At 61.4% G+C, this 57671-nt stretch carries 49 protein-coding genes (2 of these 49 only partly in view); 18 read left to right on the top strand and 31 right to left on the bottom strand.

Annotated features, from left to right (window positions below; all coding sequences use genetic code 11):
- A protein-coding gene (locus NE851_RS34125; protein ID WP_048338738.1) for a mandelate racemase/muconate lactonizing enzyme family protein crosses the window boundary here: on the top strand, positions 1 to 765 show its 3' portion. Its footprint begins 597 nt before the window's first position; 765 of the gene's 1362 nt are visible here — the last part of the coding sequence; its start codon lies off the left edge, out of view; its stop codon occupies positions 763 to 765.
- Positions 766 to 782: 17 nt separating this feature from the next.
- Positions 783 to 1982 (top strand): mandelate racemase/muconate lactonizing enzyme family protein, encoded by a 1200-nt coding sequence (locus NE851_RS34120; protein WP_127431813.1) that lies wholly within the window; start codon positions 783 to 785, stop codon positions 1980 to 1982.
- A 421-nt stretch (positions 1983 to 2403) separates the two neighbouring features.
- On the opposite strand, the gene putA is transcribed toward NE851_RS34120, so the two are convergent.
- A complete protein-coding gene (putA, locus tag NE851_RS34115) occupies positions 2404 to 6111 on the bottom strand; it encodes a trifunctional transcriptional regulator/proline dehydrogenase/L-glutamate gamma-semialdehyde dehydrogenase (protein ID WP_254962507.1) in 3708 nt (1235 codons plus the stop codon).
- Positions 6112 to 6139: 28 nt separating this feature from the next.
- The gene (locus NE851_RS34110) at positions 6140 to 6346 is read right to left on the bottom strand and encodes a hypothetical protein (protein WP_047619595.1); all 207 of its coding nucleotides are present in this window, start codon (positions 6344 to 6346) and stop codon (positions 6140 to 6142) included.
- Positions 6347 to 6519: 173 nt separating this feature from the next.
- Between NE851_RS34110 and NE851_RS34105 the strand changes: the two genes are divergently transcribed.
- Positions 6520 to 7014, top strand: coding sequence for an Lrp/AsnC family transcriptional regulator (locus tag NE851_RS34105; RefSeq protein WP_063473475.1), 495 nt, complete (start codon positions 6520 to 6522; stop codon positions 7012 to 7014).
- A gap of 55 nt (positions 7015 to 7069) precedes the next feature.
- On the opposite strand, the gene NE851_RS34100 is transcribed toward NE851_RS34105, so the two are convergent.
- Positions 7070 to 7447 carry a winged helix-turn-helix transcriptional regulator gene (locus NE851_RS34100; RefSeq protein ID WP_028756998.1) on the bottom strand — a complete coding sequence of 126 codons (378 nt, stop codon included), beginning with the start codon at positions 7445 to 7447 and terminating at the stop codon, positions 7070 to 7072.
- A 154-nt stretch (positions 7448 to 7601) separates the two neighbouring features.
- On the opposite strand from NE851_RS34100, the gene NE851_RS34095 reads away from it, so the two are divergent.
- Together NE851_RS34095 and NE851_RS34090 are read left to right on the top strand one after the other, a co-directional pair.
- Complete coding sequence (locus NE851_RS34095; RefSeq protein ID WP_097544994.1) at positions 7602 to 7994, top strand: DoxX family protein; 393 nt, start codon at positions 7602 to 7604, stop codon at positions 7992 to 7994.
- Between the two features lie 36 nt (positions 7995 to 8030).
- On the top strand, positions 8031 to 8777 hold the full coding sequence (locus NE851_RS34090; RefSeq protein WP_063473474.1) for an SDR family NAD(P)-dependent oxidoreductase: 747 nt from the start codon (positions 8031 to 8033) through the stop codon (positions 8775 to 8777).
- Positions 8778 to 8899: 122 nt separating this feature from the next.
- On the opposite strand, the gene NE851_RS34085 is transcribed toward NE851_RS34090, so the two are convergent.
- The gene (locus NE851_RS34085; protein ID WP_028756995.1) at positions 8900 to 9937 is read right to left on the bottom strand and encodes a class I SAM-dependent methyltransferase; all 1038 of its coding nucleotides are present in this window, start codon (positions 9935 to 9937) and stop codon (positions 8900 to 8902) included.
- A 180-nt stretch (positions 9938 to 10117) separates the two neighbouring features.
- On the opposite strand from NE851_RS34085, the gene NE851_RS34080 reads away from it, so the two are divergent.
- On the top strand, positions 10118 to 12115 hold the full coding sequence (locus tag NE851_RS34080; protein WP_127431815.1) for a putative bifunctional diguanylate cyclase/phosphodiesterase: 1998 nt from the start codon (positions 10118 to 10120) through the stop codon (positions 12113 to 12115).
- A gap of 158 nt (positions 12116 to 12273) precedes the next feature.
- Positions 12274 to 13926, top strand: a complete 1653-nt coding sequence (locus tag NE851_RS34075; RefSeq protein WP_254962506.1) for an acyltransferase — start codon at positions 12274 to 12276, stop codon at positions 13924 to 13926.
- Between the two features lie 13 nt (positions 13927 to 13939).
- Here NE851_RS34075 and NE851_RS34070 read toward each other — a convergent pair whose 3' ends face one another.
- Positions 13940 to 14827, bottom strand: a complete 888-nt coding sequence (locus tag NE851_RS34070; RefSeq protein ID WP_254962505.1) for a LysR substrate-binding domain-containing protein — start codon at positions 14825 to 14827, stop codon at positions 13940 to 13942.
- Between the two features lie 110 nt (positions 14828 to 14937).
- On the opposite strand from NE851_RS34070, the gene NE851_RS34065 reads away from it, so the two are divergent.
- Genes NE851_RS34065 through NE851_RS34055 form a run of 3 tightly spaced genes read left to right on the top strand, consistent with a single transcriptional unit; the run spans position 14938 to position 18600 of the window.
- Positions 14938 to 16191, top strand: a complete 1254-nt coding sequence (locus NE851_RS34065) for an aromatic ring-hydroxylating oxygenase subunit alpha (protein WP_127431818.1) — start codon at positions 14938 to 14940, stop codon at positions 16189 to 16191.
- The gene (locus tag NE851_RS34060) at positions 16181 to 17272 is read left to right on the top strand and encodes an FAD-binding oxidoreductase (protein WP_127431819.1); all 1092 of its coding nucleotides are present in this window, start codon (positions 16181 to 16183) and stop codon (positions 17270 to 17272) included. The genes NE851_RS34065 and NE851_RS34060 overlap by 11 nt, the downstream gene beginning before the upstream one ends.
- 47 nt (positions 17273 to 17319) lie before the next feature.
- Positions 17320 to 18600 carry a M24 family metallopeptidase gene (locus tag NE851_RS34055; protein WP_127431820.1) on the top strand — a complete coding sequence of 427 codons (1281 nt, stop codon included), beginning with the start codon at positions 17320 to 17322 and terminating at the stop codon, positions 18598 to 18600.
- A 6-nt stretch (positions 18601 to 18606) separates the two neighbouring features.
- Here NE851_RS34055 and NE851_RS34050 read toward each other — a convergent pair whose 3' ends face one another.
- From NE851_RS34050 to NE851_RS33960, 19 genes are all read right to left on the bottom strand, one after another.
- Positions 18607 to 19620, bottom strand: coding sequence for a GlxA family transcriptional regulator (locus tag NE851_RS34050; protein WP_047619668.1), 1014 nt, complete (start codon positions 19618 to 19620; stop codon positions 18607 to 18609).
- A gap of 25 nt (positions 19621 to 19645) precedes the next feature.
- Positions 19646 to 20644 carry a 4-hydroxyproline epimerase gene (locus tag NE851_RS34045; RefSeq protein WP_254962504.1) on the bottom strand — a complete coding sequence of 333 codons (999 nt, stop codon included), beginning with the start codon at positions 20642 to 20644 and terminating at the stop codon, positions 19646 to 19648.
- 16 nt (positions 20645 to 20660) lie between these two features.
- A complete protein-coding gene (locus NE851_RS34040) occupies positions 20661 to 21512 on the bottom strand; it encodes an ABC transporter permease (protein WP_047619578.1) in 852 nt (283 codons plus the stop codon).
- On the bottom strand, positions 21509 to 22357 hold the full coding sequence (locus tag NE851_RS34035; protein WP_048338730.1) for an ABC transporter permease: 849 nt from the start codon (positions 22355 to 22357) through the stop codon (positions 21509 to 21511). Before NE851_RS34035 ends, NE851_RS34040 begins: the two co-directional genes overlap by 4 nt.
- Positions 22358 to 22362: 5 nt before the next feature.
- Positions 22363 to 23469, bottom strand: coding sequence for a quaternary amine ABC transporter ATP-binding protein (locus NE851_RS34030; RefSeq protein WP_063473467.1), 1107 nt, complete (start codon positions 23467 to 23469; stop codon positions 22363 to 22365).
- Positions 23470 to 23594: 125 nt separating this feature from the next.
- A complete protein-coding gene (locus NE851_RS34025) occupies positions 23595 to 24446 on the bottom strand; it encodes a glycine betaine ABC transporter substrate-binding protein (protein WP_127431821.1) in 852 nt (283 codons plus the stop codon).
- A gap of 78 nt (positions 24447 to 24524) precedes the next feature.
- Positions 24525 to 25871, bottom strand: a complete 1347-nt coding sequence (locus tag NE851_RS34020) for an NAD(P)/FAD-dependent oxidoreductase (protein WP_254962503.1) — start codon at positions 25869 to 25871, stop codon at positions 24525 to 24527.
- On the bottom strand, positions 25868 to 27385 hold the full coding sequence (locus NE851_RS34015) for an aldehyde dehydrogenase (RefSeq protein WP_127431823.1): 1518 nt from the start codon (positions 27383 to 27385) through the stop codon (positions 25868 to 25870). Before NE851_RS34015 ends, NE851_RS34020 begins: the two co-directional genes overlap by 4 nt.
- Positions 27378 to 28289, bottom strand: coding sequence for a dihydrodipicolinate synthase family protein (locus tag NE851_RS34010; RefSeq protein WP_127431824.1), 912 nt, complete (start codon positions 28287 to 28289; stop codon positions 27378 to 27380). Before NE851_RS34010 ends, NE851_RS34015 begins: the two co-directional genes overlap by 8 nt.
- Positions 28286 to 29002 carry a GntR family transcriptional regulator gene (locus tag NE851_RS34005; RefSeq protein ID WP_047619566.1) on the bottom strand — a complete coding sequence of 239 codons (717 nt, stop codon included), beginning with the start codon at positions 29000 to 29002 and terminating at the stop codon, positions 28286 to 28288. Before NE851_RS34005 ends, NE851_RS34010 begins: the two co-directional genes overlap by 4 nt.
- 387 nt (positions 29003 to 29389) lie before the next feature.
- Positions 29390 to 29962: an S-(hydroxymethyl)glutathione synthase gene (gfa, locus tag NE851_RS34000; RefSeq protein ID WP_127431825.1), complete on the bottom strand. Its 573-nt coding sequence runs from the start codon at positions 29960 to 29962 to the stop codon at positions 29390 to 29392.
- 54 nt (positions 29963 to 30016) lie between these two features.
- Positions 30017 to 30853 (bottom strand): S-formylglutathione hydrolase, encoded by an 837-nt coding sequence (fghA, locus tag NE851_RS33995; RefSeq protein ID WP_127431826.1) that lies wholly within the window; start codon positions 30851 to 30853, stop codon positions 30017 to 30019.
- Positions 30854 to 30856: 3 nt separating this feature from the next.
- Positions 30857 to 31984 (bottom strand): S-(hydroxymethyl)glutathione dehydrogenase/class III alcohol dehydrogenase, encoded by a 1128-nt coding sequence (locus NE851_RS33990; RefSeq protein ID WP_254962502.1) that lies wholly within the window; start codon positions 31982 to 31984, stop codon positions 30857 to 30859.
- Positions 31985 to 32018: 34 nt separating this feature from the next.
- Positions 32019 to 33683: an electron transfer flavoprotein-ubiquinone oxidoreductase gene (locus tag NE851_RS33985; RefSeq protein ID WP_254962501.1), complete on the bottom strand. Its 1665-nt coding sequence runs from the start codon at positions 33681 to 33683 to the stop codon at positions 32019 to 32021.
- Complete coding sequence (locus NE851_RS33980) at positions 33684 to 34382, bottom strand: dimethylsulfonioproprionate lyase family protein (RefSeq protein ID WP_063476712.1); 699 nt, start codon at positions 34380 to 34382, stop codon at positions 33684 to 33686.
- A gap of 14 nt (positions 34383 to 34396) precedes the next feature.
- Positions 34397 to 35326, bottom strand: coding sequence for an electron transfer flavoprotein subunit alpha/FixB family protein (locus NE851_RS33975; protein WP_254962500.1), 930 nt, complete (start codon positions 35324 to 35326; stop codon positions 34397 to 34399).
- A 23-nt stretch (positions 35327 to 35349) separates the two neighbouring features.
- Complete coding sequence (locus NE851_RS33970) at positions 35350 to 36099, bottom strand: electron transfer flavoprotein subunit beta/FixA family protein (RefSeq protein WP_127431935.1); 750 nt, start codon at positions 36097 to 36099, stop codon at positions 35350 to 35352.
- Positions 36100 to 36132: 33 nt separating this feature from the next.
- Entirely contained in the window at positions 36133 to 36735 is a 603-nt protein-coding gene (locus NE851_RS33965; protein ID WP_097545401.1) for a dimethylsulfoniopropionate lyase, read from the bottom strand.
- A 47-nt stretch (positions 36736 to 36782) separates the two neighbouring features.
- Positions 36783 to 38819 carry an NADH:flavin oxidoreductase gene (locus NE851_RS33960; RefSeq protein ID WP_127431934.1) on the bottom strand — a complete coding sequence of 679 codons (2037 nt, stop codon included), beginning with the start codon at positions 38817 to 38819 and terminating at the stop codon, positions 36783 to 36785.
- Positions 38820 to 38966: 147 nt separating this feature from the next.
- Here NE851_RS33960 and NE851_RS33955 point away from each other — a divergent pair, with 147 nt between their 5' ends.
- The 8 genes from NE851_RS33955 (at position 38967) to NE851_RS33920 (ending at position 48728) form a co-directional block, all read left to right on the top strand.
- Positions 38967 to 39596, top strand: a complete 630-nt coding sequence (locus NE851_RS33955) for a TetR/AcrR family transcriptional regulator (protein WP_063474169.1) — start codon at positions 38967 to 38969, stop codon at positions 39594 to 39596.
- Between the two features lie 11 nt (positions 39597 to 39607).
- On the top strand, positions 39608 to 40402 hold the full coding sequence (locus tag NE851_RS33950) for a pyrroline-5-carboxylate reductase family protein (RefSeq protein WP_063474168.1): 795 nt from the start codon (positions 39608 to 39610) through the stop codon (positions 40400 to 40402).
- Positions 40403 to 40469: 67 nt separating this feature from the next.
- Positions 40470 to 41471 carry an ABC transporter substrate-binding protein gene (locus tag NE851_RS33945; RefSeq protein ID WP_063474167.1) on the top strand — a complete coding sequence of 334 codons (1002 nt, stop codon included), beginning with the start codon at positions 40470 to 40472 and terminating at the stop codon, positions 41469 to 41471.
- A gap of 95 nt (positions 41472 to 41566) precedes the next feature.
- Positions 41567 to 42454: an ABC transporter permease gene (locus tag NE851_RS33940; protein ID WP_047616819.1), complete on the top strand. Its 888-nt coding sequence runs from the start codon at positions 41567 to 41569 to the stop codon at positions 42452 to 42454.
- Positions 42447 to 43526 (top strand): quaternary amine ABC transporter ATP-binding protein, encoded by a 1080-nt coding sequence (locus NE851_RS33935; RefSeq protein ID WP_047616821.1) that lies wholly within the window; start codon positions 42447 to 42449, stop codon positions 43524 to 43526. The genes NE851_RS33940 and NE851_RS33935 overlap by 8 nt, the downstream gene beginning before the upstream one ends.
- A 103-nt stretch (positions 43527 to 43629) precedes the next feature.
- A complete protein-coding gene (locus NE851_RS33930; protein ID WP_127431933.1) occupies positions 43630 to 45615 on the top strand; it encodes an oxidoreductase in 1986 nt (661 codons plus the stop codon).
- A complete protein-coding gene (locus NE851_RS33925; RefSeq protein ID WP_047616823.1) occupies positions 45615 to 46619 on the top strand; it encodes an Ldh family oxidoreductase in 1005 nt (334 codons plus the stop codon). The genes NE851_RS33930 and NE851_RS33925 overlap by 1 nt, the downstream gene beginning before the upstream one ends.
- A 1110-nt stretch (positions 46620 to 47729) precedes the next feature.
- Positions 47730 to 48728, top strand: a complete 999-nt coding sequence (locus tag NE851_RS33920) for an AraC family transcriptional regulator (protein WP_047616827.1) — start codon at positions 47730 to 47732, stop codon at positions 48726 to 48728.
- Between the two features lie 51 nt (positions 48729 to 48779).
- Here NE851_RS33920 and NE851_RS33915 read toward each other — a convergent pair whose 3' ends face one another.
- The 7 genes from NE851_RS33915 to NE851_RS33885 form a co-directional block, all read right to left on the bottom strand.
- Positions 48780 to 49064: a hypothetical protein gene (locus NE851_RS33915; protein ID WP_063474165.1), complete on the bottom strand. Its 285-nt coding sequence runs from the start codon at positions 49062 to 49064 to the stop codon at positions 48780 to 48782.
- Entirely contained in the window at positions 49061 to 51355 is a 2295-nt protein-coding gene (locus NE851_RS33910) for an FdhF/YdeP family oxidoreductase (RefSeq protein ID WP_254962499.1), read from the bottom strand. Before NE851_RS33910 ends, NE851_RS33915 begins: the two co-directional genes overlap by 4 nt.
- Before the next feature lie 81 nt (positions 51356 to 51436).
- Positions 51437 to 53365: a diguanylate cyclase gene (locus NE851_RS33905; protein ID WP_127431931.1), complete on the bottom strand. Its 1929-nt coding sequence runs from the start codon at positions 53363 to 53365 to the stop codon at positions 51437 to 51439.
- A 422-nt stretch (positions 53366 to 53787) separates the two neighbouring features.
- Positions 53788 to 55227: a coniferyl aldehyde dehydrogenase gene (locus NE851_RS33900; RefSeq protein ID WP_127431930.1), complete on the bottom strand. Its 1440-nt coding sequence runs from the start codon at positions 55225 to 55227 to the stop codon at positions 53788 to 53790.
- A gap of 21 nt (positions 55228 to 55248) precedes the next feature.
- The gene (locus NE851_RS33895) at positions 55249 to 56355 is read right to left on the bottom strand and encodes an NAD(P)-dependent alcohol dehydrogenase (RefSeq protein ID WP_254962498.1); all 1107 of its coding nucleotides are present in this window, start codon (positions 56353 to 56355) and stop codon (positions 55249 to 55251) included.
- A gap of 31 nt (positions 56356 to 56386) precedes the next feature.
- Positions 56387 to 57208: a p-hydroxycinnamoyl CoA hydratase/lyase gene (locus tag NE851_RS33890; protein ID WP_254962497.1), complete on the bottom strand. Its 822-nt coding sequence runs from the start codon at positions 57206 to 57208 to the stop codon at positions 56387 to 56389.
- Between the two features lie 41 nt (positions 57209 to 57249).
- Positions 57250 to 57671: the 3' portion of an AMP-binding protein gene (locus NE851_RS33885; RefSeq protein WP_254962496.1), read on the bottom strand. The gene runs 1165 nt beyond the window's last position; 422 of the gene's 1587 nt are visible here — the last part of the coding sequence; its start codon lies off the right edge, out of view; its stop codon occupies positions 57250 to 57252.

Below are 57671 nucleotides of genomic sequence, written 5' to 3'. Positions count from 1 at the left end.
ACCATTGAAGAGCGGCGCATCCGCAACGCGGCATACGATGTGCATAACGTCCCGCACCCGTTTACCGGCCTCCACTTTTCCGACAAGGGCCTCGACTTCCTTGAGCAATACATTGCCGAGGTTCGTGAGGTCATCGGCATGGATATTCCGCTCGCCATCGACCACATCGGCCACATCTCAGTGCAGAACGGCATTCGCCTCGCCAGGCGTATCGAAAAATACGTGCCAGCCTGGCTCGAGGATGTGATCCCGTGGCAGTACACCGAGCAGTACCGACAGCTGCAGGACGCAACCACGGTGCCGATCTGCACCGGCGAGGACATATACCTCAAGGAGGGCTTCGAGCCTCTGCTCAAGAGCAGCGGCCTCTCCGTTATCCATCCGGACCTGCTCACCAGCGGGGGCATCCTCGAGACCAAGAAGATCGGCGATATGGCGCAGGACCATGGTGTCGCCATGGCGATCCACATGGCGGAAAGTCCGATCGCCGCAATGGCTGCCGCACATGTGGCGACCGCGACCGAAAATTTCATGGCGCTCGAATACCACTCTGTCGATGTCGACTGGTGGGACGATATCGTCACCGGCCTTCCCAAGCCGCTCGTGAAGGACGGCTTTATCACTGTTCCGGACAAGCCGGGCCTGGGAATTGACGACGTCGTCGACGAGGTGATCTCGCAGCATCTACAGCCGGGTGTCACCGGCATCTGGCAGCCCACGGATCACTGGGACGATGAATATTCCTGGGATCGCACCTGGAGCTGAGGCGAAAAGGAACCAAGATGAAGATCACCGATCTGCGATGCGCCGTTATCGGCAAACACCCGATCGTTCGCATCGTCACGGACGAGGGTCTCTATGGCTTGGGCGAAGTCGAGTTCACCAAGTCCTACCTCAAGCCCTGGGTGCTGCATTTCCGTGAGGCGCTGATCGGCGAGGACCCGACCGACGTCGAGAGAGTGATGCTGAAGATCCGCCAACGCGGCTCATTCAAGCCGTACGGTGCGGCGGTGAGCGCTATCGAGCATGCGCTGTGGGACATTGCCGGCAAGGCCGCGGGCGTGCCCGCCTATAAACTGCTCGGCGGCAAGGTGCGCGACAAGGTGCGCGTCTACAACGGCTCGATCCGCCGGAAACGCACGGGCGACCGGCCGGAAGATTACGCCGCTGACGTCAAATGGATGATGGAGCAGCCGCAGAACTTCTTCATGATCAAGCAAGGAATCTCGTTCCACTCCAATATGAAGGACACCATTGAGGGCTTCCACTACGGCGTGACGCAGCAGAAGGCCGGCTATCACGGTGCTATGGATCAGGGCGTGATCAGCGAGCGCGGTTTCAATCACATGCTCGACTGCGTGATCGCGATGAAGGAAGTGCTGAGCGACAAAGTCAGCCTGGCGCTCGACTGCGGCCCGGGCTGGATGCTGCCCGATGCGATCAAATTCGCTCGCGCGGTCGAGAAGTACAATTTGATGTGGCTCGAGGACATGCTGACTGGCGACTATGTACCGTGGGTCAATCCGCAGGCCTATCGGGAACTGACCATCTCCACCTCGACGCCCATCCACACTGGCGAGCAGATCTACCTGCGACACAATTTCAAGGAACTGATCGAGACGCAGGCGGTGCGCGTCATCGGCCCCGATCCAGCCGATATTGGCGGTATTGCCGAACTCAAATGGGTCGCCGAACACGCCTACATGCACTCGATCCTGATGGCGCCGCACGGCACCGCCAACGGCCTGTTGGGGCTCGGCGCGTTGATCAATGTCTGCGCCACCTTGCCGGCAAACTACATCGCGTTCGAATATCCGACCGCCTCCGACCCCTGGTGGGAGGATCTGGTCGTCGGCTTGCCGCCGCAGATCGTGAAGGACAGCATGGTGGACCTACTGGAAGCGCCGGGGCTGGGGCTGGATATCGACGCCGAAGCGGCCAGGAGATATCTCAGGGAAGAGGATGCGGGCTTCTTCGACTGAATCTCCCTCCACCGGCATGACGTGAATCGCAGTAAGGCCCGCCGGTATGGGAAAGGAGATCGTGCTCCCCGCGGACCTGCAAGCAACTCCTCGCTGCGCTTGAGCAGCGGTCACCGATAACGGCCTGTAAGTACGACCTCGAGCCCGGCGACGGTCGCTCCAGACGAGGCAGATGAACACCAATCTCTTAGCAGTAAACCGCATCGTTGGGTCACCAGTGCGAATCCTGCCTGAAACTACCTTTCCAATCGTCTGTCCTCACGCCACCAATACCGTGTCGCGACGGGATCGCCGCCCGTCGCTCTGATAAGCCGAGGCATCGAGATTGAATCCCGGGAAGAGGACCTCTTTTCCGTCTCGAGTTAATCGAGACCTGCAAGACGCGGCCGAGGGCGCATTTTTTGCGCCCTCGTTTTGCTGCTCAGCCAATGGCCATCAGACTTGCATTGCCGCCGGCAGCCGCCGTGTTGATCGACGTCGACACCTCCTCCAGCAGCCAATTCAGGCAATAGGCCTCGGGGTCGCTTGCCAGTTCCTCGGTTGTCGCCGCCTGGACCAGCAGAAGCGGACCGGGCAGGTGAGCGATCTTCTGATTGACGGCCAGAACCCTTTCGCGATCGCCTTCCACGAGCGCACCCGAGAACGGCCCGTCCTTTTCCCAATCCGATGTCCAGGAAATCCGGCCGGCGACAGCCGCCGGAAGGTCCGCCAGGACCGATTTGGATAGGGAACCCGCATCCACGACGATGTGGTTGCCCGTTGAAAGGGCTGCGGCGATCTGTCGATGAAGCCCGCCTTCCGTCTGCGGCACGATAAGAATACGGCCGCGGGGATGGAGCGCGTAGAGATTGCGCTCCCCGACCGGACCGGTGAGCTCGCGTTCGAGCCCGAGTGCCGAACGGCTCGCATATCCACGCGCCGCTTCCCCCTCACCCGGCAAGCCCTTCTTGTCGAGCCAGACAATATAGTCGCGAAGGGCGAGATCCGTGTGAACGGAGTCCTGCTGCGGCGGCACGGGCGCACGCTGCACCAGCCGGCCGATATAGAGCGGACCACCGGCCTTCGGCCCTGTGCCTGACAAGCCGCGACCACCGAAAGGCTGCACGCCGACGACCGCGCCGATGATGTTGCGGTTGACGTAGAGGTTTCCGGCCTTGATGCGACTGGTCACATGCGCGATCGTTTCATCAAGCCGAGTGTGAAGTCCGAATGTGAGGCCGTAACCCGATGCGTTGATGTCGTCGATCAAGCGGTCGAGCCCGTTTCGCTTGAAGCGGACGACATGCAGAACCGGTCCGAAGATCTCTCTCGTCAGGTCCGACAAGGACTTGATTTCGATGATCGTCGGCGGAACGAACGTCCCCGCCGCGGCACTTTCGGGCAGCGGCAGCTGATCCACCTTGCGGCCGGCGCCGCGCATCTTCTCGATATGCTGGTCGATCTCCGCCTTTGCGCCGTCATTGATGACAGGGCCGACATCGATGCTCAGCCGATCGGTGCGGCCGATCGTCAGTTCCCGGAAGGCGCCCTTCAGCATATTGAGGGTCCTGTCGGCCACATCGTCCTGAAGGCAGAGAACGCGAAGTGCAGAGCAGCGCTGGCCGGCGCTGTCGAAAGCCGAGGCAATGACGTCGGCCACCACTTGCTCGGCCAATGCCGAGGAGTCGACGATCATACCGTTCTGACCGCCCGTCTCGGCGATCAGCGGAATCGGCTTGCCGGTCGCCGACAGCCGTTCTGCCAGCTGCGCCTGGATCATACGAGCCACTTCGGTCGACCCGGTAAACATGACGCCTGCCGTTTCCGGAGCCCCGACCATGCCGGCGCCGAGGCGGCCGCTGCCGGGCACGAACTGCAGGACACCCACCGGCACACCCGCCTCGTGGAGGATCTTCACACTCTCCGAGGCGATGATCGGCGTGACGCCGGCAGGTTTGGCAAGCACGGGATTGCCGGCCACCAAGGCCGCGGCGACCTGTCCGGTGAAAATCGCCAGCGGAAAATTCCACGGGCTGATACAGACGATCGGGCCGAGCGGCGCATGCGACGGCCCGAGGGTCTTGCGTGCCTGATCGGCATAGTAGCGCAGGAAGTCGATCGCCTCGCGCACCTCGCCGACGGCATTGGCCGCGGATTTGCCGGCTTCGCGCATGACGATGCCCATCAGCGTCTTGATGCGGGCCTGCATGATGTCGGCCGCCCGATCCAGGCAGGCCGCACGCTCGGCCGGCGGCACGGCCGCCCATTGCGGCGCATGTTCCGCGGCCATCGCAACGATACGGGCTGCCTCCTCGACCTTCACTTCCGTGACCGTGCCGACGACGTCCCGGTGATCGGCAGGATTGAGAACCTCGCGCGTCACCCCATCCGTCGAGCCGTCGGCAAGGAGGGGAAGCGCACGCCATGGGGCAGCCGCGGTAGAGGCGAGCGCCTGCGACAGGTCCAGGAGGGTGGCCTCATTCGAGAGATCCAGGCCGTCGGAATTGGCGCGGGCACGGCCGTAAAGAGCCTTTGGCGAGGCGATCTGGATGTGCGGAAGGCCAACGACGGGCATGGCTGCGACGATCTCGGCAGGATCGGCGACCAGGGCCTCGACCGAGACATTCGGATCGGAGATGCGGTGCACGAAGGAGGAATTGGCGCCGTTTTCGAGAAGGCGCCGCACCAGATAGGCGAGCAGCGTCTCATGCGTTCCGACAGGCGCATAGATGCGGCAGGGCCGGTCGAGTTTTTCCTTGCCGACGACCTCGTCATAGAGCGGTTCGCCCATGCCATGCAGGCATTGGAACTCATATTTGCCGACCGCGAAGTCGGGACCGGCCAGGTGATAGATCGTGGCAAGCGTCTGCGCATTATGCGTGGCGAATTGCGGGAACACCGCATCGGGCGCGTTCAGCAGCTTGCGCGCGCAGGCGACATAGGCGACGTCGGTGTAAATCTTGCGGGTATAGACCGGATAGTCGTCGAGACCGTCCAGCTGGGCGCGCTTGATCTCCGCATCCCAATAGGCGCCCTTGACGAGACGGACCATGATCCGGCGCCCGGACCGGCGTGCCAGATCGATGATGTAGTCGAGGACGAAGGGGCAGCGCTTGCCATAGGCCTGCACGACGAAGCCCAGCCCGTTCCATCCGGCAAGCTCCGGGGCAAAGCAAAGCTCTTCGAGGAGGTCTAGCGAAAGCTCCAGCCGATCAGCCTCCTCCGCATCGATATTGAGGCCGATATCATAAGTCTTGGCGAGAACGGCCAGCGCCTTGACTTTCGGCAGCAGCTCTCCCATCACCCGGTCGGCCTGCGACCTCACGTAGCGCGGATGCAGGGCCGAAAGCTTGATCGAGATGCCTGGGCCGTCATAGATGCTGCGCCCGTCCGACGCCTTGCCGATGGCGTGGATCGCCTTTTCATAATCCTTGAAATAACGCTCGGCGTCCGCGGCAGTCGTCGCGGCTTCGCCCAGCATGTCGTAGGAATAGCGGAAGCCGCGCGCTTCGAGCGGCCGAGCGCGTTTCAGCGCCTCTGCGATCGTCTCGCCGGTGACGAACTGCTCGCCCATCATGCGCATCGCCATATCGACGCCGCGACGGATAACCGGCTCGCCGGCGCGCGCGATCAGCCGCGTCAGGGCTGCCGACAGGCTCCGGTCGTTGACCGTCGATGTCAGTTTGCCGGTGACGACGAGACCCCAGGTGGCGGCGTTGACGAACAGGGATTTTCCGCCGCCGATATGGGAGGTCCAGTTGCCTTCGGCAATCTTGTCGCGGATCAGCGCGTCCCGCGTGTCGGTATCGGGAATGCGCAACAGCGCTTCGGCAAGACACATGAGCGCCACGCCTTCCTGGCTGGAGAGCGAATATTCCTGCACCAGCCCTTCGACACCGGTGCCCTTGTGCTTGGCGCGCAAGGCCTCGATCAGGCTGCGGCCCGTGCTGCGGATGTCATAGCGTTTCGCCTCGGAGACGCGCGCGGCGGCGACCAGTGGCGGCAGGCATTCGGTTTCCGGCCGGCGATAGGCTGCCGTGATCGCCTGGCGAAGGTCGGATTGCGGCCGGATCGGTGGCGCAAAGGCCGAGAACGGCGCTCCGTCGGCGGGGTCTTTGGATGGAGGAGTGTCGATCGCTGCGTTCAACATGAAGGTCCCTATCGGTCGATATCTGGTTTTAACGGATGAATGAGACGCCGGGTTCATCGTCCCAGTCAGCGTCGTCCGAGACAACAGGGCCGGAATATTCCGTCTCGCGAAGCGGACGCGCATCCGGCCTGTTGCGCTTGAGGGTGAGCGCCGCTGCAACCGCTCTTATCGCCACCGGCCGGTAGTGAGCGAGCAGGTCCAGCTTCTGATCGTCATCCGGTTCTTCCCTACGCATGCGTGACCCCATTTTTCCTGCGGCGCCGATGCGATCCCGACGATGCGTCGAGCGCCTGCGCCTTCCATCCCATTGCCGATGCATAAGGTATCACAGATCGCCGATCGCGATCTCACTTGATTTTCGCAGCTTTCAGCCTGTATGAACTTATTAAAGCATTCTTGAGAGTTAAAATGGCTACTGAACCTGACATCTTTAGTGAATTGGACCAGTTCGACAGAAAAATCCTCGCGGCTCTTGCCGAGGACGGCAGACTGTCGATCACCGATCTCGCGGCGCGTGTCGGCCTCTCGAAGACGCCGTGCCAGATCCGCTTCAAGCGGCTCATCAGCGACGGCTATATCGAGGGCTTCAAGGCCGTCCTCAATCCATCGAAAATGCAGCTCGACCATATCGCTTTCGTCGAGGTGAAGCTTTCCGATACCCGCGAAGATGCGCTGAAAAGCTTCAACGACGCCATCAAGAAGATCAGGGAAGTCGAAGAGTGCCACATGATCGCCGGCAGGTTCGACTATCTGCTCAAGATCCGCACACGCGATATCGGCCGCTACCGCCGCGTCCTCGGCGAGCGCATCTCGACGTTGCCCCACGTTGCCAACACATCGACCAATGTCGCGATGGAGACGATCAAGGAAGGCTGGGACAAGTTCGGTTCGAGTCTTTCGTGAACCTATTGCCGGCGACCGGCCCGGCGCAGTTCAAGACCGCGCGCACTTTTCAGCATCATGCCCTGGCTTTCCGGCCGCGTGCGCTCGGCTTCACCGGCACGCTCTTGCCGTACTCGTTCCACCATGCCGTCAAAGCTTCCATGGTGGGGCCGAGGCCCCGCGCCTTTTGTGTGATCTCATATTCGACGCGCGGAGGAACCTCCGCAAAGATGGTGCGGGACACGAGGCCGTCTGCTTCGAGCTCACGAAGTTGCGCCGTCAGCATGTGCTGGGTGATGCCGGGAATAGCCTTCCTCAATTCGCCAAACCGATAGACCCGCTGATTGAGCAGCCACATGATTTCCAGCTTCCATTTTCCCGAAAGCAACGCGAATGCGCGACGCATCTCCTCATGCATATTGCCTTCTTCTTCAACCATGGTCTGCTTTTCCATACTAACAGCAAGTAATTCATCCTACTTGCAAATATGAATCTTAGACGACATTTCTCTGCGTGCACAAGGGAGCGCAGAAAGGCGCCTCCCAAAAACAAACCGACAGACTCGACGAGAGGAATGTTGCTGCGTGGGCAGCGACAGGGATGAACTCATGCCTGAATTTTACGTGTACTGGATCAGCACGGCGCTTCTATCCGTGCTCTACCTCGCCTCAGCCGCCATCTATGTCACCAAGCGAGACTGGGTTCGCCAGGTTCTGGCGGAACTCGGATTCCAAGCTTCCTATCTCATTCCGTTCATGATCATCATCAAGGTTCTCGGCCCGGCCGCGATCCTTTCCCGCGTCAGCGTGCCGCTCAGCGATCTCGCCTATGCCGGCATCTTCTTTCACCTGCTGCTGTCGGGCCTCGCCCATGTCGGCGTTCGAAAACCCGCCGGCGCTCTGCCAGCGGCGGTCGGCCTGGCGCTGCTGGTCACCTCATTCATGACGCAGAACGACGCCCGCGACGTCCCCTCCCCTTACGTCCAGGCCACTGCGCACTGAGGTCCGATAATCCCAACCCAAATCAAGGAGATAGAAATGGGTCGACTCAATGGAAAAATTGCCATCGTCACAGGCGCAAGCCGCGGCATTGGCCGTGCCACGGCAAAGTTGTTTGCGGCCGAAGGCGCGAAGGTCGCAATTCTTTCGCGGACATCCGAAAGCGTCGAACGCGTTGTCGCTGAAATCGTCGAAGCGGGCGGCGCAGCACTCGGCACCGTCTGCGACGTCGGAGAGGCCGATCAGATCACGGCCGCGGTGGACAAGGTTGTCGCTGCCTACGGCCGCATCGACATTCTCGTGAACAATGCTTTCGATGGCTCCGCGGTCTTGTCGTCGGTCATCGACCTCTCAGTCGAACAACTGCAACGCAACTTCGACACTGGGCCGATCGCCTATCTGCGCTTCATGCAGGCTTGCTATCCTCATCTGAGGGAAAGCGGAGAAGGCCGGATCATCAATTTCGGCTCGATGGCCGGCACCAGCGGGTTGGCTGGTTATGGTCCGTACAACATGGCCAAGGAGGCGGTGCGCGCCCTGACCCGCACGGCGGCGCGCGAATGGGGTGCGGACAAGATCACCGTCAACAACGTCCTGCCGATCGCCGACACCTGGGGGGCTGCGGAAAAGGAGGTTCCTCCGCCGATGAGCGCGCTCGCGCGTTTCGGCTCGCCGGAAGACGACATTGCGCCGGTGGTGCTGTTCCTGGCCAGCAAGGATTCGCAGTTCATCACGGGCTACAGCCTTACCCCCGACGGCGGCGCAATCATCGACAGCGCTCGGTAACAGTCCTCGGCAACCGTCGATGAGCAAGGGGCGCAGCATGTTGCGCCCGTTGTCCAGCGCAGCGCGACCTTGGCGGCCGAGCAGGCGCTGAAGTTCGGCAAGCCGTCGAGCCAACGTGGGGCCTAATGCGGTCTTTGAATTTCACAGTAGACAATGCTGCGGTTTGAGCCGGACCAAACAGACACCTTCATATCCGTCCCCGTCACGCTTTCACCGGCGATCAAGCCCATCTCTCGTTCTGACCGCAACAGCAGCGCCCAGTTCATAAATGTCTCCATATAGCCATCGACCTCCGTCTCCGGAGAGAAATTGGCGAACAGGAATGTGCCGCCAGGCTTGAGCATGCTGATGCACTTCTTGGTCAGCTTTACGGCGACCGGGTCCGGCAAATAGTCGTAGAGACCCGCGGCATAGACGAAATCGAACATTCCCAGCGCATGTCTTCCACCGATCAGGGATTTGACCGAACCGCTCATCGCCTCGACGGATGTGCCGGCGAAATCGCGGGCTACGGTTCCAACGCTCATCGGGTCTTGATCCAAAGCCACCCAGCGTTTGATCGCGCCGGCACCGAGAGCGTGCGACAAAGGCCCCTCACGAAGATGCCCCGCCGCGATGGCGAGGACTTCGGTGGAACCAGGCCGCGCCGAAGCGATTTCGTCAACGCGGCGAGCCAGAATGTCTCGACGCTCCCTTACCGCTAGGGATGACGAAGCATTTCGAGTGTAGGCGTAGATCGAACGGCCCAAGTTGCTGGCCGATAAGACAGCGTCCTCAATCTCAGGTCTGCCGTAGATGAAGTCGAGAAGGCGTGCGTCGCCAGAATAGCCGCGCGGCTTTTCGAACGACCAGCGGGTCAATGGATCTTGATGAAGATAGTGAGCAACTGGATGAGATTGCGCGATCGGAACGATGACGTCCCATACCTCCGGATGAAAGCGCCGCCGTATCTGATGCAAGGCGGCGGTCAGACGCTCGATGATCGCATGAGGCTCGACGCCGGATTTGAACTGACGGATCGACACGTCAAGGCTGAGGGCAAGCTCGGCACTCGCAACGATAAGGTGGCCGGGATCTGGGGCAGCAAGCCTCCTTGCCGCCCGACGAATTTCACCTGGCGCGACAAGACTTTCACCGTCCAAGACCAGGCTTTGTACCATTTCGAGACCTCTTTGACATAGCATTAAGCATAATCAACCTCGAAATAGGATGCGACTAGAATCTACACGGGATAAGGGTATTTCTACTATTGCGGGTCAGATGCCACCCCTCTAACAAAGCTAAGCAATAAGACAAACCGGTTGCAGGTTGCCGAACGTGATTTTGGAGGGCGCCGAAGTATGGCTTACTTTTCAACTTACTTTAGATCGTTGTCAGACCGGTGTTGTTGCATGATCGCGGCTTGCGCTAACGTCCAGCGCGACGAACCAACCGCCAGCTTTTCATTTGCCGAGGCCCTCAAGTCTCTGAAATCTGAAAATGATGCTGTCCGAAGGCAGAGCTCACGGCATGGTCTTTGGATGGCGGTCGCCGTTTATGTGGCCTTCGCACTTCCAGACCGATGGCTGATCCCCGATGTTGCCCCTGTGACGATCGCCGCGCGATTCGTCGTTGCAACGGTCGCTCTGCTGACTTTCGAAATCTTGCGACTGGCAAATGCGAAAACCGTCTGGCTTGACATCACATGTGCCGCTGCACTGCTTGTGGGCTATGTGGGCTGGCTGTACCCGGCGATTGCCACCCGCGATGTCACCGCCATGTCATACTACATGATATTCGGCGCCATCTTCATGATGGGCGCCAACCTCTTTTTCAGTTTCCCGTTTCGGCTTTCGGTGATCACCTCGAGCCTCGTTCTATGCGCATTTTTCGTTACGATCGAGGAATTTTTTCCTTCAAGCCAAACCTACAAGCTTGCCTTCGGGTTGTTCTACATTTCGTGCTTTGTCTTCACGTCTTTCGTCAATTGGCGCTTGAACGTGGAGCGTCGAAACGTGTTGCTGAACGCGGCGGAGGCGCGCCACCAGCACTGGGAAGCGTCCGAGCGCGGAAGGTCCCTGCTCGAGCTTTCACATACTGACTACCTGACAGGCATAAGCAACAGACGCGCGCTGGATCGGCGACTCGACGAATGCTGGGCCGCTTGGAAAGACGAACGCCGCGACTTCTCCGTGTTCCTCATCGACGTCGACTTTTTCAAACGCTTCAATGACCGCTACGGACATCAGGAAGGAGACCGATGCCTGACTGTCATCGCCAATGCGCTGAAGGCACTTGTAGAGTCGTCAGATGGCATGATCGGCAGGTATGGTGGCGAGGAATTTATCGTGGTCGTGCCGGCTGCCCTCCCCAAGGTCGCGATGACTCTCGCCGAGAAGATCAGAATGGAAGTCGAGTCTCTGGCGATTGCTCACGACGAGCGACCAGATGATATGTCGATCGTAACCGTCAGCATCGGCGTCGCCTTCACCCGCGAGAAACTTGGAGAGAAAGTTGAACGAATAGTCCGTGAAGCCGACCTCGCTCTCTACAATGCCAAAGCAAGTGGCCGAAACTGCATTCGTAGTTTTGATCCGTTGTTGCCTCGCCCCGACGACTATGCTGGTAAACTCGTCCCGCTGCTGGCGGCCGCCATTGATCGCAAACTGGTCTCGCTGGTGTACCAACCGATCTTCGACGTGACGAACGAGAAACCTAGAGCTGTCGAGGCTTTGATGCGCCTCAGGATGCCGGACGGCACCGCGGTTTCGCCGAAGACGTTCATTCCCGTTGCAGAACGAAGTGGCGCTATCCTCGAACTGGGCAGGTGGGCGATCGAGACGGCATGCCGTGATATACTGATGACCGATCGGATGGCTACCGTCAGCGTCAACGTGTCGCCAATACAACTGCGTTCCCCCGGCTTTGCTGCCAGCGTTGCTGATATCCTTGCTCGGTGCGGGGTCTGCGGGTCGCGACTGGCCTTGGAAGTCACTGAGGGCCTGGACATGGATATGCAATCGGAGGTCCTGAAATGCATTGCCGATCTGCGGGCACTCGGCGTCGAAATCTGGCTTGATGACTTCGGCTGCGGCTTCGCGGGTCTCTCCTGGTTGAGGGCAATCGAGTTTCAGACGGTCAAGGTCGATAGAACCTTCCTGCACGACAGCTCGAACCCACGCGGTTTGATGATGCTTCAGGACATGATTGCTCTCATCCGCAATCGTGGGAATACGATCCTGGTGGAAGGCGTCGAAACTGCAGCACAATTTTCCCTTCTCAAGGATCTTCGCATCGACCGTGTCCAGGGCTTTCATATGGGAATGCCGGTTAGCGCTGAACTTCTGAGCGCGGCATAACTCGATCTCACGGTTTCCGGTTGCTCCGCACGTTGCCGATGATCGGCGCGTGTCGGATGTCTTGCTTTTAAACGGATCAGGCAGTCTGATGCAGCGAGGCAATGGATCGCTGAAGGCAGACGAATATTCAGCGGCTGAACCTGAGAATGAGGAGCAGGATGGATCACGCCAACAGCCATCACATATCGGCGAGCGAAGAGCGGGAAGCGCGCAGGCTTCAATACCTGACCTGGGAACACATTGCGTCGGACCTCCGTCATCCAGCCCACCTGGCCCGCAAGGCGGAACTCCGGCGATCATGCGATGCGGAGCTTGCTGAGACGTCCTATATCGCCGAGCATGCCGCGATCTTCACCGAAAGCCTGATGATGGGCGAGCGCTCCTGGATCGCCGGGCACGCACTCGTCCGCGGCCATGTGATCCTTGGCGACGATTGCACCATCAATCCCTATGCCTGTGTGTCCGGCACGGTGACCTGCGGCAATGGCGTGCGGATTGCCTCGCACGCCTCGATCGTCGGCTTCAATCATGGCTTCGAAGATCCGGCCATTCCCATCCACCGCCAGGGTGTCGTCAGCATCGGCATAGTGATCGGTGACGACGTCTGGATCGGCGCCAATTGCGTGATCCTCGATGGCGTCACGATTGGAAATGGTGCGGTGATCGCCGCCGGAGCGGTCGTCACGGGCGACATTCCCGCCATGTCGGTTGCCGGCGGCGTGCCGGCCCGGGTGCTGCGGAGCCGAGGCTCGGCGCCCAGGAAATCCGGCACGGGAGACATCGAAGATCAGTTGGTCAGGCTCGGCCAAAAAGCGAAAGACCAATGGCCCGATATCCTTGCACGCTGGAAAACGCAGGGAACCTATGAATCGCTGGAAGCGGACGGCGTCCGCAGACCGGCGATCCGGCATTTATGCGATGCCATCGAGATCGCTGCCGGGTTCGGCCACTTGCCGCCTGACCTCGATGCGGCGGCGATCGTCGAACTTCTGCAAGGCCTGCAGGAACAAGAGACCGGGCTATTCCCTGAAAAGCATTCGCGCATGCATGGCAAGGCGCTCAGGGATGATCCAAAGGCGCTCTATAACGTCCTTGCGGTTGGCTATGCGCTTGAACTGCTTGGCTCCAGCCCGCGACAACCGGTCCACGCGGTCGAGCTTGGCGCTGACGAACTCGATGAATGGCTGCGCGCCCTGCCCTGGTCGACCCGGGCGTGGCATGCCGGCAGCGTGGTCGATGCGATCGGAACCGCCATGTACTTCAATGCGAAGTATTTCGGCATCCGGCATTCACGGCAGGAACTTTTCGAGTGGCTGAGCCGCAATGCCAACAGCGTCTCCGGCCTATGGGGCGAGCCGACTGCGCCGGAAGGATGGCTCCAACCGGTGAACGGTTTTTATCGGCTGACACGCGGCACCTACGCCCAGTTTGGCGCAGCGCTTCCGCACCCGCACGCCTCGCTCGAAACGGTTCACCTCAACTATCGCAACCACAAGGGCTTCGTCGGCGCGAAATACAATGCCTGCAACCTGCTCGATACGATTCATCCCCTGCTGCTGATTGCCCGGCAGACCGACTACAGGCGGGCCGATGGCGAAGCGATCGCCCGCAATCTCATATCGAAGGCTCTGGATCGATGGCGGGATGGTGAGGGATTCCCGTTTGCCGATGGCGGCGAACCGGGCTTGCAGGGGACGGAAATGTGGCTTTCGGTCATTCACCTGGCCGCCGATTTCCTCGGCCTGGCGGATCGCTTCGCCTTCGTCCCGAAAGGCGTCCACCGAACGGCAACTGTGGGACTGGGTTTGTGACGATAGTTTTCGATCAACCGTGCAGTGATGCTGTCAGCCAGGCGGCGGCAAGGTCGCGCGCATTGCTGCGCTTGGCTTTGACCGGCACGATGACGTTGTAACGATCCTCGGCGGCAAGCTCGCCGCCATCGGCCTGCACCAAGGTTCCATCCTCCAGAAAGGTGCCGACCAGCATCCGCCATCCCAATGCCATCCCTTGGCCCGCGCGCGCGGCTGCGATGGTCTCGGTATAATGATTGAACCGCAGCGACGGCTTTATCTCGAGATTGGCGCCAGTCAGCGAAAACCACTGCGCCCAGCTATACCAGGAACGATCGAGAACATCGGTTTCGATGAATTCATCACCGGAGCCCAGCGGACCATCTTCGCGGCGCCTGAGGTAATCGGGAGAGCAGACGGGGCAAATGACGTCGCCGCGCGAGGCGATGACGGTTCCATCGCTGAAGGGAGGCACACCGTATCGAATTGCCACGTCGACTTCTCCATCGTCGAGGGCAATCGGGCTGTCCTGGGAAATCACCCGCACCAGAATGCCAGGGTTTGCCCGACGGAATTCGGCCAGCCGCGGCAGCAGCCAGAAAGAAGAGAAGGCGACGGTCGCGCCTATCGTCACGACGTCCTGGCTGCGCGGCTGGATCGCTTCCACGCCCTCGGCGATATCGGCAAGGCTCTTGGCCAGCGTGGCGCCAAGGTTGATGCATGCCGTTGTCGGCTCGATCGCTCGATGCTTGCGCACGAATAAGGGCTGGCCGAGCTCCTCCTCCAGCAAGGCAATCTGCCGGCTGACCGCTGCCTGGGTGACACCGAGTTCGGTCGCAGCCGTGGTGAAGCTTTTCCGTCTCAGCACCGCCTCCAGGGTCACCAGCGCCGTCAGCGATGGGAGCCGTCTTCGGAAATGCATCGCAAACCTCTCCTCGCATGATAAAAACTTATGCGAACGTGATTTTTTATGCCGTTGAAATGCCGGGTATGCAAGGGCAATCTAGGGAAACTCTCGCATAAGAGGTTCTCATGCTAAACAGACTTCCTTCTTCCATTTCAGCCCTTCTCGACGCTCGTGCCAACGGTCACTCGCTGCCGGCCGGGCTGTATGTCAGAGAAGATGCGTTCGAAGCAGACATCGACGTTTTCTTCCACAATCACTGGATCTGTGTCGGCCTCGACTGTGACGTTCCCGAACCCGGCGACGCCACGGTCATCGATATCGGCAAGACGAGCCTGATCCTCCTGCGCGACGACGACGGTGAAATTCGCGTCCTGCACAATGTCTGTCGCCATCGCGGCTCCCGCCTTCTCGATCCGGGCAAGACGATCGTCTCAAAACTCGTCTGTCCCTATCACACCTGGACATATGAACTGACGGGCGAGCTCAGCTACGCCCCGCACATGGGCAAGGACTTCGACAAGGAGTGTCGGAGCCTCAAGCCCGTCACCTTCAAGTCGATCGGCGGGCTGATCTACGTCTGCCTCTCCGACAATCCGCCCGAGGACATCGCTCTCCTCGAACAGGCCATGGTCGAGCGCCTCGCTCCCTACGACATCCGCAATGCCAAGATCGCTCACCAGACGGACGTCATCGAGGACGGCAACTGGAAGCTCACGATGGAGAACAATCGCGAGTGCTACCATTGCTCCGCGAACCATCCGGAGCTTTGCGTCTCCTTCGTCGATCTCGACTTCGGCTTCGACCCCGAGACGCTGAGCCCGGAGGATCGCGAACAGGCCGAGGAGCATTTCAGGCTGTATGAAGAGCGGACGAAGGCGTGGGAGGCTGACGGCTTTCCCTCGGCTGCCGTCGAGCAACTCGCCGACTGCGCCACAAATTTCCGCACCCAGCGGCTGATCATCGCAGGCGCCGGTGAATCCCAGACCCACGATGCCACCGCCGCATCCTCCAAGCTGCTCGGGCACATGACCCGCAAGGATCTCGGCGACATGCATCTTTGGGGCCACAACAGCTGGAACCACTTCATGGGCGACCATGCGGTGGTGGCAACCGTCATCCCGCTGTCGGCGGGCAAGACGCTGGTCAGAACCAAGTGGCTGGTCCACAAGGACGCCGTCGAAGGCGTGGATTACGATCTCGACAAGCTGACGGATGTCTGGGTGGCAACGACCGACCAGGACGCCGATCTGGTGGCGCGCTCCCATGCAGGCGCTCTCGACCCGGCCTATCAGCCAGGCCCCTACTCCCGCTTCTCCGAGACGAACCTCGACAAGTTCGCCACCTGGTACATCGACCGGATGCGCGCACATGGATACTAGGAGCCCGCAAGCGGCCACAGCCAGGGCCGCTCTTGACGACGTCTGGAACCCGGAAGAAGACGACACGCTCGTTTGTCTCGACGTTCAGCAGGAGACCCACGACGTCAAGACATTCACCTTCGCATCGCGCGAGGGCAAGCGGTTCGCCTTCAAGGCGGGACAGTATTTTCTGTTCGATCTCGAGCACAATGGAGAGGCGGAAAACAGGTGCTACAGCATCTCGTCTTCGCCGCATCGGACGAATGCCTTCTCCGTGACGGTGAAGCGCGTTCCCGGCGGCAAGATCTCCAACTGGCTTCATGACACGCTGGCTCCCGGGGCAGCCGTCAAGGCGAACGGTCCGCTCGGTCACTTCGTCAGGCCCCAGACGGCGGGACGTAAGCTTCTGCTTTTGTCCGGCGGCTCCGGCATTACACCCGTCATGTCCATTCTGCGTGAGATCGCCGACAGTTGCGAACCGGCCGACGTCGTCTTCATGCATGCCGGCCGGACGCCCCAGGATCTGATCTTTCGCGACGAGCTCGCCTGCATCGCCCGCAGGCTGAAAGGTCTTCGCCTCCACTTTCTCCCGGAGACCGTTGCCGGCGAGCCGTCCTGGCCCGGCCTGACCGGTCGCATTTCGAAAGAATATATCGGGCTTGCCGTTCCCGATATCACTGAGCGAACCGTGATGTGCTGCGGTCCCGCCCCGTTCATGGCGGCTGCGCGCGGCATTGCCGCCGAACTCGGCGTCGCCGGCTCGAACTACCTGGAGGAAAGCTTCGACGCCGCTGTCATCGACGAACCCGAAATTCCCGCGGTTCAGGAGGCGGCTGCCAAGGTTTTCCAGGTCACCTTCTCGAAACAGGCCCGCAGCATCGCGGTAACAGGCGAGCAGAGCGTGCTCTCATGCGCGAAGAAGGCGGGCGTCAGGATACCGTCATCCTGTGCGAACGGCGTCTGCGGCACCTGCAAATCGAAGCTCGCCTCCGGGACGGTCGACATGAACCACAATGGCGGAATTCGCCAAAGGGAAATCGACGCCGGCTTCTTCCTGCCCTGCTGCTCGAAGCCGCTCAGCGATCTCGTCATCGAGCGCTGAGCGCCCGGTAACGTCGCGCCATTCACCGACGACAAGGACTGACTTCGATGCTGCGAGACCAAAGCGATTCCGCTGAGCCGACCGGCTCGACGGTCTTCAAGGATGAGCGGAAGCAGGCATATCTCAATCCTGAGGGAGCGGATCGGCCTCTTATCAGTCCTGTGCCGGCCACGACGCTCGATCGGGCTCGCCGCTATCGTCTGGAGCGCCTGCGCACGACGATGCGCGAATGGGACTGCGGCGCCCTGCTGCTCTACGACCCCGTCAACATCCGATATGCCTTCGATTCATCGAATATGAGCATTTGGACGATGCACAACGCCTCGCGCTACGCTCTGGTCCTCGCCGATGGTCCGGCGATACTGTTCGAATTCGAAGGCGCCGAGCACGTCAATGACGGGCTTCCCGGCATCGACGAGATCCGGCCGGCGAAGTCATGGATATTCTTCACGGCGGGCAACCTGATGGAACCCCGCCTGAAAGCCTGGGCGGACGAGGTCGCGGACCTCGTGAGCAGCCATGGCAGCAACAGGCGCGTTGCGGTGGACAGGCTCGAACCCGCCGGCGCCTTCGAACTGCGCGAACGCGGCTTCACGCTTGTCGACGGCCAGGAACTGGCGGAGCGGGCGCGATCGATCAAGAGCGCCGACGAAATCGAGCTGATGCGATGGACGATCCGTGTCTGCGAAGCCGGCATGGCGCGGATGTACGAGATGTCAGAGCCCGGCCGCACCGAAAGAGAAATCTGGGCCGAGCTTCACTTCGAAAACGCCCGCAGCGGCGGCGAGTGGCTGGAGACCAAGCTCTTGACCGCTGGCCCGAGAACGAACCCCTGGTATCAGGAGTGTTCGGACTACGTCATCAAGCGCGGGGAAATGATATCCTTCGACACCGATATGATCGGACCCTACGGCTATTGCGCCGACCTCTCGCGGTCGTGGACCGCAGGGCATGTCGCCATGACCACCAAGCAGAAGGAACTTTACGCGGCGGCCAGGGATCAGATCGAGCACAATCTCGCAATCCTGAAGCCCGGCATGACGTTCGCAGAATTCAACACGCAGTCGTGGCGGATTCCGGAGAAATACCAGCCTTATCGATACACGCTTGCTCTGCACGGAACCGGAATGGCGGACGAGTGGCCGGGGATCCTTCTGCATCCGGATTTCGACCCGGATTTCAGCGGCGCCTTCGAGGAGGGCATGGTGCTCAACGTCGAAAGCCTGATCGCCGAAGCCGGATCCGAGAGCATCAAGCTGGAAACCCAGGCTCTGATCACGGCCAGGGGCGCCGAGCGGCTGGACACGTTTCCGTGGGAAGAGATCTGAGTAAACTCAGTGCGCTCTCAAAGCGGCTGCGCGATGCTGCGACGGCGTCTGCCCGAATGTGCGCTTGAAGGTTCTCGTGAACTGCGAGGCGTTTTCAAAGCCGACATCGAGCGCGATCTCGATCAGCGGCGCCTTCGACTGGGCAAGGATCGATTTCGCCCGCTCCATGCGAACACGATTATAGGCCTTGGCGGGAGACATTCCGGTCTTGTCGATGAAGATCCTCTCCAGTTGCCGCCTTGACAGGCCAACCATGGCGGCAAGCTTCTGAATCGACATGCTGCCGTCGACGAACTGTTCCATCGCAATCATCGCCGCCTTGACGCGGGCGTCTTCATACTCGTCGTAGAGCGGTCGCCGCGGCTGTATATCCGCCGACGTCCGGGCCTTTTCGATCTGAAGCACTTCAAGCGCGTTTCGCTCGGCGTCGCGGCTGATGCGTTTCCTGACCAGCAATGCCGCCATGTCGGCGGAACTGCTGCCGCCTGCGCAAGAGCCGCGCTGGCGATCGAGATTGAAGAGCCGGTCGGAACGAACGCTGAGCTCGGGAAAGCGCTCGCGAAATTCCTTGTAATGCAGCCAGCTCACGCAGGTTTCGTGCCGCTTCATCAGGCCGGCCTCAGCAAGGATGAATGAACCCGTGCACACGCCGATCAACGGCACCTTCTTGGCATCCGCCTGCTTGAGAAAGGCGATGGTCTGCTGGTCGACGGGGTTCTCCACCGTCAGAAGGCCGCCGACGACCACGATGTAGTCGAACTTCGCCGGATCGACGAAATCGGAGGTCGGCGCAACCTGGACGCCGCAGCTCGCGGTGATCAGGTGCCTCGTGCTGCCGATCACCTGCCAGTCGGCAAGAAGCCTTCCGGAGCGATCCTGCTCGTCGCTCGCCAGCCGCAGCGTATCCACGAAGAGTGCGAAGGCCGACAGCGTGAACGAGCGCGCCAGAACGAACCCGACTTTGAGCCGGCCAGCCGATCTTGCGGCGTCGTCTGCTTGGCGTTGCTGATCGGGTCGCATAGTCATCTCCCTGCCGAAAACGCGCTCATCGGATCTGAAAGCCATGCGCCAGCGGATCACGATCGTCAACGAAAATGGTGTTGTGCCCGATGACGCGCGTCCAGCCTCCGATGCTGGGAAGAATGCCGCTATAGGGTCCAATGCTCGCCTCGGCTTCGACCCGGCCCTCGAAGATGGTTCCGATCAGGCTTTCATGCCGGTATCTCGACCCGATGGTAAGCCGCCCCTTCCCATAGAGCTGGGCCATGCGGGCGGAGGTGCCGGTGCCGCCCGGCGATCGATCGATGGCCTTTTCGCCATAGAAGACGGCGCAGCGTCCATCCGAGACGTCATTCACCGGGCGGTCGCACCAGATGGCGTGATGCACACCGCGAATCCTCGGGTCGTCGGGATGGACAGGATCGCAGATACCGGCAAGCGCCGACCTCAGTCTCTGGCTGCAGCCGACAATGTCGGATGCGGTCATGCCGTCGAGGCCGCTCCAGTTATCCTGTGGTTCGACGACCGCATAATAGTTGCCGCCATAGGATATATCGACGCGCAGACGGCCCATTCCCGGCACATCCACCTCGACATCAGCCTCATGGAGATAGCTCGCCACATTGTGGAGACGAACGGAATCGACATATCCGTCCTTCTCCTCATAGGTCACGTCAACCCTCCCCGCAGGCGTCTCGATGGCGACCCGGCCGGGTTCGCGCGGCTTGACCAGCCCCTCCTCGATCGCGGCGGTCACGGTGCCGATGGTGCCGGCGCCGCACATCGGCAGGCAGCCGCTCACTTCGATGAACAGCACGGCGAAATCGCAGTCCTGCCGATAGGCAGGATAGATGATCGCCCCTGACATGATGTCGTGCCCCCTCGGCTCGAACATCAGCGCCTTGCGCACCCAGTCATGGTCGCGGACGAAAATCTCCCGGCGCTCGCTGATCGGTGCATGGGCAAGCAGTGGACCGCCTCCGGCGACCAAGCGGACGGGATTGCCGCAAGTATGCGCATCGATGCAGAAGAAGCTGTTTCTCATCTCTCTATGTCCTTGCTCATTTCGCCTTCGGCAGCCTGTCGCGGTCGAGCAGGCCGCGGGACAGCCGGTCGAGCAGAAGGGCGACGGCGACGATCGCCAGGCCTGCCCTGAGACCAAGCCCCATCTCCATGCGCGTCAAGCCGCGCGTCACCTCAGCACCGAGACCGCCGGCACCGACGAGCCCGGCCAGCACGACCATGGCCAGCGACAGAAGGATGCACTGGTTGAGCCCGACCAGGAGCGTCTGCTTGGCCAAGGGGATCTCGATCTTCCAAAGCACCGAGCGAGGCGGCGCGCCGATAGCGCTGCCGAGTTCGATGAATTCCTTCGGCACCTGGTTGAATGCCAGCGTGGTCAGTCGGAGCATCGGCGGAATGCCATAGACGATGGTGGCGATGATTGCCGGCACGCGTCCAAGGCTGAAGATCATCACCGCAGGAATGAGATAGACCCACGGCGGCACGGTCTGCATCACATCGAGAACCGGGCGAACCATCGCCTCCAATGTCTTGTAGCGCGAGCACAGGACGCCGATCGGGAAGGCGATGAGCACGGAGATCAGGACCGCGACGGTGACCAGAGACAGGGTCTGCATCGATGCCGTCCACAGCCCCATGAGGAGACAGAAGCCCAGGCAAAGACCGGCCAGGATCGCGGCGCGCAGACCGACGGCGACGAATGCCAGAACGACGACGATCGCGATGAGCCCATAGGGCGGCACGAAGAGCAGTGCCGCTTCGAATCCGGAAAGCACCGCTTCGACCAGATAGCTGATCGCCGCAAACAGCGGATGAAAGTTGGTGTTGAGCCAATCGACGGATGGCGCCAGGAAAGCGCCGGGCGAAAACTGCAGGATGGACGGATTCATGACTTCCTCCCCGTTCCCAGACGAGCAGCACTCTGGGTTATGCGATCAAGCACCATGGTCAGAACCACGATGGCGATCGCTCCATTGATCGAGGTCGCGATGTCGAGCGTTCTGATCGCGCCGTAGATCGTCTCGCCAAGCCCGCCGGAACCGACGATGCCTGCGATGACGACCATGCCGAAGGCCATCATCAGGCTCTGGTTGATGCCCGCCATGATGCTCGGCAGCGCGAAGGGAAGGCGGATCTTGAAGAACATCTTCGCCGGCGTCATCCCAAGCGCCTCTCCGAGTTCGATGAACTCCTTGGGCGTCATCCGGATACCGAGAGACGTCAGGCGGATTGCCGGCGGCACGGCGACGATCACGGTCGCGATCAATGCCGTCGCCGGTCCATAGCCGAGCAGAGCGATCGCCGGCAGCAGGTAGATGTATGGCGGAAGCGTCTGGATCAGGTCCAGGCCGGGCTCCATGAAACGATCGAGGGCGGGAAAGAAGCCGGCCATAATGCCGATCGGGATGCCGATCACCAGGGCGAGCGTGGTTGCGGTCAAGACCAGCGCCAGCGTACTCATCGTCTCCGGCCAGAGTCCCATGGAAAAACAAAGCGCCAGCGCGACGCCGCTCAGCAGGGCGAACCAGACATTGACCAGCCGCCAGCCGACGAGCGCCACGATCAGCGCGATCAGATAGAATGGCGGAAGTTCCAGGAGCCAGAGGATCCCGGCATAGAGCCCTTCGAGAACCTGCCTGATGGAATCGAAAAGGAACTCGCCATTGTCGCTCACCCATTCGAGCGCGGAATCGGTCCATTCGTCAAAAAGATCGATGAAGCCTGAACTATCCATGTCAATCAGCTCCAGTTGGTGGACGCCGCCGGCAGATCGTGGGCGGATGGTCCCTTGACGCCCATCAGCAGGCTGCGCGGCGTGACCACGCCGACAATCTGACCATTGTCCACGACGGCGATGGCGTCGCGCTCCGACTGCATCGTCAATGTGATGAGTTCGTCGATGTCGGCGTCCGGCGTCGTGCGCGCCAGCGACGCGATGTCGGAATTCGGCGCGCTTTGCTGGAATTCGGCGACACTGCGCATGACGGAATGCGCCTTGATCAGATGGAGACGGGATATGCCGGCGACGAATTCGGCGACATAGGCATCCGCCGGGTTGAGGATGATTTCCTCGGCCGTGCCGGTCTGGATGATGACGCCGTCCTTCATGATCGCAATGCGGTCGCCGATCCGGATCGCCTCGTCGAGATCATGGGTGATGAAGACCGCGGACTTGCCCAAGGCTTTAGTCAGCTGCCGGAATTCGTCCTGAAGCTGGCGCCGGATGAGCGGATCGAGCGCGCTGAACGGCTCGTCCATCAGAATGATCTCGGGGTCGGAAGCGAGCGCGCGGGCGAGACCGACGCGTTGCTGCATGCCGCCCGAAAGCTCGCCCGGATACCGGTTCACCCAGTCGGCGAGGCCGACCTTCTCGAGCGCGGCAACGGCGGTCTTGTTCCGCTCCGGCTTGGTTATTCCCTGCACCTCGAGGCCGAAGGCCGCATTTTCCAGGACTGTGCGGTGCGGCAACAGAGCGACGCTCTGAAACACCATGCCGATGTTCCTGGCGCGCATCTGCCGGAGATCGACCGGAGACAGGGCGGCGAGGTCGCGCCCCTTGACGAGGACCTTGCCGGCGCTCGGCGTGATCAATTTGTTGAGCAGGCGGATGAGCGTGGATTTTCCGCTTCCCGACAAGCCCATGATGCAGAAGATTTCGCCGCGCCGCACCTGGAGGCTCGCCTCGGACACGCCGACGACGCAGTTGTATTCCTTCAAGACCTCTTTTTTGCCGAGGCCGCGCTCCTTGATCGACTTCATTGCCGCAGCGGACTTGTCACCGAAGACTTTCCAGAGGGACTGGCAGTCGATCAGGACATCATTGATATCGGCAGTTACGGTTTTCATAGCGATCCCCTTGAGCCAATCGGCGCTGGCTTCTCTCGTTGAATCTCCCAGCGTCCTTTGCGCGTCCAAAAGAACGCGCGGCGCTGTAGGATGGCCGCCCGACGGATCGGACGGCCACGACGCGGTTAGTTCTTCTTGATGTTTTCCCAGCGCTTGATCAGGTCGGCATGGGCGCCGATCCAATCCTGCACGGCCTGGTCCATGGTCTTGCCTTCATTGACCGCGCCGTTGATGGCGGTGATGTCGGCGAGCGGCACATAGACGCTGGCCATCACTTCCCGCGCATGCGGGTTCTCTGCGGAGAAGCCCTTATGGCCGATCCAGTAGTAGCTCTGCGGCGGCGGGAAGATGCCCTTCGGATCCTTGAGGTACTTGACCTCGTACTTCTGGACCATCCAGGACGGCTCCCAGATCGTCACCGCGATCCACTCCTTGCGATCATAGGCGGACTTCAGCGCCGCCGTCATCGCGGCGGTGCTGCCCTCGACGAGCTGGAGCTCGAGGCCGTAGTCCTTGACCGCATTCGAGGTATCGCGCATCAGGCCGGCGCCCGGTTCGATACCGATGATCTTGCCGCCGAACTTGTCGGCGTTTTCATTGAGCTGTTCCAGCGAGTCGATCGGGACATATTTGGGAACCGCAACACCCTGATAGAGGCCGTGCGAAACCGGCGAGATCTTTTCGAGGCGGTTCTTGTTCTTGTCCCAGTAGTCCTGCGCGACATAGTCCGTCTGCGAGGTGAGAACCTGGATGTCACCCTTGGCGAGAGCGGCATAGGCGATGCCCCACTCGGAGAACTCGGTCACCTTGACGGTGTAGCCCGCGTCTTCGAGAACCTTCTTGGTGATACCGGTGATGGGCGTCAGATCTTCCCACGACATCGTGCCCATGGTGATCGTCTTTTCTTCCGCGCGAGCAGGAAGGATGCTGACCCCGATCATTGCAGCGGCGCAAAGCGCCTTCCACAAATTTTTCATTGTTCTTACTCCTGTTTTACGTTCCCATTCTCATTGAAGTCTGCGAGCGGGCAGCTTCACATTGCGCGGGCCGAGGGATCATCCCTCGCGGCCAGCACGCAATTCCTGCAGGCGGATGACCGAGTTGACGCCGAGCCACGCGATGGGCTCGGGCGGCAATCTCACCGGTTCCGGCTGGTTCTTGTATTTGTCGAGTTCGGGGCTTGCGGCGCCTGTCGCCAGATCGGCCGCCATCATTCCCGCAAGCGTGCTCTTGACGGTGCCGAGACCATTCTCGCAGCAGGCGGAAAAAAGCCCTTCCTCGACCTCGCCGAATGCCGGCACATGGTTTCGGCTCAGGCAGAGCGCACCCGCCCAGCTAAACTCCATCGGCAGGCTTTGCATTCCGGGGAAGCGAGCGTCGAACGAGCGGCGCTGCTCGGCCGCCACGCCGGCGACCCGCTTCTCCGACACTTGGAGGCTCGGGTCGTAAGTGAACCGCGTCCTGATGACGATCCTCGAACGGCCATCTGTGGTGATCTTGCGCACCGTCGCGCCCATCGGGTCGGCCGGCAGCAGCGCCCAACGGTCCGCGCCGGTGATATCGCCGCCGAATTCGTTCTGGGAAAAGGCCGATGTCATCGACGCGTAGGTGAATATGTGCATCAGCCGCCCGCGGAAATGGCCGAAGCTTTGAATATGGCCGTTCACGCCCAGAATGACCTTCGGCGCGGAGACCGATCCGCGAGCCGTCTTCGCCTTCCAGGACTTTCGCTCGCGGGAAAGCTCCAGCACCGGCGAGTGCTCGTGAATGGCGATCTTTGCGCTAAGTCCGCGCGCCAGGCCGCGGATATAGTCGGCGGGCTGGATCATCACCGCGCCCGGCGTATAGAGCCCACCGCGATAATAGCGCGAGCCCGTCATCTCCCGCATCTGATCGGCATCGAGAACGCGATGCTGCTCACCGATCTTTTCGAGCGACTTCCTGTAGTTGTCGTTGAGCCCGAGCCCCCGGTCGGAGGCCGCGGCATTCACCTTGCCCGCCGGATCGAAGGTTTCCCTGGACAGGCCGTATTCCGCCGCGACATCGGCCGCGAAGGAAATCGCCAGACGGTTCTGTCGAATCTCGTCCTTGGTCGCCTCTTCGTCGGCCACCGAATACTCGCCGGAAGAGAGATTGTGCGGCACGTCGATCATGAAGCCGGAATTTCTCCCGGCCGGACCCTTGGCGACTTCACGCGCCTCCAGGACGACGATCTTGTCCTGAGGGCGCAACTGCGAGAGGCGGCGGGCCGCCGACAGGCCGGCAAATCCGGCGCCGACAATCAGCCAGTCCGTGGTAATGTCGTGTTCAAGCGCCATTGCGGGAAAGGCGCGTTCGCTGATCGCCTCCCATCCCGAAACGCCGGTATCGATCGGCAGGCGCTTGATCACATGGCGGGTCATCGGATCGTCTCGTCGACCGACCGTTCGGATACGTCGATCCAGATGGTCTTGAGTTCGCAGTAATTGTCGTGAGCGAAGACCGACTTGTCGCGGCCGCCGAAGCCGGACTCCTTGTAGCCGCCGAACGGCGTGCTGGCGTCGCCTTCTCCGAAGCAGTTGACGGTGACGACGCCGGCGCGGATCTCCCGCGAGAGCCTGATGGCGTTCCGCAGGCTACCGGTATAGACGGACGCCGTCAGGCCGTAGTTCGTGTCGTTGGCAAGGGCGATCGCCTCGGCCAGCGAATTGAAGGTCGTCACCGAAAGCACCGGGCCGAAAATTTCTTCCTGGAAGAGGCGGCTGGCCGGCGTCACGCCCTCGACCACCGTCGGTTCGATGAAGATGCCGTTATAGGTTTCACCGCCATGGGCGATCGAGAGCTTCTCCGTCTTGGCGTCGTCGAGGAAAGACTTCACCTTTTCAAAATGCGCCTTGCTGACGAGCGCGCCGATGCGGTTTGCCGGGTCGAGCGGATCGCCGGTCTTCCATTCGCGCATGTAGGCGCCGATGCGTTTCAGCAGTTCGTCCTTGATATTGGCATGAACGATCAGACGCGAGGTGGCCGAGCAGTTCTCGCCCATGTTCCAGAAGGCGCCGTTAACGACCTGCTCGGCAACGAGGTCCAGGTCTTCGGCATCGTCGAGAACCACCGCGGGGTTCTTGCCGCCGCATTCGAGCACCACCTTCTTGAGGTTCGAGTCGGCGGCGTAGCGCAGGAAGCGGCGGCCGGTGGGCGTCGATCCGGTGAAGGCCACCATATCGACATCCATATGCAGGCCGATCGGCTCGCCGACCTCCTTGCCGCCGCCGGTCACGACGTTGAAGACGCCAGCCGGGATACCTGCTTCATGAGCAAGCTCGGCGACGCGCAGCGTGGTGAGCGTCGTTTCCTGTGCCGGCTTGACGATCACCGAGCAGCCGGCGGCAAGCGCCGGGCCGATCTTCCAGGCCAGCATCAGCAGCGGGAAATTCCACGGCAGCACGCATCCGACAACACCGATCGGCTCGCGCACGATCATCGTCAGCGCGTTTGCGCCGACCGGAGCGGTGTTGTCATAGAGCTTGTCGATCAGCTCGGCGTGCCAGCGCAGCGTATGAATGGTATCGGCAACATCGACCGTCTGGCATTCACCGACCGGCTTGCCGCTGTCGAGGCTCTCCATGACGGCGAGCTCGTGACGATGCTCCTCCAAAAGTTTGGCGAGCTTGAGGAGCACCGCCTTGCGTTCGGCCGGCGAACGCAGCCGCCAGCGGCCATCGTCGAAGGCTTGCTTCGCCTTGGCGACGGCGGCGTCGACGTCGGAGGCATCGCATGCAGCGATCTCGGCGAGAGCCTCACCCGTCGCAGGGTTCGTGGAGGTGAACGTCTTGCCGGAGTTCGCCGGACGGAATGCCCCGTCGACGAAGGCATTCGTCGGAAGTTGAAGACCGGCGGCGATCGCCTTGTATTCGGCTGCGGTCAAGGGTTCATGCATGGTTTGCTCCCGACGTGATCTGGCTGACCGTGCGCTTCAACGTGGCGACGACGGTCTGAAGTGTTCGTTTTTCCTCGGAGTTGAGCGGGCGCAGCGGCGCGCGGACCGAGCCGACGTTCAGCCCGATCAATTCGCATCCGTGCTTGATCGACTGGACGAATTTGCCGCATTCGAGGAAGTCCATCAGCGGCAGCATCGCGGTCATGATCGCCCGGCCCTTGTCGAAGTTCTTTTCGACGACGCAGGCCTCATAGAGGGCCACATGTTCGCGCGGCAGGAAGTTGGAGCCGGCGCAGACCCAGCTCTTCGCCCCCCAGGCGAAGAATTCGAGCGCCTGGTCGTCCCAGCCGCAAGACAGTGCAATATGCGGAAATTTCCGGGCAAGCAGGTGAAGGTTGCCCATGTCGCCGGAGCTTTCCTTGATGGCGACCACGTTCTTCGACTTGCCGACGCGGGAGAAATATTCTTCGCCCATCACGACACCCATGCGGGCGGGATAGTTGTAGAGCATGATCGGCAGGTTGGCCGCGCGGTCGACGGTCAGAGCGTGGACCGCATTCTCGCGTTCGGTCGGCAGCGCGTAGGGCGGTGACGACACCAGGATTGCATCCGCGCCGATGTCCTTCGCCGCCTTTGCGTATTCGACCGAATCTTCGGTGCGCGTGGCGCCGGTCCCGATAATAAGGGGCAGCCGCGTGCCGATGACGTCCCTCGCATAGGCTGCGAGGTCGAAGCGCTCCTGGCTGCTCTGGGCGTAATACTCGCCCGTCGAGCCGCCGACGATGATGCCGTGGACGCCGGCCTCGATCAGCGACTCGAGCACGCCGGCAAATCCGGCTTTGTCGATCTGGCCATTTTGATCGAGCGGCGTCACCGCCGGCGTATAGATCCCCTCAAACTTCACGATGACTTCTCCAATATTTGCGTAGCGGGACCGCCGAGGAAGGCGTCCGCCTTGAGGCCTTGCGGGGCGATGAACATCTCCATGTTCTCGCGGGACAATTCCCAGTGTTCGAAGACGAGGTCGACGACGGCATTCTCATCGTGGGCGCCGAGCGCATCGATGAAGCTGTCATGATGGTCGACGGCCACTTGAAGCCGCCGCTTCATGTCCTCGTTCCTCGGTCGGAAGAAGGTGTGGCCGATGCGCGCGTGGTCGATCAGCAGCCGGCCGAGGCTCGGCTGCAGATAGACGTTGCCCGACATCTCGCCGAAAATTTCGTGAAAACGATTGTTCTCGAGGACCATCGCCAAAGGGTCCATGTTCTCGCTGGCGGCGCGGAACCGCTCCTGGGTCTGCTTCAGGTCTGAAAGCTGGGCGGGTTTGAAATTCTGCACGGCGAGACGGCCGATCGCCGCGTAGATCATCGGTGCGACGAGAAAGAAATTCCGCAGGGTGGAATGGTTCATCGGGATGACCCGCGCACCCCTGTTCTCGCGGATGTCGATATAACCCTCGCCGGCAAGGCGCCGAAATATGTCGCGAACCGGCGTCCGCGAGAGCCCGTATCTTTCACTCAAACTGGCTTCGTCCAGATCGGCGTCCGGGTCCAGTTCCATCGTCAGGATCTGCCGTTTCAGGTCTTCGTAGAGATTGCTCTTGGGTGTCTTCGCCATCGTCGCTCTCCGGCCAGTCGTTGCTCTACGCCGTGAAAATGGCACGCTTGTCGGAGGGAGTCAATAATTGTGTACTTTGCGTACACAATTAGTATTTATAGAATACACAATGATGCCGAGCGCTATGGTCGCGATGCCTGTCAGGCGCCGCTTTAACGTGCTGACAATGATCGACATTCCGCGGCGGCGACCGTCGCGGCGTTCTTGCCAGCGGATCATCGTGGCAGGTCGGTGAGAATGTCTCTGGAGTTGACGTCGATACGACGTCGGTCATCAGGCCTCGAAGCCTGGACGCCGGCGACCCGGCGAGCGGCCATTGCGGAATATCTCGTTTCCGGTGGCGGCGGTTTTGTCGGGGAGCGCCGGCCCGGCGCTCCCCGGGGTCGATTAAGAAGCCAGAGCGCCGCTCTTCTTGGCGGTCCACGTGGCCATGTAGTCCATAAGGCCAGGGTTTAGGCAATCGTAAGGCTCGAGGCCGGACGCCCTCAACTGCGCCCTGACGGCGTCCATCTTCGCGGGGTCGAAGCCGCTCTCGATGATCGACGACACGAAGGCCGCAAAGCCCGGCTTCGCCCAGCCGCTTTCCTGGAAGCGTTCCGGATGGACGAAGGACAATCCCTGGAACGGATGTTCGCGCACAACCGGCCCATACATATGCACGCCGCATTCCTTGCAGGCGTGGCGCTGGATCAAGGCGGCGGAATCGACGACGGCGAGCTTATCGCCGTTCTCCAGCACTTCGACGCTTTCGGTCGGAGCGACCGCCACGACCGAGAAGACGGCGCCCTCGGGCTTCCAGCACTTGGTGCAGCCACAGGCGTGATTATGGGCGATATCGCCCTTGATCTTCACCTTGACCGGATTGCTTGCGCATTTGCAGACGAGCGTCCCGCCTGCGAAAGCAGCGTCAGTCGCCCGAAAGCCTGAATCCACTGCCGGATGTATGGCTATGCTGGTCATGGGTTTCTCCTCCCCTTCTGGGCCGTTTGCGATATGCCCGGCCAAGCTCTGCAATCAGTCTCCCAATCTCCGCGCGTGCCAGCGCAGATGGTCTTCCATGAATGTCGAAATGAAGAAGTAGGAGTGGCCGTACCCGTCCTGCATGCGAAGCCGCAGGCTGATGCCGGCCGTCTCGCAGGCCTGCCTGAGCTCTTCGGGGCGCAATCCGTCCTGCAGGAAGCTATCCGCCGTGCCTTGGTCGACGAGGAATTCCGGGAACCGGTGCCCGTCTTCGATCAGCGAGCAGGCATCATAGGCCCGCCAGTTCCTTTCATCCGATCCGAGGTATTTCTGGAATGCCGGCTTTGACCAGCCGGAGACCGAGGGATGGCTGATCGGCGCGAAGGCCGAGCAGCTGCCGAAGCGTTCGGGGTGCTTGAGCGCGATCGTGATCGCGCCATGTCCCCCCATCGAGTGGCCGAAGATTCCCTGCCGCGTCATGTCGACCGGAAACTCGGCCGCGATAAGGTTCGGCAATTCATCGACGATGTAGCTGTACATCCGATAATTCTGTGCGAACGGCGGCTCGGTGGCGTCGACGTAGAAGCCGGCACCCTTGCCGAACTGCCAATTATCCGGCTCGTCCGGGACGGTATCGCCCCGCGGACTGGTGTCGGGGCAGACGATGATAATACCGAGTTCTGCGGCAAGACGCCGATACTCTCCCTTTTCCATGACGTTCGCATGGGTGCAGGTCAGACCGGATAGGTACCATAGAACCGGCAACTTCCGTACTTTGGCCTGCGGCGGTAGGAATACCGCAAAGGTCATGTCGCAGTCGCAGACATCCGAGCGATTGATGTAAACGCCCTGGGTGCCGCCATGAGAATTTTCGGTTGAGATGGTTTTCATGGCTCAGTACACGACCACGCCGCGGATGGACTTGCCCGTATGCATCAGCTCGAAGCCCTTGTTGATGTCTTCGAGCGGCATGGTGTGGGTGATCATCGGATCGATCTGGATCTTGCCCTGCATGTACCAGTCGACGATCTTCGGCACGTCGGTGCGCCCGCGGGCGCCGCCGAAGGCGGTGCCCATCCAGTTGCGGCCGGTGACCAGCTGGAACGGCCGGGTGGAGATCTCCTGGCCGGCGCCGGCCACGCCGATGATGATGGACTTGCCCCAGCCGCGATGGCTGGCTTCCAGCGCCTGGCGCATCACCTTGGTGTTGCCGGTGCAGTCGAAGGTATAGTCGGCGCCGCCGATCAGGTCGCCGTTGCGTTTGGTCAGGTTGACCAGATAGGGCACAATGTCGTCACCGACCTCCTTCGGATTGACGAAGTGGGTCATGCCGAACTTTTCGCCCCATTCCTTGCGATCACTGTTGATATCGACACCGATGATCATGTCGGCGCCGGCAAGCTTCAGGCCCTGCAGCACGTTGAGACCGATGCCGCCAAGGCCGAAGACGATCGCCGTCGAACCGATCTCGACCTTGGCGGTGTTGATGACCGCGCCGATGCCGGTGGTGACGCCGCAGCCGATGTAGCAGATCTTGTCGAAGGGGGCGTCGGGATTGACCTTGGCAAGGGCGATCTCCGGCAACACGGTGAAGTTCGAAAAGGTCGAGCAGCCCATATAGTGGTGGATCTTGTCCTTGCCGATCGAGAAGCGGCTGGTGCCATCCGGCATCAGCCCCTGGCCCTGGGTCGCGCGGATCGAGGTGCAGAGGTTGGTCTTGCGGGACAGGCAGGAATAGCACTCGCGGCATTCCGGCGTGTAGAGCGGAATGACATGGTCGCCCTTCTTCACCGAGGTGACGCCCGGGCCGACATCGACGACGATGCCGGCGCCCTCATGGCCGAGGATGGCGGGGAAGAGGCCTTCCGGATCGGCGCCCGACAGGGTGAAATCATCGGTGTGGCAGATGCCCGTCGCCTTGACCTCGACCAGCACTTCGCCGGCCCGCGGCCCTTCCAGCTGCACAGTCATCACTTCGAGCGGTTTTCCGGCCTGAACGGCAACGGCGGCGCGAACGTCCATTTTGATATCCTTCCCTTAAATCGAATTCTGGCAGTTACATATTCGGATAGACCGGCCCCTCGCCGCCCTGCGGCGGCACCCAGTTGATGTTCTGGTTGGGGTCCTTGATGTCGCAGGTCTTGCAGTGCACGCAGTTCTGGGCGTTGATGACGAAGGTGTCCTGCCCGTCCTTCTCCACCCACTCATAGACGCCGGCCGGACAGTAGCGCGTCGACGGGCCGGCATAGATATCGTGCTCGGAACGCTTCTGCAGGCCCATGTCCTTGACCTTGAGATGCACCGGCTGGTCTTCCTCGTGATTGGTGTTCGACAGGAACACCGAGGACAGACGGTCGAAGGTCAGGACGCCATCCGGCTTCGGATAGGCGATCGGCTTGTGCTGGGCGGCAGGCTCCAGCGACTGCGCATCGGTCTTGCCGTGTTTCAGCGTGCCGAAGACGGAAAAGCCGAACAGCGTATTGGTCCACATGTCGAAGCCGCCGAGCGCCACACCGAGTGCGGTGCCGAACTTCGACCACAGCGGCTTGACGTTCCTCACCCGCTTCAGGTCGCGGCCGATGTCGCCCTTGCGCCATTCGTTCTCGATCTCGGTGACCTCGTCATGGCTGCGGCCGGCTTCGATCGCCGCCGCCAGCTTCTCGGCCGCCAGCATGCCCGACAGCACCGCATTGTGGCTGCCCTTGATGCGCGGCACGTTGACGAGACCGGCCGAACAGCCGATCAGCGCCCCGCCGGGGAAGGTGAGCTTCGGCACCGACTGGTAGCCGCCCTCGGTGATGGCGCGCGCCCCATAGGACAGCCGCTTGCCGCCCTCGAAGGTTCCGCGAATGGCCGGATGCGTCTTGAAGCGCTGGAATTCCTCGAAAGGATAGAGATAGGGGTTCTTGTAGTTCAGATGGACAACGAAGCCGACCGCCACCAGATTGTCTTCCAGGTGATAGAGGAAGGAGCCGCCGCCGGTCTTCATGCCCAGCGGCCAGCCGAAGGAGTGCTGCACCAGGCCAGGCCGGTGATGCTCGGGCTTGACCTGCCAGAGTTCCTTGATGCCGATGCCGAATTTCTGCGGTTCACGATCCTTCTGCAGATCGAACTTGGCGATCAGCTGCTTGGCGAGCGAGCCGCGCACGCCCTCGCCGATCAGGGTATATTTGCCGAGCAGCTCCATGCCGCGGGTATAGTTGGGTCCAGGCTCGCCGTTCTTCTCGATGCCCATGTCGCCGGTGGCGACACCGATCACCGCGCCCTCTTCATTGTAGAGCACTTCGGTGGCGGCAAAGCCCGGATAGATCTCGACGCCGAGTTCTTCGGCCTTGGTCGCCAGCCAGCGACAGACGAGCCCAAGCGAAACGATGTAATTGCCATGATTGTTCATCAAGGGCGGCATCAGCACATTCGGCAGGCGAACAGAGCCGGCCGGGCCGAGCAGCAGGAAGTGATCGGCGCTGACCTCGGTCTTGAACGGGTGCCCCTCCTCCTCACGCCAGCCGGGCAGCAGCCGGTCGATGCCGATCGGATCGACGACCGCACCAGACAGGATATGCGCCCCGACCTCAGAGCCCTTCTCCAGCACGACGACCGAGAGGTCCGGATTGACCTGCTTCAGCCGGATCGCCGCCGCAAGACCGGCCGGACCGGCGCCGACGATCACAACGTCGAATTCCATGCTCTCGCGTTCGGGCAGATCAGTCGTCTCGGTCATCTATTTCGTCTCCGGCTCGATCTGGCACCAGACCGCGAGAAGCGGCCGGGCCGTGCATCTTATCGCGAAGGATTGCCCGGCATCGTTCGCGAAGACTGTGCCGGTAGCGGCAGAAAACCATTGGGAATCGCCAAGGGAGATTTCAGCGGGCGAAAGCAGGAGGAAGGCACGGGGCTGCGTCTGAACATGATCGGGGAAACGGGTGTAGCGATCCATGTAGATCACGCCGACCCTGAGATCGGCGCGTTCCTCCATGCCGCCCGGGCCGACGACAACCGCATGGGAATGCGTGTCGCCAAAATTCAGGCTTGCAAACGGGCCGGAACGGCCGCGTCTCCAGAGCAGCTTGTCGGCGAGACTATGGAACTGGCTGGCGATCGCCTCATATTTCCGTCCCGATTTCGCAAGATGGGCGATGGCGTCATCAAGCCCTTCCGGCGTGCCGGGAAGGGACCCGCCCTCGGGGCGCACCTTGCCGGTCTTGAGCAGCCTCTGGAGAACCTTGCCCGCGACGAAGCTGGCGACGGCGGGAGCCTCCGCCGACAACATCAGCCCGCCGACATCGTTGAGGAATTCCTGCAACGGCCGAGAACGCCTTTCCCTTCCGATGTCGTGGAGCCGTATATATGCCGGCTTCTCGTCATCGTTCAGGAGAAGGTCGGCACCAGGTTTGATTGGACGTCCCACCGTGCGCGCCACGTTCGGTCTCCCCGCTAAAGCGCCTTTTGCAATTCCGGCAGGACGTCGAAGAGATCGGCGACCAGTCCGTAGTCGGCGACCTGGAAGATCGGCGCCTCCTCGTCCTTGTTGATGGCGACGATCACCTTACTATCCTTCATCCCGGCCAGATGCTGGATGGCGCCTGATATGCCGCAGGCGATATAGAGCTGCGGCGCCACCACCTTGCCGGTCTGGCCGACCTGCCAGTCGTTCGGCGCATAACCGGCATCGACGGCCGCACGGCTTGCCCCGACGGCAGCCCCGAGCTTGTCGGCGAGCGGCAGGATGACCTCCCGGAATTTTTCCGCCGAACCCAGCGCCCGGCCGCCTGAGATGATGATCTTCGCCGAGGTCAGTTCCGGACGGTCGGAGGCCGACAGCGCATCGGCGACGAAGCGCGACAGAGCGGGATCGGAAACCGCTGCAACCGTCTCGATCGGCGCGGAGCCGCCTTCGGCTGCAGAGGCGAAGGAGGCGGTGCGCACGGTGATCACCTTCTTGGCATCGGTTGCCTGCACCGTCTGGATGGCATTGCCGGCATAGATCGGCCGTTTGAAGGTATCGGCAGAGATCACCTCGATGATCTCGGAGACCTGGGCGACATCGAGCAGGGCAGCGACGCGCGGCAGCACATTCTTGCCGACCGACGTCGCAGCCGAGAGGATCGTGTCATAGCTGCCGGCCAGCGAGACGATCAGGTCGGCCAGCGGTTCGGCCAGGTTGTTGGCCAGCGCATCGCTTTCGGCCAGCAGCACCTTGGAGACGCCGGCAAGCTTGGCCGCCGCATCGGCAGCAGCCTTTGCGCCCTTGCCGGCGACCAGCACATGCACGTCGCCGCCGATCTTGGTTGCGGCCGTCAGCGCCTTGGCGGTCTGGTCGGAAAGGCTTGCATTGTCGTGGTCAGCCAGAAGAAGAATGGTCATGATGAGGGCTCCCTGGTTCTGGCTTAAAGCACGCCGGCTTCGTTCTTGAGCTTGTCGACCAGCTCGGCGACCGACTTGACCTTGACGCCGGCCTTGCGGCCGGATGGCTCCTCGGTCTTCAACACTTTCAACCGCGGCGCTGTGGAGACGCCAAAGTCGGCAGGAGACTTCTTGTCGAGCGGCTTCTTCTTCGCCTTCATGATATTCGGCAGCGAGGCATAACGCGGTTCGTTCAGGCGCAGGTCCGAGGTGACCACCGCCGGCAGCTTGATCTCGATCGTCTGCAGGCCGCCATCGACTTCGCGGGTGACGGTCGCCTTGCCATCGCCGATCTCGATCTTCGAGGCGAAGGTCGCCTGGGCCGAACCAAGCAGTGCCGCCAGCATCTGGCCGGTCTGGTTCGAATCGTCGTCGATCGCCTGCTTGCCGACGATAACAAGGCCGGGCTGTTCGGCATCGGCGACCGCCTTGAGGATCTTGGCAACCGCCAGCGGCTCGACCGCATCGTCGGTCTCGACCAGGATTGCCCGGTCGGCGCCCATGGCGAGTGCCGTCCTCAGCGTCTCCTCGGCCTTGGCAGGACCGATCGACACCACGACAACTTCCTCGGCCTTGCCGGCTTCCTTCAGCCGCAGCGCCTCTTCCACCGAGATCTCGTCGAACGGGTTCATCGACATCTTCACATTGGCAAGCTCGACACCCGTGCCATCCGGACGAACCCGGATCTTCACGTTGTAGTCGACAACCCGTTTGACTGGCACGAGTATCTTCATGGGTGACCCCCTTTATTTCTAGACTACCGGCCGTCAGTGCGGCCGTTCGGCAAGCAATGCCCAGAAGGCGAAGAGCGGCGTGTCGAGCGACCTCATGGCATGTTTGATGCCAGGGAGATTGTAGAAGGATCCGCCGATACCAGGCGAAAACCAGTCCCCTTCCCCCTGCTGGAATTCTCCCTCGGAAAGCACGAGGTAGACTTCCTCCGGTGCATGGTCGTGATCGGGGTAGCGCATGTGAGGCGCCATCAACGTCACGCCGATCCACAGGTCGCTCCGCTCCTCCAATCCTCCCGGGCCGATGATCATCGCATTGGCATGGCCATCGACAAAATTGTCGCTGGCCGTGTGGTCATACTTGGTGCGCCGACGCCATTCAAGCATTGGCTCGATGCCTTTGAACCCCTCGATCAAACGCGTCAGCGAAGGATAGGACGGATCGATCGAGAGCGCCACATCAAGGAGCGCACACACGGGCAATCGGCTTCCTTCCCCTGCGCGTGCATCTCCCGGGCATTCCAGCGCCGTAGAAATCTGACGAATCGAGCGACGGGCTTCCGGCGCCCTGGCAAACTGGTCGAAAGCCCCGAAAGCCGCATCCACAAAAATCTCGAGGCTTTCATTCCGCAAACTCATGTCATCACCTCCCGAAACGCCCCCCCGACAGGCGGCTGATCTTGCGATCAGATATCTTTTGCGATGCGCAGTCCGTCATAGACGGCGGCATGCGTGTTGCGTGCGGCCACGGCATCGCCGATCCGGAACAGCTGGAACCTGCCGTCGGGATTGCGGACGACGGACTGAGGTTCTCCAGACAGAAGCTGGTCGTGCGACATTTCGCCGAGATTGCTCGAACTGGGTTTCAGTTCGAAATAGAGCTCATCGAGCGGGATGGTCCCATGATTGACGACGATCTGGTCGAAGCTGTGCTGCCTGGCAATCCCGCCGTAATCGCTGCCGATATGAGCGACCAGCTGGTTGCCGCTCTTCTCGACGGCTTCCAGACGGTAGGTGACGGTGAAGGTCACGTCGTGCTTCTGAAGAGAACGCATATAGGGCACCAGGTTCATGGCCATGACCTCAGGCGCGAAGGACCGGTCCGGCGTCATGATCTCGACCTTGGCACCTGCCTTGGCGATGAACTCCGCCGCCTGCAGGCCGGCATGGTCGCCGGCATCGTCGAAGATCAGCACGTTGGTTCCAGGCTTCACGTCGCCGGAAATGATGTCCCACGAAGAGACCACCAGCTCGTTGCCGCTCGTGAGAACCTCGGTATGCGGCAGGCCGCCGGTCGCAATGATGACGACATCGGGATTTTCGGCCTCGATGGTGTCGGCTTCCGCCCAGGTGTTGAAGTGGAAGGTGACGTCGTATTTCTCGCACTGGCTCATGCGCCAGTCGATGATGCTGATCATCTCCCTGCGGCGCTCACTCTGGGCGGTGAGCCGGATCTGACCGCCGGGATTGTTCGCCGCCTCGAAAACGACGACCTGATGGCCGCGTTCCCCGGCGACGCGCGCCGCTTCCAGACCGGCCGGGCCGGCGCCGACGATGACGACTTTTTTCCTGGCGTCGGCCTTCGCCACGATATGCGGCATCGTCAGTTCGCGGCCGGTGGCGGCATTGTGGATGCAGAAGGCGGCGCCGCCCTGGTAGATGCGATCGAGACAGTAATTGGCGCCGACGCAGGGGCGGATATCCTCTTCCCGTTTTTCGATGATCTTGCGGACGATGTGCGGATCGGTCATGTGGGCGCGGGTCATGCCGATCATGTCGACTTTCCCGGCCGCGATCGCGTGACGCGCGGTCGCGACGTCCGGTATCTTGGCAGCGTGGAACGTCGGAAAATTGGTCGCGGCCCGGATTTCACCGGCAAAATCCAGGTGCGGAGAGTTTGCCATGCCCTGGATCGGAATGACATCCGTCAAACCCGCATCGGTATCGATGTGGCCCCGAATGACGTTCAGATAGTCGATGAGGCCGCTATCGCGGAGCCGCTTGGAAATCTCCATGCCTTCGGCCTTGCCGGTACCGCCGGGAAGACATTCGTCGGCGGTATAACGAACGCCGAGGATGAAGTCGTCACCCACCCTTTGCCGGATCGCCTTGAACACATCGAGACAGAAGCGCATGCGGTTTTCGATAGAGCCGCCATAGGGACCATCGAGTTCGTTGGTCAGCGGCGACGCGAACTGGTCGATCAGATGGCCGTAGGCCTCCAGCTCGACACCGTCCATGCCGCCCGCCTTCATGCGCTCCGCAGCATCGGCGAAATCCTTGATGATGCGCTCGATGTCCCAATCTTCCATCTTCTTCGGGAAGGCGCGGTGGGATGCCTCGCGATGATGCGACGGCGCCACGACCGGCAGCCAGTCGCCCTTGTCCCAGCGCGTGCGCCGGCCGAGATGGGTGAGCTGGATCATGATCGCCGCCCCCTCTTCATGCACGGCGTCGGTCATTTCCCTGATCCACGGGACGATCTCGTCCTTATAGGCGAGCAGGTTGTTGAAAACCGGCGGACTGTCCCTGGACACCGCGGCCGAGCCTGCGGTCATCGTCAGCGCCACGCCGCCCTTTGCCCGCTCCACCGTATAGGCGCGATACCTCTCCTTCGGCATGCCGTCTTCCGGATAGGCAGGCTCGTGGGAGGTCACGATGAGACGGTTGCGCAGCTTCAAATGCTTGAGCTGATAGGGCTGAAGAAGGGGGTCATTCGACATGGGCCGTGGTTCCGGATTAAAAACGTCAGAGGAGACGCTAAGCATAATGTACATAAGTGTCAACGAGGAAAACAAACGGGTCGTTATTTTCGACACTGATGTACATTTTTCTTGTGCGTGGTTTGATAATTTGATAGGAAACACCCCATGGATCAGGCTTTGAACGACACTGGCTGGCGCGGATCACAGGAGGGATGGCTGGAAGCAGCGTATCACTCCCTGCTGGATTCCGGGGTGGATTCGGTGAAGATTCTGCCGCTGGCGAAGAAGCTCAATCTCTCTCGCACGAGCTTCTACTGGTTCTTCAAGGATCGGGAGGAGCTGTTGGCCGCGCTTGTGGCGCGCTGGCGCGATAAAAACACCGGCAACATCGTCAAGCAGTCGGAAGCTTATGCGGAATCGCTTGCCGAGGCGATGCTCAACGTCTTCGATTGCTGGCTCAACAATGATCTGTTCGACGCCAGGTTTGAATTCGCCGTGCGCAGCTGGGCGCTGCAGTCCGACGAGATTCTCGCCGAAGTCCGGCAAGCCGATCAGCTTCGCCTGGAAGCGCTCAAGCGCATGTTCATCCGGTTCGGACTACCAGAAACGACATCAGATGTCAGAGCGCGAACAACTTACCTCGTTCAGATCGGCTATATCTCCATGCAGTCCAGGGAGGAACTCGCCGTCCGCATGAAACGGATTCCAGAGTATATTGCGATCTACACCGGCGAAGTGCCGCAGCAGAGGGAGCTCGATCGCTTCTTCTCCCGGCATGGCCATAGGCCCGGTTAGGGAAGGCCGAGATGAGCGTTTCCTTGAGGATCGGTATCATTGGCGGCGGCGGATGGCTTGGCGGAGCAATCGCCGGCTCGATCCTCGATGCCGGCCTGGTCGGTCCTCGAAATCTCTCCCTCTCCTATCGCAGCGAGCCGCCGCGCCGTTTCCCGAATTCTTTCCTGACCACCGACAATCAGGAGCTTGCCGACCGCTCGGATGTGATCCTTCTCTCCGTTCGTCCGGCCGACTGGCAGGCCCTGGAGTTCGATGCCGGCGGCAGGCTCGTCATCTCTGTCATGGCGGGCATCCGCTTGGGCGCACTTTCGGAACGCCACAACACCGCTCGCGTCGTCCGCGCTCTGCCGAATGCCGCTGCCGAAGTAACCAGATCCTATACGCCCTGGACTGGCACAAGCGACGTCACGGAAGACGATCGAGCAGTCGTCCGCGCCATTTTCCAGGCATGCGGATCTGAGGACGAGGTCGGAAGGGAAAGCGACATCGACTATCTCACCGGCCTTTCCGGATCCGGACCGGCATTCCCGGCGCTGCTCGCAGCCGCCATGATGAGCGACGCCGTCGCCCATGGCCTGCCGGCGGAGATTGCGCAGCGGGCCGTCAACACGGTGATGACAGGCGCCGGCCGCCTGCTGGAGCGCCGTGACGAATGTCCTGACGACGTCGTTCAAACCTTTCTCGCCTATCGCGGCACCACCGCAGCAGCCATCGAAGGCATGCGCGCTGCCGGGTTCAACGCTTCCGTCGCCAAGGGACTGTCGGCGGCATTCAAGAAATCGGTGAGTATGGGAGACGCTTCCTGACAACCGTTGGAGCGGGTTCCTGCGGCGCCCCGCTCGTCAAAATCGGCCGCTAAGCAGAGGGAACGAAATGAAAAAACTACTTGCATCGACATGCCTGACATTCGGCCTGATCGGCGGGGCGTCTTTCGCCAGCGCCGCCGAATGCGGCAGTGTGACCATCGCCAGCATGAACTGGCAGAGTGCAGAGGTTCTCTCTAACCTCGACAAGTTCATCCTGAACGAAGGTTATGGCTGCGAGGCCGACATCACCGTCGGCGACACCGTCCCGACGATCACCTCCATGGCCGAAAAGGGCCAGCCCGACATCGCGCCGGAAGCCTGGATCGACCTGCTTCCCGATGTCGTCAAGAAGGGAACGGATGAAGGCCGGATCGTCCAGGTCGGCTCTCCGCTGCCCGATGGCGGCGTACAGGGCTGGTGGATTCCCAAATATGTTGCCGATGCCCATCCCGATATCAAGACCATCGGCGACGTGCTGAAGCATCCGGAACTCTTCCCCGATCCGGAAGATCCGAAGAAGGGCGCCATCTACAACGGGCCGCAGGGCTGGGGCGGCACCGTCGTGACCACGCAGCTCTACAAGGCCTTCGAAGCCGAGAAGGCCGGCTTCACCCTCGTCGATACCGGCTCAGCCGCCGGCCTCGATGGTTCGATCGCCAAGGCTTACGAACGCAAGGAAGGCTGGGCCGGCTATTACTGGGCGCCGACCGCGCTGCTCGGCAAGTATCAGATGGTCAAGCTCGAAGCCGGTGTGCCGCAGGATGCAGCCGAATGGAAGCGCTGCATCACCGTCGCCGATTGCCCCGATCCGAAGCCGAACGCATGGCCGGTCGATCACGTCGTGACCTTGGTTGCCAAGCCCTTCTCGGAAAAGGTCGGGCCTGAGGTCATGGACTATCTGACGAAGCGCTCCTGGAGCAATGACACGGTCAACAAGCTGATGGCGTGGATGACCGACAACCAGGCAACCGGCGAAGATGGCGCAAAGCACTTCCTGAAGGAAAACAAGGACCTCTGGACAAAGTGGGTCTCGCCTGAGGCAGCCGCGAAGATCGAAGCTGCGCTTTAACGCCGACTATTGCGGTGCGCTCAAAGCGCACCGCCTCTCGCTGCCGATAAAATCAAAAAGACTGCCGCGGCTCTTTGAAGAAAAAGGGGAACCGAATGGAATGGTTTTATAAATTCCCGCATATGGATGATGATGCCCTTCGCAATCTGAAGAAGGCGATCGATGACGGCTTTCGCGCCTTTACTCGCAGCTATGGCGACGCGATCGAAAGCCTCTTCTCCCCGCTGCAGCATTTTCTCATCGCCGCCGACCGCTTCATGACGCAGACGCCGTGGCCGATCATCACATCCATCATCCTTGTGATCGCATGGTTTGCGAGCCGCAGCCTGAAGATCGTCTTCGGCTGTCTCGTGACACTGCTGCTGATCGGCTATTTCGACATGTGGGACGATACGATGCGGACGGTCTCGATGATCTTCGTCTGTACCGTGCTCTCGATCGCCATCGGCATCCCGATGGGGATCCTGATGGCGCGTTCCGACCGGCTGCAGCGCGTCATCAACCCGATCCTCGACGTCATGCAGACCATGCCGAGCTTCGTCTACCTGATCCCTGTCGTCATGCTGCTCGGCATCGGCAAGGTGCCGGGACTGATCGCCGTCGTCATCTACGCCATCCCGCCGATGATCAGGCTGACCGACCTCGGCATCCGCCTGGTCGACAAGGACGTGCTGGAGGCGGCCGACGCCTTCGGGACATCGAGCTCGCAGAAACTGTTCAAGGTCCAGTTGCCGCTGGCGCTTCCCACCATCATGGCCGGCATCAACCAGACCATCATGATGGCGCTCGCCATGGTCGTCGTCGCCTCGATGATCGGTGTCCAGGGTCTTGGCCAGCCGGTTCTGAAGGCGATCGCCAACCAGTACTTCACTCTGGGCATTTTCAACGGCCTTGCCATCGTCGGCATCGCCATCATCTTCGACCGGGTCAGCCAGGCATATGGCAAGAGGCTCCAGAAGCATCGGGAGATCGTCCATGGCTGATCAACGTTTCGGCGGCATCAAGATCCGCCATCTCTACAAGATCTTCGGTCCCAATCCTGCCGCTTACGTCGATGCCGTCCAAAAAGGATTGTCGAAGACCGAGCTCAACCAAAAGCATGGCCACGTGCTGGGCTTGAGCAATATCAATATCGAGATACCTTCGGGCCGCATCCAGGTCATCATGGGCCTTTCGGGTTCGGGCAAATCGACCCTCATCCGCCACATCAATCGTCTGATCGATCCAACCGCCGGCGAAGTGCTTGTCGACGGCGTCGATGTCGTGAAAATGAACGAGACCGAATTGCGGGCGTTTCGCCGGCACCAGACGGCCATGGTGTTTCAGAAGTTCGCGCTTCTGCCGCACCGGAATGTTCTCGACAATACCATCTTCGGCCTCGAAGTGCAGGGCATGGAGCGTTCGAAAGCCGTCGACGTCGCCATGCGCTGGCTGGAGCGGGTCGGTCTCAAGGGCTTCGAGCAGAAATATCCCAACCAGCTCTCCGGCGGCATGCAGCAGCGTGTCGGCCTGGCGCGCGCCCTTTCCAACGATGCGCCGGTCCTTTTGATGGACGAAGCCTATTCGGCGCTCGATCCCTTGATCCGCACGGATATGCAGACGGTCCTTCTCGACATTCAGAGGGAGATCAAGAAAACCATCGTCTTCATCACCCACGATCTCGATGAAGCCCTTCGCCTGGGCGACCAGATTGCGATCCTGCGCGACGGCGAAGTCATCCAGCAGGGCACCAGCCAGGACATCGTCCTGCGTCCGGCGGACGATTACATCGCCAACTTCGTCAAGGAGGTTAATCGCGGCCGCGTCATCCATGTCGAAGCCGTCATGACCCCCCTGCATTCCGGCGCAGTACCCGGCGGATTGACGATTGCGTCAGGCACGACAGTCGAAGAGGCCGTCCGGATCCTGGCATCGGCGCCGGACGACGATGCCAGGGTGATTTCACCATCAGGCGAAGCATTGGGTCTCGTCACCTTCCGCCAGCTCGCAGGCGCGATGGTGAACTCGCAGGAGGTGGCTCCCCGACGCGATAGCGCCCTCTCGGTCGCACTCTGAAGCTCAAATGCGGCCGTCTCTCCGTTTCGTTGGCGATACCGATATCGGGCACGCCGCCATCGCAGGAAATGGAAAGTCGGCCGCCTGACGCTTGGGGATCACCATGTCGAAACTCTTCCCGCGTCTGTTTTCGCCCGTCAGTCTGCGCGGACACATTTTGCGCAACAGGATCGTCTTCGGCGCGCATACGGCAAACATGGCGAACAACGGCGTGCCCGGCGACCGGCATGTTGCCTATTATGCCGAGCGTGCGATCGGCGGCGCCGGAATGATCGTGGTCGAACCGATGCCGGTCCATCCCGCCGCCGTGTTGACGCGCGGGAATTTTCTTCCCGGCGACGATAGTGTCGTCCCTCATTTCAGGAAGGTCACGACGGCGATCAGGGAAAACGGCGCGGTCGCGATCCAGCAGCTCTACCATGTTGGCGCGCATGGAGATTCCGATAATTCATACCACCCGCATTGGTCGCCGTCCGGTCTGCCCAGTTATCACGACAGCGACGGCTCGCATGCCATGAGCGAGGCGGAAATCTCAGAAACCATCGACGGATTCGTGCAGGCGGCGCGCCGCTGTCATGAGGCCGGTTTCGATGGCGTGGAGGTCTGGGCGGCCTATCTCGGCCTCATCGAGCAGTTCTGGACGCCCTGGTCGAACCGGCGAGAGGATCAATGGGGCGGTTCGCTCGAAAATAGGACACGTTTCTCGCGCGAGATCACGAGCCGCATCCGGGCGGTCTGCGGTCAGGATTTCATCATCGGGCTTGCGATCAGCGATGAGCCCGATCATAGCGTCGCGCTGACGCGGGACGAGCTTGCCGAGATCGTCGCCCTCCATGACGATCTCGGCCTCGTCGACTACGTCACCTGCGGCTCGGGCGGCTATCTCGACTTCCACAAGCTGATGCCGACATTCCTTTACCAGGAGAAGCTCGGCGCCGATCTCGCTGCGACGATCAGGCGGTCCGTCAAGCATGCGCTCGTCATCGCCGAAAGCCATATCAGAACGCCGGAGAATGCCGAAACCGTTCTGGGAGAAAGAGCGGCGGACCTGGTCTCGATCGTCCGCGGCCAGATCGCTGATCCCCATCTCGCCCGAAAAGCCGGCGAAGACCGCCCCGACGATGTTCGCGGCTGCATTTCGTGCAACCAGATGTGCTGGGGCCGGCGCTCGCGTGATTATTGGATAAGCTGCCTCATCAACCCGTCGGCCGGACGGGAATACCAATGGGGCGGCGACCGCTTCAGCCCGGCCGGCCAGCCGAGAACGGTGCTGGTGGTCGGCGGCGGGCCTGCCGGTCTGGAAGCCGCCCGTGCAGCCGCGGAGAGAGGCCACCGGGTCATCCTCGCGGAAGCCTCCAGCCGGCTCGGCGGCAATTTCCTGCTGGCCGGACTGCAGCCTCGCCGCGCGCAGATCCTCGACCTCATCGGCTGGTACGAGCGGCAGCTGACGAAACTCGGCGTCGAGATCCGGCTCAACTCTTATGTCGAGGCATCGGATGTCGAAGCGATCGGCGCGGATGCCGTCATCCTGGCGACAGGTTCCTATTCTCCCGAAACCGGCTTCCAGAAGGCTCTGCCCTCGGTCGAGACGCTGCCCGGCATCGAAAAGGGAAACGTCTTCACCATCGAGGCTGTCATGGCGCGGCAGGCAAGGCCGGGCAAAAGGGTCCTGCTGCTCGACGAGGGTGGCGGCTGGCGCGGCTGCGGAACCGCCTGGAAGCTCGCCGAAGATGGGCACCTGGTGACCATGCTCTCGCCCGATCCCTTCATCGGCAAGGAACTTCAGCGCACCACCGCCGACGTACCGCTGCGTCGGACCTTGAAGAGGCTGGGTGTCCAATGGCGTCTGGAGGTCAGCGTGCTGGCGTGGCACGGCAACGGCGTCACCCTGCTGGATCACAATACCGGCGAGCATTTCTTCGAGGAAGGCGACAGCCTGGTGCTCGCCACCACCAATGCAGCCGCCAACTGGCTCGGCGAAGAACTGCGCTCGAGCGGTCGCCATATCGTGGAGATCGGAGACTGCGCCGCGCCGCGCCAGGCGCCCTATGCCTTCTATGAGGGCAGGCGAGCCGCATTGGAGCTGTGATGACCGGGCAGAGGATCAGAATGCCGATCGACGAGCTCCGCCAACTGGCGCTCGAAGCCTGCCTCGCCTGCGGCAGCAGCCAGGCCATGGCGAAGGCGCTCATCGATGCAACGCTGTCGGCTGCCCGTTTCGGACGCCCCGAGCTGGGTTTTCCGCATTTCGTCGATTATCTCGCCAGCCTGCGCGAGGGGCGGATCAACGGAAACGCCAAGCCCCGCTTCAACCATGTGCTGCCGGCCCTGATCCAGGCCGATGCGGATGGCGGCATAGCGCAGCTCGGCTTTGACCTCATTTACGACGACTTCACGAAACGCGTGAAAACCTTCGGCATTTCAGTCTTCACGCAGAAAAACAGCTATACCGCCGGGGAACTGGGATATTACATCAGGCGCCTGGCTCAGGACGGATTGATCTCCATCGCCGCTGCCAACGGCCCACCATTGATGGCCGCCGCCGAGGGCGGTGAGCGCGTTTACTGCACAAATCCGCTGGCCTTCGGCGCGCCCATGCCGGCCCCTTTGCCGCCTCTCGTCATCGACCAGGCGACGAGCGCTACGGCCTTCGTCACCCTTGCCGAGGCGGCCAAGGCGCAGTCGCCGATCGCTCACGGCATCGCCATCGATGAGACCGGCGCAATCACCACTGATCCGGTCAAGGCGATGCTCGGCGCGCTCCTGCCCTTCGGCGGCTACAAGGGCGCCAATATCGCCCTTGTCGTCGAGATGCTTTCCGCGGGTCTTTCCGGGGCCGCATGGTCGCTCGATGCAGGCCACTTTCTCTCAGGCGAGCATCCGGTCAATGCCGGAATGACCGTGATCGCGCTCTTTCCCGCAGCAGTAGATCCGGATTTTCAGGCGCGAGCCACGGCCCAATTGGAGCGGCTGCGCGCCAAGGGAGTTCGCATCCCCGGCGACAGAGCGATGTCCGCATGTACCGCGGAAACCGATAGCCTCGAAGTCGACGCAGCGGTGCTCGAAACGATCCGCCGCTTGTGCCTTCAGTGAAAGCAAATCATTACCAAGCCGAAGAAGCGCGCGCACTGCGGACCAGTGCGCAACCATGGCGACAATGTCCTCGTTCGGCTAATTGAGAAACTAAAGATCTCTATCCACTTTGCGCAGCGCATTGCGCAGAACAGACGGCTTCAGGGGAGCGGCTTCATATACATTTTGCGCAAGATCAGTCCAGACTGCGCCACGAAAAGCCGCTCGGCCGACAATATCGGGACCGGACAATTGCTCCATAGCTGAGGAACAGTAAGATCAATCCCGACCAATGCCATGATGGTTTGCGGTCCTAAAACCAAACCCGTTCATCCATCACCCCCAAAAGGATGGAAGGGATCATACATACGCACTCTATCCCGTGCGTATGCCTGCATGCCTGTCAGCCTGCCGAAGGCCCTCTTTAAGCGGTCCACTATAGAACCTTCGGCAGGCGACTGCGCGACTTGCGAAATCGGGGGCCCACTCGATAAGCTTCAGATATCGCTCCTCTCGGCAAGACCCGCTGCATTTGAGCCCGCCGAGCGCGGCCGCGTTTTTTTCGGACGTGCCAAGGCCGCTCTATCACTTTGAATCAAAATCCTAAAACGCGTCGCATGAATTCGCATTGGCGCGATGCGCTGTATAGTGGCCTGGCGGATACACGCGATAAATTTACCCTTCTGCGTAATCGTTTCATCATCAGCCCGATGGCTTGCCAACTGTTCCGAGTTCTGCCAGTTCCTGCCGTCAGGCTGCGAAAAACGGATGCGATGGGAACTCTTGGCAATGCATTTAACGGGTTGGTTTTATTGACGCTTGTCACGCCCGCGTTTCGTCTGCATCGGCTTACGCAAACCACCGATCCCGATGCCGACACCACGTGCAGGTTCCCCTGCTCCGCTGAGACCTGCTGCGCTGCATGCTCCGATCGGCTAATATATAGCCACGCCTCAGTAATCAATCACGTCCACAGGCCCTGACGAAGCGGAGGAGGATGGTCGATGGTATCAGGCGAAGCGATTGGAGGTGCATGCATCAATATGTCAGCGCTATCATGGATTGCGCCGGCATCGGCGAGCGACGGAGAAGGACAAGTCAACACAGCCCCATTGAAACGATAGGAGCGGCATGACGGAAAATAGCACTGCCCCATTCTCATTTCGATTTAGCGGTTCGTCCTTCGACAACATGGTCGAAACGCTGGGCGGCGCCTTTGGCGCATTTGATGCCGAGCCTGTCGGCCGCAGCCAGGACTTCCATTGGGGATTGGATTTCTCGGCATGTGACAGTGCCGTCCTGCTCACCGGTTATCATGAGGCGGAATTTCAGTTCAATATCGAGCCGACCGTCGATACGGCCGAATATCTGTCGATCGTCGTGCCGCGCAGCGGCGGCATGGGGGTCACCTATGGGTCGCGCGTCGCCGAGGCCGGGCAAGGAAAATTGCTTCTTTACAATAATTTCGAGCCCAACAGCGTCATCATGCATGGGCGATCGAACGTCATCGACGAGTTGCTGATCAACTGGCCGCTCATCCTCCAGACGATCGGCCAGACTTTCGAGATGCCGTTCAGCGGCTCTCTCGACCTGCTGCCAGAACTGGATCTGTCCAAGCCGGAAGGCCGGCTGATCAGCAATCTCACGGAAACGATCATCGCGGGCATGCGCGACGATGGTCCCTTGCTGCAGTCGCCGATCGCCATGGCGCATATGACGCAGGCGCTGGCCGATCTGGTCGTGCGCCTGGTGCCGCACCGGCTGTCGCATTTCCTGGAGAATGGCCCGGCCCTGATCGCTCCCCGGCATGTCCGCCGGGCGATTGAATTCATGCACGCCAATATCGATCAGCCGATCACCATGCCGAAGGTCGCCGAAGCGGCCGGCGTATCCAGCCGGGCGCTCGAAACCGGTTTTCGTGCCTTCAGGGGAACCTCTCCCGCCGCCTACCTCTTGACCCTTCGTCTGCGTGCGGCGCGCCAGGATCTGCTCGATCCCGAGAGCAAGGACACCATGAAGGCCATCTGTCTCAAATGGGGCTTCTTTCATTTCGGCCGGTTTTCCGCGGTCTATAAAAACACCTACGGAGAATACCCTTCCGACACCAGGAAGCGCGTGATCCGGCGATGATGGCCTCGGCTTGCGGCGAGTAAGCGGGCAGCCCGCGGCCGACGCAAGGGGCTACGCCTCGTCCCTCGGCGGCAATGTGTAATGCACTCTCATCGTCCTTGGATCGCGCTTGACGATCTGCAGCACGCCCTCGCGTTCCGCCAGGGCGTTGAGTTCCCTCAGCACGAGAGAATGCGCTATCCCCAGCATGCGCGCAAAGGTGCGGCTGTCACGCGCAATCCCCAGCTCCGCGGCGACGAGCAGGCCGGCTTGTATCGACGTCAATTGGGCATCTCTGCCTTGCGCCGCCGCGACGAGGGCAAGAAAGCGATCGACCTCGGCTGCCTCTACGCTCACGCGGCTTTTCGCCGGCGGAAGGACACCATGATCGATTTCGAAGTGGGCGTATCGCTTTCCCTGCCGGCGCTGCCAAGCGGCACGAGCACGTTCAGTTCGGGGTAATAACCCGCTATGCTTCCCCGGGGGATGTCATAGGGCACAAAGCGGAAATTCTCAGCGATGCGCTCGATACCGTCCTCATGCTCGCCGACCACGTCGACCCGGTCGCCGGCCTCGGCATGCATCGCCTGCAGATCCGCCGGGTGAATGAAGATGACCTGCCGCTCCCCGTAAACGCCGCGATATCGGTCATCGAGGCCATAGACCGTCGTATTGTATTGATCGTGCGACCGGAAGGTCTGCAGGGCGAAACGCCCCTCACCCCTTCGCGCCCGCTGATGCACCGTCTCTTCCGGAAGCGGCTCGGCAGAGAATGACGCCTTGCCTGCCGGCGTATCCCACTCCCGGTGGGCAGCCGTGTTGCGCAGGTGGAAACCGCGCGGCTTGCGCAGGCGCGCATTGTAATTTTCGAAGCCCGGGATAGTCGCTGCGATATGATCGCGAATGCGGTCGTGGTCGCCGGCGAGCTCTGTCCAGTCGACCACGGCGGCGCCGACCGTCGCTTGCGCAATGCCAGCAATGATGGCGACTTCCGAGAGGAGATGCGGTGAGGCAGGGCGATTGATGCCGGCGGAACCGTGCACCATGCTCATCGAATCCTCGACGCTGACGAGCTGGGAGTTGCCCGCCGCGTTCAGATCCATCTCGGTGCGCCCGAGGCACGGCAGGATGAAGGCGGTTTCGCCGGGCATGAGATGCGAATGATTGGGTTTGGTGGCGATGTGCACCGTCAGCTTCAGCCGCCGCAGCGCCTTCTCGACAAGGGCGCTGTCGGGGGTGGCGCGGGCGAAATTGCCGCCAAGCCCGATGAAGGCCTCGGCCGAGCCGTCGAGCATCGCGCCGATGGCGGCAAGGACATTGTGGCCATGTTCGCGGGGAACGGCGAAGCGGAAGTGTTTCTCCAGCACATCGAGGAAATCGTCCGACGGCTTTTCGTTGATGCCGACGGTGCGGTCACCCTGCACGTTGGAATGCCCGCGAACCGGGCAAAGGCCGGCACCCGGCCGGCCGATATTGCCGCGCAGGAACATGAAATTGGCGATCTCGCGGATCGTCGCGACCGAATGCAGATGCTGGGTCACGCCCATCGCCCAGGTGCAGATGACCTTCTCGGCGTTGATATAGACATCGGCGGCCCGCTCGATCTCCTGCCGGCTCAGTCCCGATTGGTCCTCGATCTCAGCCCAGCTCGTCGCCTCGACCGCTGCCCGGTATTCCGCAAAACCCGCGCAGTGTTCGGCGAGAAATGCATGGTCGAGAACGGAGGGCAGACCGGCGGCGACCGCTGCCTCTTCCGCAGCCAGCACGGCCTTCGCCATCCCGCGCACCGCGGCCATGTCGCCGCCGAGTTGCGGCTGGAGATAAAGGCTGGCGATGTCGGTCGAACCGCCGCGCAGCATCTCGATCTTGTCCTGCGGATCGGAGAAGCGCTCCAGGCCGCGTTCGCGGATCGGATTGAAGACGACGATGCGCGCGCCGCGGATCGCCGCCCGGCGCAAGTCGCCGAGCATGCGGGGATGGTTGGTGCCCGGGTTCTGCCCGATCACGAAAATCGCATCGGCCTCTTCGAAATCCTCCAGAAGCACCGTGCCCTTGCCCACACCGACCGCCTGGCGCATGGCGATGCCGCTTGCCTCGTGGCACATGTTGGAGCAGTCGGGAAAATTGTTCGTGCCATAGACGCGCACGAAGAGCTGGTAGAGGAAGGCCGCCTCGTTGCTCGCCCGGCCGGACGTATAGAATTCCGCCCGGTTGGGATGATCGAGCCCCTTGAGAACGGCTCCGATTTCGGCGAAGGCATCCTCCCACGCGACCGGCAGATAACGGTCGCTCGCCGTATCGTAGCGCATCGGATGCGTCAGGCGGCCGTTGAGTTCCAGCTCATAATCCGTCAGCCGGCGAAGCTGCGATACCGTATTGTCAGCGAAGAAAGCGGGCGTTGCCCGCTTCTCCGTCGCCTCCCAGGCGACGGCCTTCACACCGTTTTCGCAGAATTCGAACGACGATCCGTGTTCCGGATCGCCCCAGGCACAGCCCGGGCAATCGAACCCATCCGGCTGGTTCGCCTTCAGCATCGTCCGCGCCCCGGAAATCGGCATGCCGCTTTGAAGCAACTGCTTCCCGCAGCTCTTCAACGCGCCCCAGCCGCCGGCTGCCGCCGATTTCTTGCCAATGAATTTTTTGTCCATGCGCCCTGTATTGTCGAAGCGAGGAAAACATCAAGGCCGCAGGAGCGATGGATCGATAGGAAAAACCTATCAAGGATTCAATCAACCAACGTCCTTCATGGCATGCCGTTCGTCGGGCGAATGGGCCAGGATGCGATTGCGGCCTTGCGTCTTGGCGTCGTAGAGCGCCGCATCGGCCTCCGTCAGGAGACGGTTCGGGTTGACCCTCAAGGTGGCGCCGGTCGCGCAGGATATGCCGATACTGGCGGTCACTCGTCCGAATTCGCTGCCGGAATGAACGATATTCTCCTGGTTTAGGAGACGTGCGAATTGCTCGGCAACGATCATTGCCCCTTTCGCACTGGTCGCCGGAAGCAGAACCACGAATTCCTCTCCGCCGTAACGTGCGACGATGTCTGCCGGCCGGCTGACGGACTGGCGAAGGCACTTGCTGACGACACGCAGGCATTGGTCTCCGGCGGGATGACCGTAGGTGTCGTTATAGGCCTTGAAGCGGTCGATATCGACCATCAGCAGGCTGAACGGCGTGTTCTTCCTGGCGCTGCCGGTGGTCTCGCGTGCGAAAGCTTCGTCGAAGGCCCGACGATTGACGATGCCGGTGAGCCCGTCGGTCTCGGCAAGGGACTTCAGTTGCTCCGCCGACAGCCTGAGCGCGATTTCCGCCTGCTTCGTCGCGGTGACGTCCGAGACGACGGCCATCGCCGTGCCGTCTTCGGCAAGCCTTGTCCGGATGCTGCGCCAGTCGCCGTTATAAAGCTGGACCTCTTCGTCCTTGTTGCTGTGCAGCGCAGCACTGGCGACCTTGATCCATTCTTCGAGGTCACTGTCCGGAATACCGGTGCGCTCGTTTGTTTCGGCGACGCGGCGGAGAATGTCGCTGATATGGGCGCCAACCACGCGCGCATCCCCGGATAGCGGAAAGGCGGTGCGATACTGCTCGTTGCAGAAAACAAGGAAACCCTTGCTGTCGTACATGGCGATACCGTCGGACATGCCGGCCATCGCATGCGACAGCAGGTTCTTGCTTTCGCGCAATTCCCGCTCCAGGACGGTACGCTCCGTAATGTCACGTGTTACGCCCGCAAGGCCGATCACCCGCCCCTGCCTATCCCGCAGCGGCACCTTGGAGGCGAGCAGGGATCTGCCTTCGATATGCTCGGTAGAGTCGATCAGAGGCACCCCGGTGTCCATAAGCTGCTGTTCGAGATAATACAATTCTTCAGCAAGCGGGCGCGACAGGAGATTAAAATCTGACAATCCGGTCATCTCCGCCGTCGTCTTGAAACGATAAAGGCGGATCATATTTTCGTTGACGGTGATGAACCGGCTGTTTCGATCCTTCACGTAGAGATAGTCGGGCGACTGCGAAAATGCGGTCACCAATATGCTTCGCTCCAGCGCCCATTGTTGGGTCTTCAACAGAATGAAACCACACAGCGCAGTCGCCAGGCAGTTCAATACGGTCATGGGCAGACCGATCATGGCCAGCACACGGGCGTGCACCAGGGTGGGAAGCGTCGCCATCAACACGACAAGAGAGGCGCCGAGCGCGAGGCCCAGCAGGCCAACGTCCATGAGCCGGGGAGATCTCTTGCGGATCCAGAAATTGCCAACCAGGCCGATGCCGGTCGCGACAGCAATCGCGACCAGACCGTCGATCATTGCCGTGCCGCCGACCCAGAAGCGAAAGGCCATCGCCAGCGACGCCGCAAAAGCCGCCGCAATCGGTCCGCCGAACATGCCCGCCAAAGCGAGCGGCGAGAAGCGCAAGTCGATATAGAGGCCGGGATTGAATTCGACGGCCAGCAATATCGATCCGATCGAGGCCGCGCCGGCTACGATTCCGAAGGCGATTTTCTCCTGCCTGGCCGAACTGCGCTGAAATTGGATCGAAAAATGCGCCCAGAGCGAAATTGCCAGGCACACGAAAGAAAGGTTGCCACCGAATTGCGTCCAGATGCCACTCACTGCGTTGGATCCACCTTCCAATACATGTACCGAACTGATCATAGGGCAACACTGGTTTGAGCTTAGTTAAATCGGAGACCCATCAGGCTATTTCATTTGCAGATGCGTCTCCGGGCCGAAGCGAGTGCTGGAGACGGTTAAGTATGCGCAGGGCCTTTCTGCCAGATTTGACGACATGAGAAAGACGCTGAACCGGATTGAAAGGTCATGCCCGAAGACGGCAGGAGACATCATGTCCGCAATGCGCTGCAGTTCAACGGATAGCGCCCGATGCGATAAGGCATGCTTAACAACTGCATCCTGGGCCTCGGGACATCTATCCGGATAGCGCAATAGTTGCGCTATCCGGACAAGCATGCGCATTTGGACTATCGTGTTGTGCACCAAAGCGCTCGTGAAGCTACGAGAAAGATCGCGCCGTTGCTGTTCATAACGCACCCGCGGTCACGATCCCGGCTCTTTCACTACTTGCAGATCGCCGCAGCCAAAAAGCCACGCATCGCCTCGCCATAGGGCGGCCGCATCATGTATTCCGCTTCCACCATCTTGCTCTGGTGATAGACGGCGCGCGGATGCGAGAAGGCGAGGAAGCCGAATTTGCCGTGATAGGCTCCCATGCCCGAATGGCCGACGCCGCCGAAGGGCAGGCCTTCCGCCGTGACGTGGCTCATGCAGTCGTTGACCGTCACCCCGCCTGAAGTCGTATTGTCGAGGACACGGCGTTCCTCTTGCCGATCCTGGCTGAAGTAATAGAGGGCGAGCGGGCGCGGCCTGGCATTGATCCGATCGATGACGTCGGCGATATCGCGATAGGCAATGACCGGCAGCACAGGCCCGAAGATTTCCTCCTGCAGCACGCGCATGTCTTCCGTCGGGTCGAGGATCAGGGTCGGGGGCATGCGATGGGCCGATTGCTGGGAGAAATTCTCCGCCGCCGGGTTGATCTCGACGATCCCAGCGCCCTTGGCCCTGGCATCGTCGATCAAGCCCTGGACGCGGGCGTGATGGCGAGCGTTGACGATCGAGGTGTAATCGGGATTTTCCTTCAACGCCGGATACATCGCGCCGACCGCCGCGACCGCGTGTCCGGCAAAGGCTTCGACGCTTTCCTCAGGTACATAGACATGATCGGGCGCAAGGCAGATCTGGCCGGCATTCAGCGTCTTGACCGTCATGATGCGGCGCGCCGCGTCTGCGAGATCGGCCGAGCGGCCGACGATGACGGGCGACTTGCCGCCGAGTTCAAGCGTCAGCGGCGTCAGGTTTTCCGCCGCCGCCCGCATGACATGATGGGCGATCGCGGTCCCCCCAGTGAAGATCAGGTGGTCGAAGGCCAGTGACGTGAAGGCAGTGCCCGTCGCCGGTCCGCCCTGAACGACTGAGATTTCCGTTTCGTCGAAGGCGCCGGCGATGAGCTCCGCCATCAGGGCTGATGAAGCCGGCGTCACCTCCGACGGCTTGATCATGGCGCGGTTGCCGGCGGCGAGAATGCCGGCAAGCGGCGCAAGGGCGAGCTGATAGGGGAAATTCCAGGGGCTGAGGATTCCGACAACCCCTTTCGGCTGATAGACCACTTCAGCCACCGCGTCCGGGAACAATGCCTCGTGCTGCTCGGGCTTCAGCCACTCGGCAAGATGGGCCTTGGCATATTTGAGCGAACCGACGCAGGTGAAGACGTCGAGAAGCAGGCTCGCCTCGACGCTGCGGCTGCCGAAGTCGTCCGAGAGGGCCGCGGCGATCGCATCCTTATGATCGACCAGAAGGGCGATGACGCGGTCGATGCGATCGATGCGGGTCACGATGCTTGGCGGCCCTTCCCTCAGGAAAGACGTCTTTTGCCGGTCCAGCAGCGCCTTCATGGCATCGGCACTGGTATCGGTGGCGATCGGGGTGACGGTGTTCATTGTTTCCTCCCTTGAACGGTGTCAGACGGCCGGCTGGCGTACGATCGGTTTCAGCACAATGCCCTTTTCCGAATCCTCCACCGCCTGGTTGATGTCGGCGAAATCATAGAAGGTGACGAGCCTGTCGAAGGGGAAGCGACCCTGCCGATGCAGGTCGATCAACAGCGGGATCAGCACGTCCGGATTGGAATCGCCCTCGACGATGCCGCGGACGCGGCGTCCGCCGGAGAGGATATGGGTGAGATCCAGCGTCAGCGTCGCGCCGTGCGGCGAGGCCCCGACGATGCCGCAGGTGCCGCGCGGCGCCAGCACCCGCACGCACTGGTCGATGACCGCGGGCACACCGGAGGCATCGATCGCATAATCGACGCCGGCGCCGGTCAGCGCCATGATCGCGGCAACCGCGTCGCTCGCCTTGCCGTTGACGATATCGGTCGCGCCGAGTTCGGCCGCAAGCGCCAGCCGCGTCTCGTTGACGTCGACGGCGATGATCCGCGAAGCGCCGACGACCCGTGCCGCCATCACCGCGGCAAGACCGACGGAGCCCATGCCGAAAACCGCGAGCACTTTTCCCGGTTCGACCTTGAGCGCGTTCATGACCGCGCCGGCGCCGGTCTGGATGCCGCAGGCGAGCGGCCCGAGCAGCGCCAGATCGGCATCTCCAGGCACTTTCACGATATTGCGTTCATGGCACAGCGCATGGCTGGCAAAGGAGGATTGCCCGAAAATATTGCCGTGAACCCGCTCCCCCTCGCATGAGAGCCCGCTCGAACCATCGGCACGCGCACCGAAAAAGTTGCGCGGGAAGAATTCGTGGCAATAGGTTTCCTCGTGATCATTGCAGCTCGGGCAATGGCCACAGGAGTTGAAGGTCATGACCACATGATCGCCGGGCTTGACCTTGGCGACACCCGGCCCGACCCGCTCGACGATGCCGGCGCCCTCGTGGCCGAGCACGACCGGCTGCGGCACCGGCAGGTGCTGGTCACGCATGACGATATCGGTGTGGCAGACCCCTGTCGCCACGACGCGAACCAGGATCTCGCCCTCGCGCGGCTCCTCCAGATCGAGCCTTTCCAGCGAAAACGGCATATGCGGCGCACGCGCCACCGCGGCATGGATTTTCATTGCTTTTCCTCCTCCCGAAATCAACGCGCGCTCAGCCGCGCTTGTAAGCGCCGAGCCCCGGCTGATAGGTCTTGTCGTCGAGGAACTGTTTCAGTCCCTCGTCGCGCCCCTTGGTCTTGTCGAGAAACAGCATCTGCTCCAGCTTGGCGTAGATGTAATCGTCGGCGAGATCCCATGGCAGGTTGCGCACCCGCTTGTAGGTGTCCTTGGCGGCCTTCAGCGTCACCGGGTTCTTTTCGAGCAGGCTGGCGCAGATCTTGCGGACCCGGGTTTCAAGCTCGGCCAGCGGCACCGCTTCGTTGACGAGACCCATTTCCGCAGCCTTGCACCCATCGAACAGCTCACCGGTCATGATGTAATAGAGCGCGTCGCGATGGCGCATCACTTCGGCAACCGCACGGGTGACGTTGCCGCCCGGCAGAATGCCCCAGTTGATCTCGGAAAGGCCGAATTTCGCCTCCTCGGCGGCGATGGCAAGATCGCAGGACACGAGCGGCGTGAAGGCGCCGCCGAAGCACCAGCCGTTGACCATGGCGATGGTCGGCTTTTCGAAATACATCAGCCGGCTCCACCAGTTGCCGGATTGGCGCCGCGCCTTCAGCGTGGCGTCACGCGGCTTGCCGTCGTTGTCGCGGAAATATTCCTTCAGATCCATGCCGGCCGACCAGGATTCGCCGGCGCCGCGCAGGACGAGGACGCCGCAGCGCTCGTCGCCCTCGAGTTCGTCGAGCACCTCGAGCATCCGGGCATTCAGGGCCGGATTCATCGCATTGCGCTTTTCCGGACGGTTGAGGGTCACGAAAGCGATGCCGTTGTCGAATTCGACCAGAACCGGCGATTTCATTTCAGTCATGGTTTACTCCATTGGTTTCGGCGTGAAGGCGGGAACCCGCGTCACAAGGCCTGTCGTTGAAGGGTTTCGTCGGAATGGAACTGGCGCAGAACATGTTTCTGCACCTTGCCGGAGGCGGTGCGGGGAATGGTTTCGACGAAGAGGATGCGCGCCGGACGCTTGAAGGCGGCAAGCCTTGCCGCGCAATGGCCGGCGATCTCATCGCCCGTTGCCAATGCACCTGGCCGCAGCACGATATAGGCGACGCCGCATTCGCCCCACCTGAGGTCGGGAATGCCGACGACCGCGGCATCGAGAATATCGGGATGGCTCGCGAGCGCCGCCTCGACCTCGGCGGGGTAAACATTCTCGCCGCCGCTGATATACATGTCCTTCAGCCGGTCGACGATGCGATAGAAGCCGTTCGCTTCGCGTCGGCCGAGATCGCCGGTGCGGTACCAGCCGTCGGTGAAAGCGGCCGCGG

The organism is Rhizobium anhuiense bv. trifolii (assembly GCF_024346605.1).
In the GTDB taxonomy this organism is placed as follows: Bacteria; Pseudomonadota; Alphaproteobacteria; order Rhizobiales; family Rhizobiaceae; genus Rhizobium; species Rhizobium anhuiense.
The sequence above is the reverse complement of the archived record's forward strand: the minus strand, read 5'-3'. Positions and strand labels throughout refer to the sequence as shown.

What these genes read in the sequence shown, in the direction of transcription:
- NE851_RS34120 (WP_127431813.1), top strand. Translation starts at nt 783, where the DNA reads ATGAAGATCACCGATCTGCGATGCGCCGTTATCGGCAAACACCCGATC.
- putA (WP_254962507.1), bottom strand. Translation starts at nt 6,111, where the DNA reads ATGTTGAACGCAGCGATCGACACTCCTCCATCCAAAGACCCCGCCGAC.
- NE851_RS34110 (WP_047619595.1), bottom strand. Translation starts at nt 6,346, where the DNA reads ATGCGTAGGGAAGAACCGGATGACGATCAGAAGCTGGACCTGCTCGCT.
- NE851_RS34105 (WP_063473475.1), top strand. Translation starts at nt 6,520, where the DNA reads ATGGCTACTGAACCTGACATCTTTAGTGAATTGGACCAGTTCGACAGA.
- NE851_RS34100 (WP_028756998.1), bottom strand. Translation starts at nt 7,447, where the DNA reads ATGGAAAAGCAGACCATGGTTGAAGAAGAAGGCAATATGCATGAGGAG.
- NE851_RS34095 (WP_097544994.1), top strand. Translation starts at nt 7,602, where the DNA reads ATGCCTGAATTTTACGTGTACTGGATCAGCACGGCGCTTCTATCCGTG.
- NE851_RS34090 (WP_063473474.1), top strand. Translation starts at nt 8,031, where the DNA reads ATGGGTCGACTCAATGGAAAAATTGCCATCGTCACAGGCGCAAGCCGC.
- NE851_RS34085 (WP_028756995.1), bottom strand. Translation starts at nt 9,937, where the DNA reads ATGGTACAAAGCCTGGTCTTGGACGGTGAAAGTCTTGTCGCGCCAGGT.
- NE851_RS34080 (WP_127431815.1), top strand. Translation starts at nt 10,118, where the DNA reads ATGGCTTACTTTTCAACTTACTTTAGATCGTTGTCAGACCGGTGTTGT.
- NE851_RS34075 (WP_254962506.1), top strand. Translation starts at nt 12,274, where the DNA reads ATGGATCACGCCAACAGCCATCACATATCGGCGAGCGAAGAGCGGGAA.
- NE851_RS34070 (WP_254962505.1), bottom strand. Translation starts at nt 14,827, where the DNA reads ATGCATTTCCGAAGACGGCTCCCATCGCTGACGGCGCTGGTGACCCTG.
- NE851_RS34065 (WP_127431818.1), top strand. Translation starts at nt 14,938, where the DNA reads ATGCTAAACAGACTTCCTTCTTCCATTTCAGCCCTTCTCGACGCTCGT.
- NE851_RS34060 (WP_127431819.1), top strand. Translation starts at nt 16,181, where the DNA reads ATGGATACTAGGAGCCCGCAAGCGGCCACAGCCAGGGCCGCTCTTGAC.
- NE851_RS34055 (WP_127431820.1), top strand. Translation starts at nt 17,320, where the DNA reads ATGCTGCGAGACCAAAGCGATTCCGCTGAGCCGACCGGCTCGACGGTC.
- NE851_RS34050 (WP_047619668.1), bottom strand. Translation starts at nt 19,620, where the DNA reads ATGCGACCCGATCAGCAACGCCAAGCAGACGACGCCGCAAGATCGGCT.
- NE851_RS34045 (WP_254962504.1), bottom strand. Translation starts at nt 20,644, where the DNA reads ATGAGAAACAGCTTCTTCTGCATCGATGCGCATACTTGCGGCAATCCC.
- NE851_RS34040 (WP_047619578.1), bottom strand. Translation starts at nt 21,512, where the DNA reads ATGAATCCGTCCATCCTGCAGTTTTCGCCCGGCGCTTTCCTGGCGCCA.
- NE851_RS34035 (WP_048338730.1), bottom strand. Translation starts at nt 22,357, where the DNA reads ATGGATAGTTCAGGCTTCATCGATCTTTTTGACGAATGGACCGATTCC.
- NE851_RS34030 (WP_063473467.1), bottom strand. Translation starts at nt 23,469, where the DNA reads ATGAAAACCGTAACTGCCGATATCAATGATGTCCTGATCGACTGCCAG.
- NE851_RS34025 (WP_127431821.1), bottom strand. Translation starts at nt 24,446, where the DNA reads ATGAAAAATTTGTGGAAGGCGCTTTGCGCCGCTGCAATGATCGGGGTC.
- NE851_RS34020 (WP_254962503.1), bottom strand. Translation starts at nt 25,871, where the DNA reads ATGACCCGCCATGTGATCAAGCGCCTGCCGATCGATACCGGCGTTTCG.
- NE851_RS34015 (WP_127431823.1), bottom strand. Translation starts at nt 27,385, where the DNA reads ATGCATGAACCCTTGACCGCAGCCGAATACAAGGCGATCGCCGCCGGT.
- NE851_RS34005 (WP_047619566.1), bottom strand. Translation starts at nt 29,002, where the DNA reads ATGGCGAAGACACCCAAGAGCAATCTCTACGAAGACCTGAAACGGCAG.
- gfa (WP_127431825.1), bottom strand. Translation starts at nt 29,962, where the DNA reads ATGACCAGCATAGCCATACATCCGGCAGTGGATTCAGGCTTTCGGGCG.
- fghA (WP_127431826.1), bottom strand. Translation starts at nt 30,853, where the DNA reads ATGAAAACCATCTCAACCGAAAATTCTCATGGCGGCACCCAGGGCGTT.
- NE851_RS33990 (WP_254962502.1), bottom strand. Translation starts at nt 31,984, where the DNA reads ATGGACGTTCGCGCCGCCGTTGCCGTTCAGGCCGGAAAACCGCTCGAA.
- NE851_RS33985 (WP_254962501.1), bottom strand. Translation starts at nt 33,683, where the DNA reads ATGACCGAGACGACTGATCTGCCCGAACGCGAGAGCATGGAATTCGAC.
- NE851_RS33975 (WP_254962500.1), bottom strand. Translation starts at nt 35,326, where the DNA reads ATGACCATTCTTCTTCTGGCTGACCACGACAATGCAAGCCTTTCCGAC.
- NE851_RS33970 (WP_127431935.1), bottom strand. Translation starts at nt 36,099, where the DNA reads ATGAAGATACTCGTGCCAGTCAAACGGGTTGTCGACTACAACGTGAAG.
- NE851_RS33965 (WP_097545401.1), bottom strand. Translation starts at nt 36,735, where the DNA reads ATGAGTTTGCGGAATGAAAGCCTCGAGATTTTTGTGGATGCGGCTTTC.
- NE851_RS33960 (WP_127431934.1), bottom strand. Translation starts at nt 38,819, where the DNA reads ATGTCGAATGACCCCCTTCTTCAGCCCTATCAGCTCAAGCATTTGAAG.
- NE851_RS33955 (WP_063474169.1), top strand. Translation starts at nt 38,967, where the DNA reads ATGGATCAGGCTTTGAACGACACTGGCTGGCGCGGATCACAGGAGGGA.
- NE851_RS33950 (WP_063474168.1), top strand. Translation starts at nt 39,608, where the DNA reads ATGAGCGTTTCCTTGAGGATCGGTATCATTGGCGGCGGCGGATGGCTT.
- NE851_RS33945 (WP_063474167.1), top strand. Translation starts at nt 40,470, where the DNA reads ATGAAAAAACTACTTGCATCGACATGCCTGACATTCGGCCTGATCGGC.
- NE851_RS33940 (WP_047616819.1), top strand. Translation starts at nt 41,567, where the DNA reads ATGGAATGGTTTTATAAATTCCCGCATATGGATGATGATGCCCTTCGC.
- NE851_RS33935 (WP_047616821.1), top strand. Translation starts at nt 42,447, where the DNA reads ATGGCTGATCAACGTTTCGGCGGCATCAAGATCCGCCATCTCTACAAG.
- NE851_RS33930 (WP_127431933.1), top strand. Translation starts at nt 43,630, where the DNA reads ATGTCGAAACTCTTCCCGCGTCTGTTTTCGCCCGTCAGTCTGCGCGGA.
- NE851_RS33925 (WP_047616823.1), top strand. Translation starts at nt 45,615, where the DNA reads ATGACCGGGCAGAGGATCAGAATGCCGATCGACGAGCTCCGCCAACTG.
- NE851_RS33920 (WP_047616827.1), top strand. Translation starts at nt 47,730, where the DNA reads ATGACGGAAAATAGCACTGCCCCATTCTCATTTCGATTTAGCGGTTCG.
- NE851_RS33910 (WP_254962499.1), bottom strand. Translation starts at nt 51,355, where the DNA reads ATGGACAAAAAATTCATTGGCAAGAAATCGGCGGCAGCCGGCGGCTGG.
- NE851_RS33905 (WP_127431931.1), bottom strand. Translation starts at nt 53,365, where the DNA reads ATGATCAGTTCGGTACATGTATTGGAAGGTGGATCCAACGCAGTGAGT.
- NE851_RS33900 (WP_127431930.1), bottom strand. Translation starts at nt 55,227, where the DNA reads ATGAACACCGTCACCCCGATCGCCACCGATACCAGTGCCGATGCCATG.
- NE851_RS33895 (WP_254962498.1), bottom strand. Translation starts at nt 56,355, where the DNA reads ATGAAAATCCATGCCGCGGTGGCGCGTGCGCCGCATATGCCGTTTTCG.
- NE851_RS33890 (WP_254962497.1), bottom strand. Translation starts at nt 57,208, where the DNA reads ATGACTGAAATGAAATCGCCGGTTCTGGTCGAATTCGACAACGGCATC.